At 65.3% G+C, this 57,671-nt stretch carries 50 protein-coding genes (2 of these 50 only partly in view); 24 read left to right on the top strand and 26 right to left on the bottom strand.

The window, feature by feature from the left end:
* Positions 1 to 402, bottom strand: partial view of an SDR family NAD(P)-dependent oxidoreductase gene (locus CH262_RS09355; RefSeq protein ID WP_052057333.1) — the 5' portion only. The gene continues 390 nt to the left of window position 1, outside the view; 402 of the gene's 792 nt are visible here — the first part of the coding sequence; it begins with the start codon at positions 400 to 402; the stop codon falls past the left edge of the window.
* A 31-nt stretch (positions 403 to 433) separates the two neighbouring features.
* Between CH262_RS09355 and CH262_RS09350 the strand changes: the two genes are divergently transcribed.
* Complete coding sequence (locus CH262_RS09350; RefSeq protein WP_032365855.1) at positions 434 to 847, top strand: TIGR03618 family F420-dependent PPOX class oxidoreductase; 414 nt, start codon at positions 434 to 436, stop codon at positions 845 to 847.
* Here the strand turns inward: CH262_RS09350 and CH262_RS09345 are convergent.
* Together CH262_RS09345 and CH262_RS09340 are read right to left on the bottom strand one after the other, a co-directional pair.
* The gene (locus CH262_RS09345) at positions 844 to 1,377 is read right to left on the bottom strand and encodes a nucleotidyltransferase family protein (protein WP_230591227.1); all 534 of its coding nucleotides are present in this window, start codon (positions 1,375 to 1,377) and stop codon (positions 844 to 846) included. The two genes, CH262_RS09350 and CH262_RS09345, sit on opposite strands and share 4 nt — an antisense overlap.
* A 50-nt stretch (positions 1,378 to 1,427) precedes the next feature.
* Positions 1,428 to 2,558: a M24 family metallopeptidase gene (locus CH262_RS09340; RefSeq protein WP_032387434.1), complete on the bottom strand. Its 1,131-nt coding sequence runs from the start codon at positions 2,556 to 2,558 to the stop codon at positions 1,428 to 1,430.
* Between the two features lie 27 nt (positions 2,559 to 2,585).
* Between CH262_RS09340 and CH262_RS09335 the strand changes: the two genes are divergently transcribed.
* A complete protein-coding gene (locus tag CH262_RS09335) occupies positions 2,586 to 3,563 on the top strand; it encodes a 5'-3' exonuclease (protein ID WP_027497097.1) in 978 nt (325 codons plus the stop codon).
* Between the two features lie 6 nt (positions 3,564 to 3,569).
* On the opposite strand, the gene CH262_RS09330 is transcribed toward CH262_RS09335, so the two are convergent.
* From CH262_RS09330 to pafA, 7 genes are all read right to left on the bottom strand, one after another.
* Positions 3,570 to 4,559 (bottom strand): DUF4333 domain-containing protein, encoded by a 990-nt coding sequence (locus CH262_RS09330; protein ID WP_032387435.1) that lies wholly within the window; start codon positions 4,557 to 4,559, stop codon positions 3,570 to 3,572.
* Positions 4,560 to 4,681: 122 nt separating this feature from the next.
* Complete coding sequence (locus CH262_RS09325) at positions 4,682 to 7,456, bottom strand: DEAD/DEAH box helicase (RefSeq protein WP_051365148.1); 2,775 nt, start codon at positions 7,454 to 7,456, stop codon at positions 4,682 to 4,684.
* 27 nt (positions 7,457 to 7,483) lie between these two features.
* Positions 7,484 to 8,455, bottom strand: a complete 972-nt coding sequence (gene tatC, locus CH262_RS09320) for a twin-arginine translocase subunit TatC (protein ID WP_027497094.1) — start codon at positions 8,453 to 8,455, stop codon at positions 7,484 to 7,486.
* 109 nt (positions 8,456 to 8,564) lie between these two features.
* The gene (gene tatA / locus CH262_RS09315) at positions 8,565 to 8,831 is read right to left on the bottom strand and encodes a Sec-independent protein translocase subunit TatA (protein ID WP_027497093.1); all 267 of its coding nucleotides are present in this window, start codon (positions 8,829 to 8,831) and stop codon (positions 8,565 to 8,567) included.
* 85 nt (positions 8,832 to 8,916) lie between these two features.
* Positions 8,917 to 9,912 carry a helix-turn-helix transcriptional regulator gene (locus CH262_RS09310; RefSeq protein ID WP_032387436.1) on the bottom strand — a complete coding sequence of 332 codons (996 nt, stop codon included), beginning with the start codon at positions 9,910 to 9,912 and terminating at the stop codon, positions 8,917 to 8,919.
* Positions 9,909 to 10,901, bottom strand: a complete 993-nt coding sequence (locus CH262_RS09305) for a helix-turn-helix transcriptional regulator (protein WP_027497091.1) — start codon at positions 10,899 to 10,901, stop codon at positions 9,909 to 9,911. Before CH262_RS09305 ends, CH262_RS09310 begins: the two co-directional genes overlap by 4 nt.
* A 93-nt stretch (positions 10,902 to 10,994) precedes the next feature.
* Entirely contained in the window at positions 10,995 to 12,353 is a 1,359-nt protein-coding gene (gene pafA, locus CH262_RS09300; RefSeq protein WP_174557245.1) for a Pup--protein ligase, read from the bottom strand.
* A 76-nt stretch (positions 12,354 to 12,429) separates the two neighbouring features.
* Between pafA and CH262_RS09295 the strand changes: the two genes are divergently transcribed.
* Positions 12,430 to 13,899 carry a bifunctional phosphatase PAP2/diacylglycerol kinase family protein gene (locus CH262_RS09295; RefSeq protein ID WP_032387437.1) on the top strand — a complete coding sequence of 490 codons (1,470 nt, stop codon included), beginning with the start codon at positions 12,430 to 12,432 and terminating at the stop codon, positions 13,897 to 13,899.
* Positions 13,900 to 13,936: 37 nt separating this feature from the next.
* Here CH262_RS09295 and prcA read toward each other — a convergent pair whose 3' ends face one another.
* The 5 genes from prcA to arc all read right to left on the bottom strand — a co-directional run bounded on the left by prcA (position 13,937) and on the right by arc (position 19,379).
* Positions 13,937 to 14,710: a proteasome subunit alpha gene (prcA, locus tag CH262_RS09290; RefSeq protein ID WP_027497088.1), complete on the bottom strand. Its 774-nt coding sequence runs from the start codon at positions 14,708 to 14,710 to the stop codon at positions 13,937 to 13,939.
* Positions 14,707 to 15,648 carry a proteasome subunit beta gene (gene prcB / locus CH262_RS09285; RefSeq protein ID WP_027497087.1) on the bottom strand — a complete coding sequence of 314 codons (942 nt, stop codon included), beginning with the start codon at positions 15,646 to 15,648 and terminating at the stop codon, positions 14,707 to 14,709. Before prcB ends, prcA begins: the two co-directional genes overlap by 4 nt.
* Entirely contained in the window at positions 15,645 to 15,839 is a 195-nt protein-coding gene (locus CH262_RS09280; protein ID WP_027497086.1) for a ubiquitin-like protein Pup, read from the bottom strand. The genes prcB and CH262_RS09280 overlap by 4 nt, the downstream gene beginning before the upstream one ends.
* 195 nt (positions 15,840 to 16,034) lie before the next feature.
* Positions 16,035 to 17,534, bottom strand: coding sequence for a depupylase/deamidase Dop (gene dop / locus CH262_RS09275; RefSeq protein WP_027497085.1), 1,500 nt, complete (start codon positions 17,532 to 17,534; stop codon positions 16,035 to 16,037).
* 81 nt (positions 17,535 to 17,615) lie between these two features.
* Entirely contained in the window at positions 17,616 to 19,379 is a 1,764-nt protein-coding gene (arc, locus tag CH262_RS09270) for a proteasome ATPase (RefSeq protein WP_032365854.1), read from the bottom strand.
* 184 nt (positions 19,380 to 19,563) lie between these two features.
* Here arc and CH262_RS09265 point away from each other — a divergent pair, with 184 nt between their 5' ends.
* The gene (locus CH262_RS09265; protein ID WP_032387438.1) at positions 19,564 to 20,049 is read left to right on the top strand and encodes a hypothetical protein; all 486 of its coding nucleotides are present in this window, start codon (positions 19,564 to 19,566) and stop codon (positions 20,047 to 20,049) included.
* 22 nt (positions 20,050 to 20,071) lie between these two features.
* Here CH262_RS09265 and CH262_RS09260 read toward each other — a convergent pair whose 3' ends face one another.
* Positions 20,072 to 20,887, bottom strand: a complete 816-nt coding sequence (locus CH262_RS09260; RefSeq protein ID WP_048318521.1) for a tRNA (adenine-N1)-methyltransferase — start codon at positions 20,885 to 20,887, stop codon at positions 20,072 to 20,074.
* A gap of 465 nt (positions 20,888 to 21,352) precedes the next feature.
* Between CH262_RS09260 and CH262_RS09255 the strand changes: the two genes are divergently transcribed.
* Positions 21,353 to 22,159 carry a RecB family exonuclease gene (locus CH262_RS09255; protein WP_052057378.1) on the top strand — a complete coding sequence of 269 codons (807 nt, stop codon included), beginning with the start codon at positions 21,353 to 21,355 and terminating at the stop codon, positions 22,157 to 22,159.
* Complete coding sequence (locus CH262_RS09250; protein ID WP_032387439.1) at positions 22,156 to 22,968, top strand: thioesterase family protein; 813 nt, start codon at positions 22,156 to 22,158, stop codon at positions 22,966 to 22,968. The genes CH262_RS09255 and CH262_RS09250 overlap by 4 nt, the downstream gene beginning before the upstream one ends.
* A 33-nt stretch (positions 22,969 to 23,001) precedes the next feature.
* On the opposite strand, the gene hisG is transcribed toward CH262_RS09250, so the two are convergent.
* The 4 genes from hisG to metH are packed head-to-tail and all read right to left on the bottom strand — an operon-like array spanning position 23,002 to position 28,455.
* Entirely contained in the window at positions 23,002 to 23,853 is an 852-nt protein-coding gene (gene hisG, locus CH262_RS09245; RefSeq protein WP_027497081.1) for an ATP phosphoribosyltransferase, read from the bottom strand.
* Positions 23,854 to 23,901: 48 nt separating this feature from the next.
* Positions 23,902 to 24,165 carry a phosphoribosyl-ATP diphosphatase gene (locus CH262_RS09240; protein ID WP_032387554.1) on the bottom strand — a complete coding sequence of 88 codons (264 nt, stop codon included), beginning with the start codon at positions 24,163 to 24,165 and terminating at the stop codon, positions 23,902 to 23,904.
* Between the two features lie 59 nt (positions 24,166 to 24,224).
* The gene (locus tag CH262_RS09235; protein ID WP_032365803.1) at positions 24,225 to 24,893 is read right to left on the bottom strand and encodes an HAD family hydrolase; all 669 of its coding nucleotides are present in this window, start codon (positions 24,891 to 24,893) and stop codon (positions 24,225 to 24,227) included.
* Complete coding sequence (metH, locus tag CH262_RS09230) at positions 24,886 to 28,455, bottom strand: methionine synthase (RefSeq protein WP_032387440.1); 3,570 nt, start codon at positions 28,453 to 28,455, stop codon at positions 24,886 to 24,888. The genes CH262_RS09235 and metH overlap by 8 nt, the downstream gene beginning before the upstream one ends.
* 104 nt (positions 28,456 to 28,559) lie before the next feature.
* Between metH and CH262_RS09225 the strand changes: the two genes are divergently transcribed.
* The 5 genes from CH262_RS09225 (at position 28,560) to CH262_RS09205 (ending at position 33,632) form a co-directional block, all read left to right on the top strand.
* A complete protein-coding gene (locus CH262_RS09225; RefSeq protein ID WP_228139408.1) occupies positions 28,560 to 29,540 on the top strand; it encodes a PAC2 family protein in 981 nt (326 codons plus the stop codon).
* A gap of 101 nt (positions 29,541 to 29,641) precedes the next feature.
* On the top strand, positions 29,642 to 29,989 hold the full coding sequence (locus CH262_RS09220; protein WP_027497076.1) for a hypothetical protein: 348 nt from the start codon (positions 29,642 to 29,644) through the stop codon (positions 29,987 to 29,989).
* Positions 29,989 to 32,478, top strand: coding sequence for a nitrite reductase large subunit NirB (gene nirB / locus CH262_RS09215; RefSeq protein ID WP_032387442.1), 2,490 nt, complete (start codon positions 29,989 to 29,991; stop codon positions 32,476 to 32,478). Before CH262_RS09220 ends, nirB begins: the two co-directional genes overlap by 1 nt.
* A complete protein-coding gene (locus CH262_RS09210; RefSeq protein ID WP_032387443.1) occupies positions 32,475 to 32,774 on the top strand; it encodes a Rieske (2Fe-2S) protein in 300 nt (99 codons plus the stop codon). Before nirB ends, CH262_RS09210 begins: the two co-directional genes overlap by 4 nt.
* A 198-nt stretch (positions 32,775 to 32,972) precedes the next feature.
* A complete protein-coding gene (locus CH262_RS09205; protein WP_032387555.1) occupies positions 32,973 to 33,632 on the top strand; it encodes a LuxR C-terminal-related transcriptional regulator in 660 nt (219 codons plus the stop codon).
* Positions 33,633 to 33,653: 21 nt separating this feature from the next.
* Here the strand turns inward: CH262_RS09205 and CH262_RS09200 are convergent, their stop codons facing one another.
* Complete coding sequence (locus CH262_RS09200) at positions 33,654 to 34,064, bottom strand: response regulator (RefSeq protein WP_032387444.1); 411 nt, start codon at positions 34,062 to 34,064, stop codon at positions 33,654 to 33,656.
* A 618-nt stretch (positions 34,065 to 34,682) separates the two neighbouring features.
* On the opposite strand from CH262_RS09200, the gene CH262_RS09190 reads away from it, so the two are divergent.
* The 10 genes from CH262_RS09190 (at position 34,683) to CH262_RS09145 (ending at position 50,074) form a co-directional block, all read left to right on the top strand.
* Complete coding sequence (locus tag CH262_RS09190; protein ID WP_094717476.1) at positions 34,683 to 35,504, top strand: alpha/beta fold hydrolase; 822 nt, start codon at positions 34,683 to 34,685, stop codon at positions 35,502 to 35,504.
* Positions 35,505 to 35,549: 45 nt separating this feature from the next.
* A complete protein-coding gene (locus CH262_RS09185) occupies positions 35,550 to 36,284 on the top strand; it encodes an alpha/beta fold hydrolase (protein ID WP_032387371.1) in 735 nt (244 codons plus the stop codon).
* Positions 36,281 to 37,717, top strand: a complete 1,437-nt coding sequence (gene fumC, locus CH262_RS09180) for a class II fumarate hydratase (protein ID WP_032387370.1) — start codon at positions 36,281 to 36,283, stop codon at positions 37,715 to 37,717. The genes CH262_RS09185 and fumC overlap by 4 nt, the downstream gene beginning before the upstream one ends.
* Positions 37,718 to 37,752: 35 nt before the next feature.
* Positions 37,753 to 39,411 carry an NAD-dependent malic enzyme gene (locus CH262_RS09175; protein ID WP_032387369.1) on the top strand — a complete coding sequence of 553 codons (1,659 nt, stop codon included), beginning with the start codon at positions 37,753 to 37,755 and terminating at the stop codon, positions 39,409 to 39,411.
* Positions 39,408 to 39,932 (top strand): FUSC family protein, encoded by a 525-nt coding sequence (locus CH262_RS09170; protein WP_032387368.1) that lies wholly within the window; start codon positions 39,408 to 39,410, stop codon positions 39,930 to 39,932. Before CH262_RS09175 ends, CH262_RS09170 begins: the two co-directional genes overlap by 4 nt.
* Positions 39,929 to 41,521, top strand: coding sequence for an MFS transporter (locus CH262_RS09165; protein ID WP_032387367.1), 1,593 nt, complete (start codon positions 39,929 to 39,931; stop codon positions 41,519 to 41,521). Before CH262_RS09170 ends, CH262_RS09165 begins: the two co-directional genes overlap by 4 nt.
* Before the next feature lie 143 nt (positions 41,522 to 41,664).
* On the top strand, positions 41,665 to 43,245 hold the full coding sequence (locus tag CH262_RS09160) for a TIGR02677 family protein (RefSeq protein ID WP_080732062.1): 1,581 nt from the start codon (positions 41,665 to 41,667) through the stop codon (positions 43,243 to 43,245).
* Complete coding sequence (locus CH262_RS09155; RefSeq protein WP_032387365.1) at positions 43,242 to 44,657, top strand: DUF2398 family protein; 1,416 nt, start codon at positions 43,242 to 43,244, stop codon at positions 44,655 to 44,657. The genes CH262_RS09160 and CH262_RS09155 overlap by 4 nt, the downstream gene beginning before the upstream one ends.
* 4 nt (positions 44,658 to 44,661) lie before the next feature.
* Complete coding sequence (locus CH262_RS09150; protein ID WP_094717475.1) at positions 44,662 to 48,846, top strand: TIGR02680 family protein; 4,185 nt, start codon at positions 44,662 to 44,664, stop codon at positions 48,844 to 48,846.
* On the top strand, positions 48,836 to 50,074 hold the full coding sequence (locus CH262_RS09145; RefSeq protein ID WP_230591214.1) for a DUF2399 domain-containing protein: 1,239 nt from the start codon (positions 48,836 to 48,838) through the stop codon (positions 50,072 to 50,074). Before CH262_RS09150 ends, CH262_RS09145 begins: the two co-directional genes overlap by 11 nt.
* Here CH262_RS09145 and mshC read toward each other — a convergent pair.
* The 5 genes from mshC to CH262_RS09120 form a co-directional block, all read right to left on the bottom strand.
* The gene (gene mshC, locus CH262_RS09140; RefSeq protein WP_032387362.1) at positions 50,071 to 51,312 is read right to left on the bottom strand and encodes a cysteine--1-D-myo-inosityl 2-amino-2-deoxy-alpha-D-glucopyranoside ligase; all 1,242 of its coding nucleotides are present in this window, start codon (positions 51,310 to 51,312) and stop codon (positions 50,071 to 50,073) included. The genes CH262_RS09145 and mshC overlap by 4 nt on opposite strands.
* Before the next feature lie 24 nt (positions 51,313 to 51,336).
* Positions 51,337 to 52,110: an SCO1664 family protein gene (locus CH262_RS09135; protein WP_167328042.1), complete on the bottom strand. Its 774-nt coding sequence runs from the start codon at positions 52,108 to 52,110 to the stop codon at positions 51,337 to 51,339.
* Positions 52,111 to 52,145: 35 nt separating this feature from the next.
* The gene (locus CH262_RS09130; protein ID WP_027497067.1) at positions 52,146 to 52,736 is read right to left on the bottom strand and encodes a DUF3090 domain-containing protein; all 591 of its coding nucleotides are present in this window, start codon (positions 52,734 to 52,736) and stop codon (positions 52,146 to 52,148) included.
* Positions 52,737 to 52,871: 135 nt separating this feature from the next.
* On the bottom strand, positions 52,872 to 53,591 hold the full coding sequence (locus CH262_RS09125; protein WP_027497066.1) for a histidine phosphatase family protein: 720 nt from the start codon (positions 53,589 to 53,591) through the stop codon (positions 52,872 to 52,874).
* 25 nt (positions 53,592 to 53,616) lie between these two features.
* Positions 53,617 to 54,447 carry an undecaprenyl-diphosphate phosphatase gene (locus CH262_RS09120; RefSeq protein WP_032365850.1) on the bottom strand — a complete coding sequence of 277 codons (831 nt, stop codon included), beginning with the start codon at positions 54,445 to 54,447 and terminating at the stop codon, positions 53,617 to 53,619.
* A gap of 244 nt (positions 54,448 to 54,691) precedes the next feature.
* On the opposite strand from CH262_RS09120, the gene CH262_RS09115 reads away from it, so the two are divergent.
* The 3 genes from CH262_RS09115 to CH262_RS09105 all read left to right on the top strand — a co-directional run.
* Positions 54,692 to 55,624, top strand: coding sequence for an aldo/keto reductase (locus tag CH262_RS09115; RefSeq protein WP_032365792.1), 933 nt, complete (start codon positions 54,692 to 54,694; stop codon positions 55,622 to 55,624).
* A gap of 65 nt (positions 55,625 to 55,689) precedes the next feature.
* On the top strand, positions 55,690 to 56,694 hold the full coding sequence (locus tag CH262_RS09110; protein ID WP_371828767.1) for a heme/hemin ABC transporter substrate-binding protein: 1,005 nt from the start codon (positions 55,690 to 55,692) through the stop codon (positions 56,692 to 56,694).
* On the top strand, positions 56,691 to 57,671 hold the 5' portion of the coding sequence (locus CH262_RS09105; protein ID WP_032387360.1) for a FecCD family ABC transporter permease. The gene runs 87 nt beyond the window's last position; 981 of the gene's 1,068 nt are visible here — the first part of the coding sequence; its start codon is at positions 56,691 to 56,693; its stop codon lies off the right edge, out of view. Before CH262_RS09110 ends, CH262_RS09105 begins: the two co-directional genes overlap by 4 nt.

Here is a 57,671-nt window from a genome sequence, read left to right as displayed (position 1 = left end):
GGAAACCTGGGCCAGGAAGTCGGTCGTGATCACCTCCAGCGCATGCGCCGCGTCGTCCTCGGCGCGCGTCTGATCCCCCAGAATCCCGAACGCCAACACCACGATTCCGATGGGCCCGTGCCGTTCCACGACGGAGCGCAGGAGTTCCTCGTGGGTGTCCATGGCGTTCGCGTCGAACTCGACCGCATCGACGGTCGTCGCGCCTGCCTGCAGCACACGTGACCTTTGCGTCGCCAGGTCGGAACTGCGTCGAGCGGCCAGTACGACAGTTCGTCCCGGTGCCAGCCGAGTGGCGACCTCGAGACCGATCTCGCTTCGGCCGCCGAGCAACAACAACGTTCCCGAGGCGGGTTCAGATCGTCTGCTCACGCCGAACAGTCTCTCCGATCGAGCCCCGCTCATGGCAGTCGGGGCACGTCACTACAGTCGAGTCATGGCCGCTACCCCCGCTGACGCGACTGCCCTCACCGACGAGGCGATCGAATTCCTCACCGAACGGCACCTCGCCACGCTGACGACGTTGCGTCCGGACGGCACGCCCCATGTCGTCGCCGTCGGGTTCACCTACGACGCGGACGCGCACGTCGCCCGTGTCATCACCAACAACGTGTCGCAGAAGGCGATCAACGCCGGCCGCGGTGCCTACGCCGCCGTCACCCAGATCGACGGTGCCCGCTGGCTGACGTTGGAGGGTCCGGCCACCGTTCGCGACGACCACGAGTCGGTCGCCGATGCGGAGAACCGCTATGCCCGACGCTATCGAGTGCCGCGGGAGAATCCGACCCGCGTCGTCGTCGAGATAGCGGTGCGGCGGGTACTGGGCAGCCGCTCGCTGCTGCGACGCTAGTCGTCCGTCGGCCAGGGTAGAACGGTCAGGTTCGGCCATTCGGTGGTCCACCGCGCGGCCTTCGCCTCGTAGACGTGCCGCATCGGTAATCGCGGATTCGGCCGGACGATCCCGGCGAACAGGTCTTCGAAGCCGTGTGGGGCATAGACGCGGTCCATACCGTGGGAGTCCACGGTGATTCCGAAACAGCACGTGGTCGACACGAAGTGGTCGATGGCATCCTCGGAGCTTCGGTACGGAGCCAACGTCGCTCCGAAATGCTGCTCGTACCACAGGTGTACACGCGCTTGATTACGCACTTCGACGTCGACCCCGAGGTCGGCGAACACGTCGGCCGCGGTCTCGATCACGTCGTTCTCGGCGGCGTACGACAGATCCGTGTCGTCGAAGTAGAAGAAGTCGTAGTCGCGAATTCCGGCCCCGAGATCTCGGTCGGCGAGGTGATTCCACACGGTTTGGAACAGACCGCCCGCCGTCAGGTACCAACCCGAGAGCCCGAGCTGCGGCGCACGCCGAAGTACCTCGGCCACAATCGGATTCGTCCTGACGACGGAGACGAACTCTACTTGGCGGCCGTCGGTCACACCGGCAGCACGGCGAGACCGTGGGGGCGGAGGTTGACCGATTCGCACCCGTTCGCCGTCACGACGACGATGTCCTCGATCCTGGCACCCCACTGCCCACGGAAATAGATGCCCGGTTCGATGCTGAACGCCATTCCCTCGGTGAGAGTGATGTCGTTGCCCGCCACGATGTACGGCTCCTCGTGCACCGACAGGCCGATACCGTGTCCGGTGCGGTGCAGGAAAGCCTCTCCCAGACCGGCTTCGACCAACACCTCGCGTGCGGCTGCGTCGATGGACTCCGCGCTGACTCCCGGCGACACAGCGTCGACTGCGGCCTGCTGAGCTCGCTCCAGTACCGCGTACCGGGTAGCGACCTCGGCCGAAGGCTCGCCGAGACTGTAGGTGCGAGTGGAGTCCGAGTTGTATCCCGGCGCAACGGGTCCACCGATGTCGACGACGACCACGTCGCCGGCCTCGACGACACGATCGGAGACCTCGTGGTGCGGATCGGCACCGTGCGGACCGGAGCCGACAATGATGAATTCCGGTGCGGTATGGCCTTCCTCGACGATCGCCGTCGCGATGTCTGCCGCGATCTGGGCTTCGGTTCGGCCCACTCGGAGCCACTCGCCCATCCGGGCGTGAACCCGGTCGATGGCATGACCGGCTCGACGCAGAGCATCGATCTCGGCGTCGTCCTTGATCATACGCAGCTGGCGCAGAACGTCTGTCGCCAGTACCGGCACGGTCCCGAAAATCGTTGCCAGCGGCACGAAGTGCAGGGCGGGCATTGCGTCGGCGACAGCGGTCTTGCTGCCGGCCGGCACGGCCGCAGCCACGAGCGCGTACGGATCGACGCCGTCCACCCAATCGACGAGCGTCAGTGACAGGTCCTCGGCGGCGGAGTCACCCAGCGCGGCGAGTTCGAGCCGCGGCACGACGATGCTGGGAGTGCTGCCGTCGGCCGGCACCACCAACGCGATGAGACGCTCGAACGAGCTGGCCGTGGACCCGATCAGATACTGCAGATCCGGGCCCGGAGTGATCAGCAGGGCGTCCAAGCCTGCGTCCGACGTCAGGCGGGCCGCGCGCGCGAGCCTGGAGGCGTAGACATCGCTGGGAAAACGAGAAGAATCGACACTCATACCTTCAGGCTAGTGCCGTACGGCAAGATGAGCCCCATGACCACCCCCGGAAAGTCGCCGTTGCTGCTCCTCGACGGCGCGAGCCTGTGGTTCAGGGCCTACTACGCTCTGCCCGAGTCGATTACGGCGCCCGACGGCCGTCCCGTCAATGCCGTGCGAGGTTTCCTCGACATGATCTCGGCCCTGATCACGCGAACCGAACCGAGCCGATTGGCTGTATGCCTCGACCTCGACTGGCGTCCACAGTTCCGAGTGGACCTCGTTCCCTCGTACAAGGCGCACCGGGTTGCCGACGCCGCGCCGGATGTGGCCGAGAGCGAAGAGGTTCCCGAGACCCTGACGCCACAGGTGGACATGATCATGGACGTCCTGGCGGCGTTGGGAATTGCCACCGCGGGGGCCGACGGCCTCGAGGCCGACGACGTGCTCGGAACCTTGGCTGCACAGGAACGACGCGATCCCGTCGTCGTGGTCAGCGGCGACCGAGATCTGTTGCAGGTGGCGGCGGACGAACCGAACGAGGTACGGGTGCTGTACGTGGGTCGAGGCTTGGCCAAGGCCGAACTCTTCGGCCCGGTCGAGGTGGCCGAGCGGTACGGCGTCCCGTTGCACCGTGCGGGAGCGGCCTACGCGGAATTGGCGCTTCTGCGCGGCGATGCGTCGGACGGGCTACCGGGTGTCAAGGGTGTCGGCGAGAAGACGGCCTCCACGCTCATGCTGCAGTACGAGTCCGTTGCGGCCCTGCGTGCAGCGGCACTCGATCCGGAGTCGGACATGGCCAAGGGAATTCGGGCGAAGCTGGCCAACGCCAGCGACTACCTCGATGCGGCACTGCCGGTGGTGCGGGTCGTCACCGATGCCGACGTCGTTCTGTCGAGGTCGGACGAGATTCCGGCGGAACCGGCAGATCTCGAGGCACTCGACAAGCTCGCGGAGACCCTGGGAATCAGAAACGCCGTGGACCGCCTCGTCTCGGCGATGGCGGCCACGGCGTCGCAGAATTGACCGGGGCTATTTCGGGAGTGAGACCTCGTAGTCGGCGTCGTCGTTGAGGAACGTCAACGTCACCTTCTTGAACGCCCCGTCGACCGTCAGCGTGCAATCGACGCTGGTGCCGGCCTTGACTTCGATGTTCTGCGGGCACGACACCCCCGAGACGTTCGTGGCACCGTAGGACTCGGTCAACACCGTGCGAATACCGTCCTGAGCGGCCGTCGTATCGAGGGTGGTCGTGCGCCCGAACGCGAAGTACAGCACTGCCGCGACCACGGCCACGACGGCGATGACGGAGCCCGCGATGATCAGCGGCTTCTTGGACTGCGCGCCACTGCGACCGGGACTTGGCTGCTGGCCCGGGTACTGCCCGGGGTACTGGCCCGGATACTGCTGTCCGGGATAGTGCTGACCGGGATACTGCTGATTCGGATTCTGCCCGCCCGCGAAGGGAGGCTGCTGACCGTACTGGCCGGCACCGTACTGCCCACTGCCACCGAATTGTTGTGGTGCGTAGGGATTTTTGTAGGCGGCGTCGCCGGCAGGCTGCTGTCCGGTCCCCGGATACGGTGCCCCGTACGGCTGTCCCGCCGGGTATTGCGCGGTCGGATTCTGTGCGGTCGGATTCTGCGGGTTGTAGCCCTGCGGGTACTGCCCCTGCGGACCCTGAACCTGAGGATTCTGACCCTGCTGCGGGTAGGGCCCGGCCGGATACGCGCCCTGGGGGTATTGCCCCTGGGGATACGCGCCCTGAGGGTATTGCCCCGGGGGAGTTTGCCCCTGGGGAGACTGGCCGTACGCGCCTCCGGAAGGTTCGCCGTACTGCGTGGTCGGGGTGCCGGTGGGCGGCGCGTACTGTCCCCACGCCGACGGAGTCGGAGTCTGCGATTCGGATGTCGCCGCAGCTTCGCCGGTGGAAGCTTCCTGCCCGTCCTTTGCGGCACCGTCCTGGTCCGGCGTTCGTGACCAACTGTTGTCGGGGTCGGTCGGACCGTATGGGCCGCTCATCTCGCCTCCACTGAAATCTCGAATCCGTCGGGGGTACAGTATCCCGCTTGCCGCTGCGTCCGCTGTACCGACCCGGCAGTCCGGTTTCGGCCCGTCACGCAGCGCCGGTCACGCAGCATCGGTCACGCGGCATCGACGGCCACCACTCCTTGTCGCAGCGCGGCGACGGCACGGGCGGCGGTTCGCGACAGCTCGGGTTCGGGAGCGGCGAGCCGCACCTGGTCGAGCAGGTCGATGACCTGCCGACACCATCGGACGAAGTCGCCACCGGACAGCGCCTTGCCGTTGTCGCCTGCCGCGACCAGTGCGTCGACGAGTGAATGGTCGGAAGCCCACTTGTAGATCGCTTTGACGAAGCCCATGTCCGGCTCTCTGGTCGGTGGCAGTTTGTGCCGAACCTCGTCGGCCCGCAGCTCGTGCCACACACGCACGGTCTCGGTCAACGCGTGCCTGATGGGTCCGGTCGGGCCGTGCGGGGTGATGTCTCCCTCGGAGCGGGACTCGTAGACCACGGCCGAGACCACTGCTGCCAACTCTGCGGCCGACAAGCCCTGCCACAGTCCGCCTCGGAGGCATTCCGCGACCAGAAGATCGGATTCGGAGTAGATCCGGCTCAATCGAGCACCGTCGTCGGTCACCTTGGGATCCTTGCCCGGGGTCACGTAGCCGCGGTCCGCCAGCAAGGCCAGAATGCGGTCGAACGTTCGGGCCAACGAGTTCGTGGTGGCCGACACCTTCTGCCGCATCGACTCGGTTTCCCGGGCCAGCCGGTTGTAGCGTTCGCCGGTTCGAGAGAGTTCCTCGCGATCCGGCCGGCTGTGCACCGGATGCGAGCGGATGGCCCGCCGCAGGGTTGCCAACTCCTTGTCGTCGGCGGCGGTCGACTTTCGTCCCACTCGATCGGAGGGCTGGGATATGCCGCGGGTGACCAACGCCGCCGCCAGATCCCGACGGGTCTTGGCGGTGCGGTGATCGACGAACCGTGGCAATCGCATGGAGCCGAGAGGTGTTGCCGGCGTAGGGAAATCGGCAGCGGACAGACGACCGGCCCATTTGTCCTCGGTCAGCACGAGCGGCCGCGGATCGCCGCGATCGTCGTCCGGTTCGAGTACCACTGCCAGTCCGCTGCGCCGTCCGGACGGCACCGAGATCACGTCGCCGCGGCGCAACGCACGCAACGAGTCGACGGCTTTGTCCCGCCGATCGGACCTGTTCTGACGCTCGAGGGTCTTCTCTCGATCCTTCAGACGCTCGCGCAGTCGCGCGTACTCGAAGTACTCCCCGTCGGGGCCACCGAGCGTTGCGCCGAGCGCCTCCAACGTCTTCATGTTCTTCTCGATACCGCGGACCATGCCGACGACGGACCGGTCGGCCTGGAACTGAGCGAAGGACCGTTCGAGCAACTGCCGTGAATCCGCTGCCCCGAACTGTTCGATCAGATTGATCGACATGTTGTAGGCGGGCGCGAAGGAGCTCCGGAGGGGAAACGTTCGCGTCGACGCGAGTCCGGCCACCTCGGTCGGTTCGGTACCGGGCTGCCACAGCACCACCGCGTGACCCTCGACGTCGATGCCGCGTCGCCCGGCCCGGCCGGTCAGCTGGGTGTACTCCCCCGGTGTCAGCTCCGCGTGCGTCTCACCGTTGAACTTGACCAGCTTTTCGAGCACCACGGTTCGGGCAGGCATATTGATTCCGAGAGCCAGAGTTTCGGTGGCGAACACAGCTCTGACCAATCCCTTGACGAACAGCTCCTCGACGGTGTGACGGAAGACCGGCAGCATTCCGGCGTGGTGCGCGGCGAACCCGCGTTCGAGCGCATCTCGCCATTCCCAGAAGCCGAGCACTTCCAGATCCTCGCGCGGAAGTTCGGAGGTGTGCTTCTCGACGATGTACCTGATCTCCTCGGCCTGCTCAGGCGTCGTCAGAACCAGCCGCGAACGCATGCACTGAGTCAGGGCCCCGTCACAGCCTGCACGACTGAAGATGAACGTGATGGCCGGGAGCAGACCTTCCTCGTCCAGTTTGGCGATCACATCGGGACGAGCCAGCGGACGGTTGGCACCTCCGCCTCCCTGGTGGCCGCCGCGTCCGCCGCCCCCGCTTCGACCTCCGCGTCCTCGACTGTGCGGTGCGTGCCACCGATCCATGGAGTCCAGCGACTGACGCTGCTTGACGTGACGCACCAGGTCTCGGTCCACGACGACCTTCTGGTGGCCGTCCGGTGACTGTGCTCGGGTGTCGAAGAGATCGAACAACCGACGGCCCACCATGATGTGCTGCGAGAGCGGAACGGGACGGTTCTCGTCCACGACGACCGAGGTGTCGCCGCGAACGGTACTCATCCACGCGCCGAACTCCTCGGCGTTGCTGACCGTTGCGGACAGGCTCACCAGACGCACGTCGTCGGACAGGTGCAGGATCACTTCTTCCCAGACCGCTCCTCGGAACCGATCCGCCAGGTAGTGCACCTCGTCCATCACCACGTGCGAGAGCCCGCGCAGTGCGTCGGAGGATGCGTAGAGCATGTTGCGCAGCACCTCGGTCGTCATGATGACGATGGGTGCATCCGGATTGATGGACGAATCACCGGTCAACAGGCCGACCGTCTCGCGTCCGTATCGCGCGGTCAACTCGGCGAACTTCTGGTTGCTGAGCGCCTTGATGGGGGTGGTGTAGAAGCATTTGCGACCGGCGGCGAGGGCCAGGTGCACCGCGAACTCGCCGATCACCGTCTTGCCCGCGCCGGTCGGGGCGCAGACCAACACCCCGTGACCGTTCTCCAACGCAGTGCACGCATCCACCTGGAAGCGGTCCAACGGAAAACTCAACTCCGCGGAAAATCGTTGCAGTTCAGTGGGTTCTGGCCTGGACCGGGTGTCGACAACAGCCTCGCTCATGGTCGCGCCCCGACGCTGGGACTCACATCAGATCGTGTCGTCGTACTGGGCCTGTGTTCGGGTCGCAGTGCCGATACCGCCCACCGGCGGTGTCGGTGCGACAGCGTGTGGGGCCTGGATAGAACTTGCGCCTTCGATGCGTGTTGCTTCGTCATCTGACACATCACCCCATTCGTCTCTTCTCTTGCGCAACTTACGCTTGTCGTGAATCCGCGCAATCTGCACTGCCATCTCGAAGAGCACCGTCAGAGCCAACGCCAAGGCCAGCATCGAGAAGGGATCCTGTCCGGGCGTTGCGATCGCCGCGAACACGAACAGTCCGAAGATCAACCCGCGACGCCACGCCTTCAGGCGCTCGTAGGTGAGAACACCGACGAAGTTCAAACCGACGACCAGCAGCGGTATTTCGAAGCTGACACCGAAGATGATCAGAAGATTGATCAGAAAACCGAAGTACTGATCGCCGCTCAGTGCCGTGATCTGGACGTTGTCACCGATCGACAGCAGAAAGTGCAAGCCCTTGGCGACGACGAAGTACGCCAGAATCGCTCCGGTCACGAACAGCGCAGCGGCACCGGTGACGAAGGAGACTGCGTAACGGCGTTCGTTGGCGTACAGGCCGGGAGTGATGAACGCCCAGATCTGGTACAGCCAGATGGGGCAGGCGAGCACTACGCCTGCGGTGAACGCCACCTTGAACCGCAGCAGGAACTGGTCGAACGGGCCGGTGGCGAGCAGGCGGCACTGATCGTCGTTGCTCAGATCCGCACGCAGGCTCGGGTCCAGGGTGCAGTACGGGCCTCGAAGCAGATCGCCGAGGCTTTCGACGCCGAAGATCGTGTGTGAGTACCAGAAGAATCCGAATGCAGTGGTCACCGCGATGGCCAGCAGCGACCAGAGCAGCCGGGTTCGCAGCTCGTACAGGTGATCGACCAACGACATCGTGCCGTCGGGATTGACTCGACGCTTACTGCGCCGTGGATCGAACGGAATGCGCATGGTGTTCTACGGTCAGCCTTCTTCGGTCGGCAGGCGGCACGAGGCCGTCACCGACAGCAGTGAACCTTCGGTGCCGACGCGGCACCGAAGGTGTGCTGAGCGGCGTCGCTCAGGCAGACTTCGCGTCGTGCTGGGGTGTGGTCTCGGTCTGCGCCACGGGTGCCGGCGAGGGCAGCTGAGCGGGTGCGGCCGGCTGCTGTGCAGTCGCGGTATCGGTGTCGGATTTGCCGTCGTTCTGCATCTCCTTGACCTCGCTCTTGAAGATGCGCAACGAGCGTCCGAGTCCACGCGCAGCCTCGGGCAGCTTCTTGGAACCGAACAGAATGATGACGACCACCGCAACGATGGCCCAGTGCCAGGGACTGGTGAATCCCATGTGAACCTCCTGAGATCAGATGAATCGAGCGTACCCGACGGCGGGCGGTGCGCTCGGCAACGGAGCGCACCGCTTCACCTCGCGTTCATGTTGCGAGGCCGCCACCGGTGTCGGTGGCGTCGAGCTCCGCGTAGGCATTCAGGGCGGACCGCGCACGATCGCGGACGGAATTCACCAAGGATTCAGGTCCCAGTACGGTGACGCCACCGCCGAACCCGAGGGTCAGCCGGGTCATCCACTGCAGCGTCGCGAAACGCATGGTCACCTCGATGGACCCGTCCGAATCGGCGGCTACCTGCGTCATCGGGTAGTAGTCCAGGATCCAGGTGAACGCAGGTGAGACGCGTAACCGCGCCTGGGACAGAGAGGGGTCGTCGTTGAATATCTCGAACGCGTCCTCGTCCTGCACCGACTCCGGCGGGGACGACGGTTCGTCGAGTTCGGTGGCCGAATCGATGCGATCGAATCTGAACAGGCGAACGCCCTCGGCACCGCGACACCATGCCTGCAGATAGCTGTTGTCGTCGACCACCACGGTCCTGATCGGATCGACGATGCGCTCGGTGAGCACGTCTCGCGACGCCGAGTAGTAGGTGAGTTCGAGTGCGTGCCGGGCTCGGAGCGCAGACCGTACGGTGCTCGACACCGGACCCTCCTCCGCGTCGGCCGTGTCGTGGTCGGACGAGAGCGGCACATTCGCCGCCGCCGACCCGGCCGCGGTCTCGATCTTCGCGATCGCCCGCTGAGCGGCCGACGGATCGACCATCCCCGGCATCGAGGTCAACGACCGAAGTGCGACCAACAGTGCTGTGGCCTCGGTGGACGTCAACCGCAGCGGACGGTCGATCCCGGCGGAGAAGGTGACGTCGATGCTCTCCTCCGAGAACGACAGATCGATGAGGTCACCCGGTCCGTATCCGGGCAGACCGCACATCCAGAGCTGATTGAGATCGGCCATCAGCGTCGCGGTGGTCACGCCCAGTTCCCGAGCGGCCTCCTCGGCGCTCAACCCCGGATTGGCCATGAAGAAGGGCACCATGTTGAGCAGGCGGGCCAACCGCACCGACAGACGCGCGCTCATCGTTCGTTCTCCAGTTCGGCTGCAGTCTGCAATGTGGAGATGACATCGGCCCGCAGCTCTGCCGGGGCCAACACCATCGCGTCGGGACCGTGACCGGCGATGAGCCGCGAAATCCAATCCCAGGACCGTACCGGAACCTCGACGACCGTTCCGGTGCGCGACCCCACCGTCTGCTCCCCCACCACGGTGCCCATCCTCCGCAGCTCCGTCGCCCGACCGTCCTGAAGCCACACTCGCGCGGTACCCGACACCGAGGACGTGCCCGCGACGCGGCGGACGATGTCCTGAAGATCGATACCGTCGGGCTTGCGGACACTCTGAGGTGATCCGAAGGCTTTGACGTCGTCGCCGATCCGGGACAGTCGGAAGGTTCGGGTGTCGTCTCGGTCCACGTCGTGTCCCACGAGGTACCACCGTCCCCGGAACGTCACAACGCCCCACGGCTGGACGGTTCGGGTGACGAACGGCTCGGTCAACGAGGGTCGATGCTCGAACCGCACCGACTTACCCTCGTCGATCGCCGCGAGCAGGGCACCCAGTGCGGGCTCGGACCCTCGGGTTCGCGCCGGAACGGCCGTGACGGCAGCGGCCGACTCGTTCTGGTCGACCTGAATACCTGCGGCGCGCAGCTTCAGCAGCGCACTCTGGGCCGCGGACGTCAGTTCCGGTGATTCCCACAGTTTGACGGCCACCGCGACCGCAGCCGATTCCTCGCTGGTGAGATCGATGTCCGGCAGCTCGTAGGCATCTCGGTTGATGCGATAACCCTCGACACCACCGAACCGCGTGGCGATGCCGGTCTCGAGGGGAACCCCGAGATCGCGCAGTTCGTTCTTGTCACGCTCGAACATCCTGCTGAACGCTTCGAGGCTCGTCGAGTCGTCGTACCCGGCAACGCTCTCGCGGATCCACTCCGCGGTCAGGAACTGACGCGTCGACAACAGACAGATGACCAGGTTCATCAGGCGTTCGACTTTGGTGGTGGCCACGACAGTCGAGCCTAGTTGTTCACCGCCCGCCGGAGCTGTAGCGACCCGAGTTGCCTGGATCGCTACCCGACCTCCAGCCGAGTCGCGTTCGCACTACATCGATGCGATGAGTCGCTCGACGCGCTCGTCGACCGAACGGAACGGGTCCTTGCACAACACCGTTCGCTGCGCCTGATCGTTGAGTTTCAGGTGTACCCAGTCGACGGTGAAGTCGCGTCCGGCTTCCTGGGCGGCGGTGATGAACTCACCTCGCAGCTTCGCGCGTGTCGTCTGCGGCGGCAGATTCACCGCTTCGTCGATCTGCTCGTCCTCGGTGACTCGCTTGACCAGACCCTTGCGCTGCAGCACGTCGAACACTCCCCGTCCACGCTTGATGTCGTGGTACGCAAGATCGAGCTGAGCGATCTTGGGATCGGAAAGTTCCATCGAGTAGCGGTCCTGATACCGCTCGAACAGCTTGCGTTTGATGACCCAGTCGATTTCGGTGTCGACCTTGGCGAAGTCCTGCGACTCGATGGCATCGAGTGTGCGTCCCCACAGGTCCACCACCTGGGTCACCTGAGCATTCGGCTCCCGCGTCTGGAGATGCTCGACGGCCCGGGAGTAGTACTCACGCTGGATTTCGAGTGCACTGGCCTGGCGACCGCCGGCGAGGCGGACCGGCCTGCGACCGGTCAGATCGTGGCTGACCTCGCGAATGGCCCGAATCGGATTGTCCAGCGCGAAGTCTCGGAACGAGACGCCTGCCTCGATCATCTCGAGTACGAGTGCGGCCGTCCCCACCTTGAGCATGGTCGAGGTCTCGGCCATGTTGGAATCGCCGACGATGACGTGGAGCCGGCGATACTTCTCGGCATCGGCGTGCGGTTCGTCGCGGGTGTTGATGATCGGCCGTGAACGAGTGGTGGCCGACGACACGCCTTCCCAGATGTGCTCGGCGCGCTGCGAGAGGCAGAACGTCGCGGCCTTGGGTGTCTGCAGCACCTTGCCTGCGCCACAGATCAATTGGCGGGTGACCAGGAACGGAAGGAGTACATCCGAGATGCGCGAGAATTCGCCCGCTCGCTGGACGAGGAAATTCTCGTGGCAACCGTAGGAGTTGCCCGCCGAATCGGTGTTGTTCTTGAACAGGTAGATGTCTCCGCCGATGCCCTCCTCGGCGAGACGCTGTTCGGCGTCGATCAGCAAATCCTCGAGTACTCGCTCGCCTGCGCGATCATGGGTGACCAATTGCAGCAGGCTGTCGCATTCGGCAGTGGCGTACTCGGGATGCGAACCGACGTCGAGATAGAGGCGAGCGCCGTTGCGGAGGAACACATTCGAGCTGCGGCCCCACGAGACCACGCGACGGAAGAGGTAGCGGGCCACCTCGTCCGGACTCAGGCGTCGGTGTCCGTGAAAGGTACATGTGACACCGAACTCGGTCTCGATGCCCATAATTCGTCGCTGCACACTTCGACACTACAACGCAAGCCACCGATGGATGTGTCGGAGCGCCTCGATGGCGTCCATGCCTAGGCTGGGCCCTATGACTTCCACGCCAACGTCTGTTGCGGCCTCGGTTCACGCGTGGGACCTGTCCCTGGTTTCACGAAGCGCGGCATTGCGCTCGAGCAGGGCGGATGCAGGGCTCCGCGCGTTGAGCACGGCCGCCGATCACAGTCGCCTGTGGCTCGGAGCTGCCGCACTTCTCGGCGCGGCCGGTGGCTCGGCCCGACGCGGCGGCGTGCGGGGGCTGATCGCCGTGGCGGGTGCGAGCGCCGTGGCGAACGGTCTGCTCAAGCCGGTGTTCCCGAGGTCGAGGCCGGATACCGAGCTGGTTCCCGTACTGCGCCGGGTGCTCGCCCCGCCGGTGTCCTCGTCGTTTCCCTCCGGTCACTCGGCGTCCGCAGCCGCCTTCGTCACCGCGGTCGCCATCGAATCACCGAAGGCAGGATTGCTGTTGGCTCCGGTCGCCGCAGCAGTCTGCTATTCCCGGGTTCACGTCGGCGTCCACTGGCCCACCGATGTCGTCGCCGGAGCGGCGCTCGGTTCGGCGATCGCGCTGTCGACCCGCCGCTGGTGGGCCGTGCGTTCGGCAAAGCCCGCCGATCTCGGCTCGCCGGTCGAGGTCGAGGCACTGCCGGGCGGACGGGGACTGTTGGTGCTGGTCAATCCCGGATCCGGTGACGGTTCGGAGGCGGTACCGGACGCCATCCGTCGCGAGCTCCCCGACGCCGACCTCTTCGTACCCGATCCCGAGAGGGACTTCAACGAGCAACTGGAAGAGAGAATTCGGAGAACGACGCCGCGTGCTCTCGGAGTGTGTGGAGGCGATGGCACGGTCGTCAGCGTCGCCGCCTCGGCCGCCCGTAACGGCCTGCCACTCGCCGCGTTTCCGGGTGGCACTCTCAACCACTTCGCTCGCGACACCGGTCTGACCGCAGTCGAGGACACCGCCGCCGCCGTCGAGGCGGGCACCGCCGAACTGGTCGACATCGCCGAGGTGGACGTCGACGGCCGCAGTGTGTCGTTCGTCAACACCGCGACGTTCGGGGGTTACCCCGACTCGGTGCGGTTACGGCAGAAGCTGCAGAAGCGAATCGGTAAGTGGCCGGCCGCTGCGGTTGCGATGACACGAGTGCTCGCGGCTGCAGAGCCACTGAACATTCGACTCGACGGGGCGCCTCACTCGGTGTGGATGCTCTTCGTCGGTAACGGTACTTACGATCCGATCGATCAAGTTCCCATGTCGCGCAGCAGCATTCATACCGGCACCCTCGATGTTCGCTTTCTCCCGTCGGAGCCCAAGGCATCGAGAACACGACTGCTGTGGGCGACGATCACCGGAACGCTCGGCTCGTCGCCTGCCTACGTGCGCAGTGTGGCGCAACGCTTGACCGTCGAGGTGGACGGTGCCCCGGTTGCCCTCGCGGCCGACGGCGAGGTCGTCGGAGACGGCACGACATTCCAGTTCAGCAGCGACAAGAACGGCCTCGTGCTCTACCGGAAGCGATAGAGCACGAGGCCGTCGACCTCGATCCGAAGTGTGGGGACTACTGCGGAGTCTCCGGCTCCGAGGAGCCGTCGCCGGTCGCGGACGGTGCCGATGCGGGCAACATGTCCGCCAGAGCAGCTCCAGCGATACGCCGGAACGCTCGACGCGGTCGCCCCTGATCCAGGACGGCTACCTCCAGGGCCGACACCTCGAGAACCTTCTTCTCGGGCTCGGCACCGGCAGTCGCAGGCGACGTCGGACCGGCGGTGAGCGCGTCGACGGCGATACGAACTGCGTCCGCCAACCCGAGGCCGGACCGGTACGTATCCTTCAGCGCGGCCACGATGGGCTCGGTGGTGCCGCCCATGACGACGAAATCCTGTTCGTCGACGATGGAGCCGTCGTACGTGATGCGGTAGAGCTGCGTGGCCATCGGCTCGTCCTGATGGGACACCTCGGCGACGCAGATCTCGACCTCGTACGGCTTGAGCTGCTCGGTGAAGATGGTGCCCAGTGCCTGGGCGTAGGTCTTCGCCAACGACCGGCCGGTGACATCGCGTCGATCGTAGGTGTATCCCTTGATGTCTGCGTGCTGGATGCCGGCCTTGCGTAGGTTCTCGAACTCGTTGTACTTGCCGACGGCAGCGAAACCGATGCGGTCGTAGAGCTCACTGACCTTGTGCAGCGCGGTCGAGCGATTCTCGGCGACGAACAGGACCCCGTCGGCATACGCCAGCACGATGACGCTGCGGCCGCGGCCGATTCCCTTGCGCGCCAATTCCGAACGATCGCGCATGATCTGTTCGGCAGATGCGTAATACGGCATCGTCATAGCGCGCTACCCCCTTCGCTGACTTCCTGGCCTGCTCGGGTGTGGTGGTCCGTGCCGCCGGTGTGTGCTGCGCTCTCGGTTCGTTCTGCCAGAACCGATCGGGCCGCAGCCGATATGCGATCGTGCGCGACGTCGTCCGCACCGACGCTCGTGATGGCAACTGCCGTCGGGTAGATGCCGCGGGTGACATCGGGACCACCGGTGGCCGAGTCGTCGTCGGCGGCGTCGTACAGCGACTCGACTGCAGCCCGAAGCGCCTCGTCCTCGGACATTCCGGGGCGGTACAACTTCTTGAGCGCGGATTTGGCGAACAACGAGCCCGAACCCACTGCGTGATAGCCCGACCGCTCCTCGTAACGCCCGCCGACCACGTCGTACGACACGATGCGTCCGGCTCTGTCGGGATCGGAGATGTCGATGTCGAATCCGACCAGCAACGGCACCGCAGCCAGTCCCTGCATCGCCGCACCCAGATTGCTCCGAACCATCGACGACAACTTGTTGGCCTTGCCGTTGAAGGTGAGCGGCACGCCCTCGATCTTCTCGTAGTGCTCGAGTTCGACAGCGAACAGACGAACCAATTCGATTGCGATACCCGCAGTTCCGGCAATGCCCGCAGCGGAGTACTCGTCGGTGACGTAGACCTTCTGCATGTCACGGTTGGCGATCAGATTGCCCTGAGTGGCGCGCCGATCACCGGCGATCAGCACCCCGCCCGCGTAGGTGAGGGCGACGATCGTCGTACCGTGCGGAGCGATGCCGGACTTGTCGGTGGTGCCGTTGGCGGCGTGGGACGCCAGGTCCGCGGCGAGGCCGCTCTCCGGCAGCAGGTGCGGGGCGTGCTGCCGGAGGTAGTCGGAGAAGGACGAGCTACTGGACCCCAGCGGAATCGCCGGTCCGTCGCCTGCCGACCGTGGGTCCGAACGATCCACCGTCACTGGCCGCCCTTCTGAACGTAGGCGCGGACGAAGTCCTCGGCATTCTCCTCGAGAACGTCGTCGATCTCGTCGAGAAGGTCGTCGGTCTCCTCGGCCAACTTCTCGCGCCGTTCCTGGCCACCGGCCCCCGTGTCGCCTGGGACCTCGTCGTCGCCGCCGCCGCCCGAGCGCCGTGTCTGCTCCTGAGCCATAGTCGCCGACCTCCTCTGTGTATCGAGAAAACAGATCTACTGCACGGTCGCCGGGTCATCCGAGGCGCACCGGCGTGGATGTGCAAGTGCTACCGAACGTTCCGCCGAAAGTGCACGGACCTTTACCCTACCGACAGTCCGACCTCGCCGGTTGGCAAGACACCGCCGAACGACCCATTCGAATGCCCTGGACGATCAGGTGGTGAGCTGGTCGACCAGTTCCGCTGCACTGTCCACGGACTCCAGCAGGGCACCGACGTGGGATTTCGTTCCCCGCAACGGCTCGAGCGTCGGAATCCGTACCAACGAATCGCCACCGAGATCGAAGATGACCGAGTCCCAGCTCGCCGCGGCGATGTCGGCACCGAATTTGCGCAGGCATTCGCCGCGGAAGTATGCCCTCGTGTCGTCGGGCGGTGTGCCGACCGCATCGAGAACTTGCTGCTCGGTCACGAGACGATCCATCGAACCGCGGGCGACCAACCTGTTGTATAGCCCCTTGTCGAGGCGAACATCGGAATACTGCAGGTCCACCAGGTGCAGCCGCGGAGCGGACCAGCCGAGGCCCTCACGCTGTCGGAACCCTTCGAGCAGTCGCAATTTCGCCGGCCAGTCCAGCAGATGCGCGCACTCCATGGGATCGCGCTCGAGCAGGTCCAGCACCATCGCCCACTTGTCGAGCACGTCCAGTGCTCGTGCGTCGTCGCTGCCCTCGGCAGCCACGAACTTCGCCGCCCGCTGGTGGTAGATCCGCTGCAGCGCAAGGCCCGTCAGTTCGCGGCCGTCGGCGAGTGCCACGGCCTTGCGCAGGGTGGGATCGTGGCTGATCTGATGGACAGCCGTGACCGGCCTGGCCAGCTGCAGATCCGACAGGTCGACGCCCGCCTCGATGAGGTCGAGCACGAGGGCCGTGGTTCCCACCTTGAGGTAGGTCGACATCTCCGCCAGGTTGGCGTCGCCGATGATGCAGTGCAGACGTCGGTACTTGTCTGCGTCTGCGTGCGGTTCGTCCCGGGTGTTGATGATGCCGCGCTTGAGGGTGGTCTCCAGTCCGACCTCCACCTCGATGTAGTCCGCTCGCTGCGAGAGCTGGAACCCGGCCTCGTCGCCCGACTGGCCGATACCGACTCGACCGGAGCCGGTGATGACCTGCCTGGAGGCGAAGAACGGCGAGAGCCCCGCGATCACCGCCGAGAACGGCGTCTCACGCGACATCAGGTAGTTCTCGTGCGTGCCGTACGACGCGCCCTTGCCGTCGACGTTGTTCTTGTACAGCTGCAGGCGCGGAGCCCCCGGGACGCTCGACGCGTGCCGTGCGGCCGCTTCCATGACGCGTTCGCCTGCCTTGTCCCAGATCACCGCGTCCAATGGGTCCCGCACCTCCGGGGCCGAGTACTCGGGGTGCGCGTGATCGACGTACAGGCGGGCACCGTTGGTGAGAATCATGTTCGCAGCACCGATCTCGTCGGCATCGATGACCGGAGCCGGTCCGCTGAACCGTCCGAGATCGAAGCCTCGTGCATCGCGCAGCGGTGATTCCACCTCGTAGTCCCAGCGGGTGCGCTTGGCGCGCGGCACTCCTGCGGCTGCCGCGTACGCCAACACCGCCTGGGTGGACGTCAGGATCGGGTTGGCGGTGGGTTCGGTCGGTGAAGAAATGCCGTACTCGACCTCGATACCGATGATGCGCTGCATAAGTCGAGCCTAGACGGCCGACGGATGCAGTTCGGGGCGCGCCCTGTGCGGACGCGCCCCGAATACTGCCCAGCGGTGGATCTACAGGTACTGACCGGTATTGGCCTCGGTGTCGATCGCCCGGCTCGCGCTGGCGTTCTTGCCGGTGACCAACGTGCGAATGTAGACGATTCGCTCGCCCTTCTTGCCCGAGATCCGAGCCCAGTCGTCCGGATTCGTGGTGTTCGGCAGATCTTCGTTCTCCGCGAACTCGTCGACGATGGAATCGAAAAGGTGCTGAATCCGCAGTCCGGCGTTTCCGGTTTCGAGAACCGACTTGATGGCGTACTTCTTCGCCCGGTCGACGATGTTCTGGATCATGGCCCCGGAGTTGAAGTCCTTGAAGTACAGAACTTCCTTGTCCCCGTTGGCGTAGGTGACCTCGAGGAACCGATTGTCGTCACTCTCGGCGTACATGCGCTCGACGACGCGATCGATCATGCCCCGGATGCACGCCGCGCGATCGCCGCCGAACTCGGCGACGTCGTCGGCGTTGACCGGAAGCGAATCGGTCAGGTACTTCGAGAAGATGTCCTGTGCCGATTCGGCGTCGGGACGCTCGATCTTGATCTTCACGTCGAGTCGGCCGGGTCGCAGGATCGCCGGGTCGATCATGTCCTCGCGATTGGACGCACCGATCACGATGACGTTCTCGAGGCCCTCGACACCGTCGATCTCGGCGAGCAACTGCGGAACGACCGTCGTCTCCACGTCGGACGAGACGCCGGAGCCGCGGGTACGGAAGATCGAGTCCATCTCGTCGAAGAACACGATGACCGGCGTGCCCTCGGACGCCTTCTCTCGTGCCCGCTGGAAGATCATGCGGATGTGACGCTCGGTCTCACCGACGAACTTGTTGAGCAGCTCGGGGCCCTTGATGTTGAGGAAGAACGACTTCGCCTCCCGCGCATCCTGGCCACGTGCCTCGGCGATCTTCTTGGCCAACGAGTTGGCAACGGCCTTGGCGATCAACGTCTTTCCACACCCGGGAGGGCCGTACAGCAGCACGCCCTTCGGTGGACGCAGTGAGTACTCCCGGAACAGGTCCTTGTGCAGGAACGGCAGCTCGACGGCGTCCCGAATCTGCTCGATCTGTCGCCCGAGACCGCCGATGTCCTCGTATCCGACGTCCGGAACCTCCTCGAGGACGAGATCCTCCACCTCGGCCTTGGGAACTCGCTCGAACGCGTAGCCGGCCTTGGTGTCGACCAGCAGCGAATCTCCGGGACGGAGCTTCCGCGACGGCTCGTCCGGGTCGACCGGTCCGTCGTCGTTGACCATGTCGATCAACGGTTTGGCCAGCCAGACCACCCGTTCCTCGTCGGCATGCCCGACGACGAGAGCGCGCGATCCATCCCCCAGAAGCTCTCGGAGAGTGCTGATCTCGCCGACCTGATCGAAGGTGCACGCCTCGACGATGGTCAACGCCTCGTTCAACCGCACGGTCTGCCCCGGAGCGAGCGTGTCGGCCTCGATGTTGGGTGAGCACGTCAGCCGCATCTTCCGACCGGACGTGAACACGTCGACGGTGCCGTCCTCGAACACGCTCAGCAGGACGCCGTATCCGCTCGGCGGTTGGCCGAGACGGTCCACCTCCTCGCGCAGCGCGATGAGCTGTTGCCGGGCCTCCTTGAGAGTGTCGAGCAACTTCGTGTTGCGCAGCGACAAGGAATCGACCCGGCCCTCGAGCTCGCGTACCTGCTCGGGGGACTCCCCCAGTTGGCGCCGTAGCGACGCGACTTCGGCTCGCACGGCGTCCAGTTCGGCTCTGGCCGCGGCCACATCCGGATTGTCTGTTGAGCTCATGAGCGACTCCTCCCAGTGACGATCTATCAACGCTACCGGCAGCGGCGCGGAGATGCGGACCGACACCTCGAACGGGGTCGGCATCCACTCTGCTCGGCGGCCCCGAAAGGCCATCCCAGTTCATGTTAGCCTCACCTGACCAAACGATCGACAGACGACGGAATCAGGGGCCTCACCAGTGAAAATGCGTATTCTCTCGGCAAGCGTCGCAGTAGCCGCGGTGGCTCTGGTGGGTGCAGGATGCAGTTCGAGCGATGAATCCGATCACGCCGATCACAATTCCGCGTCGACCAGCGACTCCATGCCGACGACCACCGCCGGACCGGCTGTCACAGCACCTACCGTCGCCGAGCTGCAGACCTCGCTGCAGCAGCTGGTGGCACCGGACGTGGACCCAGCGACCAAGGCTGCGGCAGTGGAGAACGGTCAGGCGCGCCTGACGAACCTGGAGACGATGACCGCCGCACTGGCGAACTACGGAGCGATTACCTTCGAGGTGTCGGAGCCGACCGTCGCAGGCGAGACGTCCACCGCGGACGTCGCCATCGCCACTCCACGCGGGACCGCGGCTCCGGCACCGCAGACCTGGGTGCTGATCGATGGCACCTGGAAGCTGTCGGACGCCAGCACGTGTCAGATCCTGGCCATGGGCCAGGCACCCTGCGTCTGAGTCGACAGCCGAGCCTGCAGCGTCAGCCCTTACCGGAACGACGCTGCGGTTTCGGGGTCACGGTGCCCTCGGCGAGGCGTCGAACGCTGACGAGGAATGCCGTGTGGCCCTGCATGCGGTGCTCGGGGCGAACCGCGAGACCCACCACGTGCCAGCCGCGAACCATCGACTCCCACGATCGAGGTTCGGTCCAGCACTCCTGCGCGCGCAGCGCCTCGACGACCTTGGACAGCTGCGTCACCGTGGCCACGTAGACCAGCAGCACCCCACCGGGGACCAGGGCCTTGGACACCGCGGGCAACGCGTCCCACGGCGCGAGCATGTCCAGAACCACCCGATCGACCTGCTCACCCGGACGATCGACACCGAACTGGTCGACGTCTGCCACGGTCAAGTGCCAGTTCGACGGGCGCTCGCCGAAGAACGTCTCGACGTTCTTCACGGCGTAGTCGGCGTGGTCCTGCCGGATCTCGTAGGAGATGACCGTTCCTTCTGTACCGACTGCACGCAGCAGCGAGCACGTCAGAGCGCCGGATCCTGCACCGGCCTCGAGCACCCGTGCGCCGGGGAACATGTCACCCTCGTGCACGATCTGCGCCGCGTCCTTGGGGTAGATCACCTGGGCACCGCGGGGCATCGAGAGCACGTAGTCGGTCAGCAGCGGCCGCAGCGCGAGGTAGGGGGTGCCGTTGACGGAGGTGACGACGCTGCCCTCGTCGGCACCGAGCAGTTTGTCGTGAGTAATGCCGCCGCGGTGAGTATGGAATTCCTTACCGGCTTCCAGTACCACCGTGTAGTGACGACCCTTGCCGTCGGTGAGCTGAACTCGATCGCCCACTCGAAACGGCCCACTGCGGGCGGGACCGGTCTCCGCGGTTGCTGTTGCATCGGTAGTCGGAGTGTCGGCAGCGGGAGTGACCTCCGCGCCGGACGTGACATTCGGGTCGAGTTCGATCTCGTCGGTCGTGGCAGTGACCACGTCGTCCGCACTGGGCAGCGATGCGTCGACCGTGGCGTCGAACGCGGCGTCGGCCTCGAATCCGTCGGTCGACGCGGATGTGGAATCACCGGAGGACACAGCGGACCTGCTTTCGTTGCGATGTGACGCTCGGCCTCGATCGGCAGGCGTCGGGGGACGACTCGACGTGCCAGACTACGGCCTTCACCGAAGATGTCGGACCAGCGGCATAGTCTCGCAGTCGTGAGTATTTCCGTGTCGAGCCCCATCGACTTACCTCTTCTCGTTGTCGATGACAGCGCCGGCGTACCGCGTTCGAGGTCCGGCAACCGCAGTACCCCGGCTCTGTCTCCTTCTCGCGCAGGTGATTTCAAGCAGTGCCCACTGTTGTATCGCTTCCGTGCCGTGGACCGGCTTCCCGAGGTCTCCACCGAAGCTCAGGTGAAGGGAACTGTGGTGCATGCCGCACTCGAGGCCCTGTACGCACTCCCCGCCCGCGATCGAGTGCCCACCACAGCCCGCGATTTGGTGGACCCGGCCTGGGATCGGGTCGTGGCCGAGTCACCCGACATCGCGTCGCTGGTTTCGGCGGACGACCGTCCGGCGTTCCTCGACCGGGCTCGTGCCCTGGTGGACGGGTACTACGAACTCGAAGATCCCACGCACTTCGATCCCGAGTCCTGCGAACAGCGCGTCGAGATCGCGTTGGACGACGGAACGCCGCTGCGCGGATTCATCGACCGGATCGACGTTGCACCCAACGGAATGATTCGCGTCGTCGATTACAAGACCGGACGTGCGCCGCGCGAGTTCACCGAATCCAAAGCTCTGTTCCAGATGAAGTTCTATGCGCTGATGATCATGCGCATGCGCGGAGTCGTTCCCGCGCAACTGAAGTTGATGTACCTCGCCGACAAGCAGGAGCTGACGTACGCCCCGGACGAGGGCGAGCTGCTGCGCTTCGAGCGCATGCTCTCGGCCATCTGGAAGGCGATTCTGGCGGCCGGTGAGACCGGCGACTTCCGCGCCAAGAAAGGCGCACTGTGCAAGTGGTGCGATCACCGGGCACTGTGCCCCGAGTTCGGCGGCACTCCCCCGCCGTACCCCGGTTGGCCGCAGGCGGCTGCGGAGCAGGAGGAGACGGAGCTGTGACGAGTCCGGACGCCTTCTTCGTTCCTGCCGGTGTCGACGGCGACGGTTACGAGATCGTCACCGCGACCGAGCACACCGTCAGCCTGTGGGCACCGACGATGCAGCACGGCGCTCCGCCGTCCGCGTTGTTGGTCCGCGCACTCGAGCGGGTCGACGCCAGACCCGATACTCGAATCAGCCGGGTGGTCGTCGACATTCTCGGACCGGTTCCGGTGTCGGACATCACGATTCGCGCATGGACGGCGCGGCCGGGCGCAAATGTCGAACTCGTCGTCGCCGAACTCTGGGCTCGAGGATCAGCGGGGCCGGCGCGAGCGGTGGCGCGGGGCAGCGCATGGCGTATGCGTACCGAGCCCACCGACGACGTCGTGCACGTGGGCGATCCGGTGATGCGACCGGTGAGCGCCGGCGTCGACAGCACCTTCGGCGGACTCTGGACCTCCGGATACCTCGACGCGGTCGAGTTCAAGTTCCTCACCGAGCTCGGCGCAGCGGGGCCCGGTGAAGTGTGGGCGAAGCCGACTCCCGTTCTGGTGCAGGGTGAGTCGATGACGCCACTCGAACGGCTGTTCTCGATTGCCGACATCGCCAACGGTGTGGGTGCGAAATTGCCGATCGAGCAGTGGACGTTCCTGAACACCGATCTGACGGTGCACGTCTTCCGCGAACCCCAGGGCGACTGGATCGGAGTGTCGGCCGAGACGTCGACGGGTCCGGACGGCATCGCCATGTGCGCAGGCACCCTCAGTGACGAACTGGGGCCGGTCGGGCGCATCGCGCAAACAGTGCTGGTTCGCCGACGCGCGTGATCGTGGCGGAACGACGGGCGTTCCGCCACGCACTCAGAACGCTCGGCAGGACCTGATGTCGGAGGCGAGAATGGCTTTCGCGCCCAGTTCCGCGAGCTCGTCCATCACGTTGTTGTGGACCTTGCGAGAGACCATGGCGCGCACGGCAACCCAGTTGTCGTCGACCATCGGTGCGAGCGTAGGTGATTCGATGCCGGGGGTGATCTTGACGGCTTCGTCGAGGATCGACTTGGGGCAGTCGTAATCGAGCATCAGGTACTGCTGGGCGAAGACGACGCCCTGTACGCGGGCGATGAGTTGCTTGCGTGCGGAGTCGGTTCCAGGGGCGCCTGCGCGCTCGATTAGTACGCCCTCCGAATCGCAGAGCGATTCGCCGAACGCGACGAGATTGTTCTGACGCAGTGAGCGACCCGACTCGACCACGTCCGCGATGGCGTCCGCGACACCGAGTTGAATGGAGATCTCCACGGCCCCGTCGAGACGGATCACCGTGGCCTCCAAGCCGCGCTCGGCCAGGTCCTTACGCACCAGATTGGGGTACGAGGTGGCGATGCGCAGTCCGCCCAAGTCCTCGGGTGCCCATTCCTTACCCGCGGGTGCCGCGTAGCGGAACGTCGACCGGCCGAATCCGAGCGCCAGGCGTTCTTCGACCGCTGCCCCGGAATCGAGAGCCAGGTCTCGTCCGGTGATGCCCAGATCGAGCTGGCCCGACCCGACGTAGATGGCAATGTCCTTGGGACGGAGAAAGAAGAATTCGACCCCGTTGGCCGGGTCGAGGACGGTCAGATCCTTGGAGTCGCTCCGACGCCGGTAGCCGGCCTCGCTGAGGATCTCGGCGGCGGATTCGGACAACGCGCCCTTGTTGGGTACGGCTACACGCAGCATGGAGTTTTCCTTCATCGGTGAGTTCACAGGAGACGTTCGGGCCTTGCCTCACAGATGTCGGTAGACGTCCTCGAGAGCGATTCCCCTACCCACCATCATGACCTGAACCCAGTACAGCAGCTGCGAAATTTCTTCGGCGAGTGCAGCGTCGCTCTCGTGTTCGGCGGCGATCCACACCTCGCCGGCCTCTTCGAGGACCTTCTTTCCCTGGAAATGAACACCTGCGTCCAACGCAGCGACGGTGCCCGAGCCCTCGGGGCGGGTCTTCGCGCGGTCGGTGAGCTCGGCGAACAGGGAATCGAAAGTCTTCACGGATTCGTATTCTTTCACGTCGGTATCCAGCGGAATCAATTCGGTCGAGATTCGAGGAGTCAGGCCGCCCAGGCCCGCCGGACGTCGTCGGCGGTCAGTCCGACCAGACCGTCGCGGATGGTGTAGCCCGGCGCTGCCGGAACCGCCACCTCAGACGGGACGACCAGTACCGGGCAGCCTGCAGTATGTGCGGACAGGGAGCCTGTCGGAGAATCCTCCACTGCAAGGCAGGCACCGACGTCGACGCCGAGCAGTGCGGCACCCCGCAGGTACGGCGCCGGGTGCGGTTTCCCGAACTCGACCTCGTCGCCGCTGACGGTGATGTCGAAATAGTCGCGCCCGAGTGTCTCCAGTGCACGCTCGACGAGCCCACGTTCGGTGTTGGTGACCAATCCGGTCGCCAGGCCCATGTCGCGTACGAGAGCAAGAGCATCCTTGGCACCGGGCCGCCACGGAATACCTTCGGCGAACATGTCGCCGACGCGCGTGGTCAACCACTCGCGGCCCTCGGCCAGGTTGTCGTCGGTGACCGCAACCGACGCATTGGCGAGCACTTTGCGCAAGGCGTCCCGCATCGAATTGCCGAGGGTGCTCTCGCGTACTTCCGCGCTGAGTTCGGTTCCCAGTGTGCGGGAGTACTCACCGATGGCCACGTCCCAGATCTTCTCCGAGTCGAGCAGGGTGCCGTCCATGTCCCACAGGACACCGTGCAGGTGGGTTCTAGACATTGAAGTACTTGGCCTCCGGGTGGTGAAGTACGAACGCATCGGTCGACTGTTCGGGGTGCAGCTGCAGTTCCTCGGAGAGCTTGACGCCGATTCGCTCGGGTTCGAGGAGTGCGGCGAGCTTGATCCGGTCCTCGAGATCGGGGCATGCCCCGTAGCCGAACGAGTAACGAGCTCCGCGGTATTCGAGTTTGAAGTACCCCTCGGCCTCGGTGGGGTCCTCTGCGGCGACCGATTTGCCGTCGGACAGTTTCAGTTCCTCGCGCACTCGGCGATGCCAGTATTCGGCGAGAGCCTCGGTCAGCTGAACTCCGATCCCGTGCACCTCGAGGTAGTCGCGGTACGCGTCGGCTGCGAACAATTCGTTCGCGAAGTCCGCGATGGGCTGCCCCATGGTGACCAGGTTCATCGGCAGCACGTCGACTTGCCCGGATTCCCTTGCCGCAGTGCGTGATCGGACGAAGTCCGCGATGCAGAGGAAGCGGTCGCGGTGCTGACGCGGGAACGTGAACCGAAAGCGTTCGGGCGCATCGGGTTCGGGCTCGGTGAGTACGACGACGTCGTCGCCCTCCGAAACGGCCGGGAAGTATCCGTACACCAAAGCGGCGTGCGCGAGAATGCCGTCCGTACTGAGCCGATCCAGCCAATACCGCAGGCGCGGTTTGCCTTCCGATTCCACCAGATCCTCGTAGGTGGCACCCTCACCCTTGCGGGCTCCTCGTAGGCCCCACTGCCCCAGGAACAGTGCACGTTCGTCGAGCAGCCCCGAGTAATCGGCCAGGGACACGCCTCGGACGATGCGGGTGCCCCAGAACGGCGGTACCGGAATGTCGATGTCCGCGGCGACGTCGGATCGCTCGGGTACCACGACCGGAGCCTCGGCGGCCTTACGCTTCTCCGCGATGCGCTTCGACCGTTCGTGCCGCTCCTTGCGCTCGGCAGCCTTGGCCTTCGCGGCGAGCGCCTCGGGGCTGTCGGGGGCCGGACCGCCACCGCGCTTGGTGGTCATGATGGTGTCCATCAAACGCAGGCCCTCGAACGCGTCCCGCGCATAGTGCACGTCGCCTTCGTACACGTCCTGCAGATCGTTCTCGACGTACGACCGCGTCAACGCAGCACCGCCGAGAAGCACCGGAAATTGCTCCGCCACGCCGCGGGAGTTCAGCTCGATCAGGTTGTCCTTCATGACCACCGTCGACTTCACCAGCAACCCGGACATGCCGATCACGTCTGCGCGTTTGTCCAACGCGGCTTCGAGAATGGTCGAAATCGGCTGCTTGATACCGAGATTGACCACCTCGTAGCCGTTGTTGCTCAGGATGATGTCGACGAGGTTCTTGCCGATGTCGTGCACATCGCCCTTGACGGTACCGAGCACAATCCGACCCTTGCCGTCGTCGTCGGTGGCCTCCATGTGTGGCTCCAAGTACGCTACGGCAGCCTTCATCACCTCGGCGGACGCGAGCACGAACGGCAGCTGCATCTGGCCGGAACCGAACAGCTCACCGACGGTCTTCATGCCCGACAGCAACGTCTCGTTGATGATCTCGAGAGGCGGCTTCTCGGCCATCGCGGCGTCGAGGTCGGTGTCGAGGCCGTTGCGTTCGCCGTCGACGATGCGGCGTTCGAGCCGCTCGAACAACGGCAGCCGACCCAGTTCCTCGGCGCGCGATTCCCGGGCCGATGCTGCCGAGACGCCCTCGAACAGCTGCATGAGCTTCTGCAACGGGTCGTAGCCTTCGCGGCGGCGGTCGTACACCAGATCCAGAGCGGTCTCGCGTTGCTCGTCGGGAATCTTGTTCATCGGCAGGATCTTCGACGCGTGCACGATGGCGGTATCGAGGCCGGCCTGGGTGCACTCGTGCAGGAAGACCGAGTTCAGCACCTGCCGGGCAGCAGGATTGAGGCCGAACGAGATGTTCGACAATCCGAGGGTGGTGTGCACCTTCGGATACTTCTCCTTGAGCTGCCGAATGGCCTCGATGGTCTCGATGCCGTCGCGTCGAACCTCTTCCTGGCCGGTGGAGATCGGGAAGGTGAGGGTGTCGACGATGATGTCCTCGTGGCGCAGGCCCCAGTTCTCGGTGATGTCGGTGATCAGGCGATCTGCGACACGCACCTTCCATTCGGCAGTACGCGCCTGCCCCTCCTCGTCGATGGTCAGAGCGACCACGGCGGCACCGTGTTCCTTGACCAGACGCATGATCTTCTGGAACCGCGAGTCGGGACCGTCGCCGTCCTCGTAGTTGACCGAGTTGACGGCGCTACGTCCACCGAGGTGCTCGAGGCCGGCTTCGAGCACGGCCGGTTCGGTGGAGTCGAGCATGATCGGCAGCGTCGACGCAGTCGCCAATCTGCTGGCGAGTGCCGCCATGTCGGCGGCACCGTCGCGGCCGACGTAGTCGACGTTCAGGTCCAACATGTGCGCGCCGTCGCGGGTCTGATCCTTGGCGATGTCGAGGCACTTCTCGTAGTCCTCGGCGAGCATCGCGTCACGAAATGCCTTGGAGCCGTTGGAGTTGGTGCGCTCGCCGATCATCAGGATGCTGGCGTCCTGCTCGAACGGCACAGCGGTGTAGAGCGAGGAGACCCCTGGCTCCGGGGCCGGCTTCCGTTCCAGCTTCGTCGCCCCGTGCACCATGTCGGCAACCTGACGAATGTGCTCGGGGGTGGTGCCGCAGCATCCGCCGACGAGTGCCAGCCCGTACTCGTGGACGAAACCGCTCAGAGCGTCGGCCAATTCGGGGGCGGTCAGTGGATATTCGGCACCCTTCGCGCCCAACGTGGGCAGTCCGGCATTGGGCATCACCGATACCGGAAGACGTGAATGCTTCGACAGGTGGCGCAGGTGTTCGCTCATCTCGGCGGGGCCGGTGGCGCAGTTCAGCCCGATCATGTCGATGCCCAGCGGTTCGAGCGCAGTGAGGGCTGCACCGATCTCGCTGCCGACCAGCATTGCGCCCGTCGTCTCGACCGTCACATGGGTGATGATCGGGATTCGGACGCCGAGCTTGTCCATGGCGTGCTGGCTACCGATGATCGCGGCCTTGACCTGCAGCAGGTCCTGGCACGTCTCGACCAGAATGGCGTCGGCACCGCCGTCGATCATTCCGAGCGCAGCCTCGGTATACGCATCGCGCAGCCGTGCGAACGGGGCGTGGCCGAGTGTGGGGAGCTTGGTTCCGGGGCCCATGGAACCCAGGACGTACCGATCCATCCCGTCGCGGCCGGGTCCCATTTCGTCCGCAGTCTCGCGGGCGAGCCGGGTGCCTTTCTCGGCCAACTCGCGGATTCGATCCTCGATGTCGTAATCGGCCAGGTTGGGCAGGTTGCATCCGAACGTGTTCGTTTCCACGGCGTCTGCGCCGGCCGCGAAGTACTCGCGATGAATCTCGCGCAGCACGTCGGGCCTGGTGTGGTTCAGAATCTCGTTGCATCCCTCGAGGCCGAGAAAGTCGTCGAGAGTGAGGTCGGCGTCCTGGAGCATCGTGCCCATTGCTCCGTCGCCGATGACAACGCGACGTGAAATCGCATCGAGCAGACCGGGCTTGTGTTGATCGGGCATCACTACAGAGTAGTGGGCACCACGGTTACCTCGAGTCGTAGGCTGTCGTGGTGAGTCCCCGAAACCTCGATGATCAGTCCCTGCCCGACGACGGTACCGACAAAATGGACAAATCAGGTGCCGACGCGGACATCCCCTTGGACGCCGCGCTGATCGAGGCCGTGCAGGATGCTGTGGCGAACGCCACAGACGCCGACGCCGACTACGACGAGGACGATCTGGACGACGACATTCCCGAGCTGCGTTCCCCCATACTGGTCGCCGCTTTCGAGGGCTGGAACGACGCAGGCGATGCGGCGAGCGGCGCGGTCGAACATCTGGAGCTGATCTGGGACGCCAGCCCACTGGCCGAGCTGGACTCCGAGGACTACTACGACTACCAGGTCAATCGGCCGACCGTTCGTCAGGTCGACGGGGTCACCCGCGAGATCGAGTGGCCGTCGACTCGATTGTCGGTGTGTTCACCGCCCGGGAGCGACCGTGACGTGGTCTTGTTGCGCGGTATCGAGCCCAACATGCGGTGGCGCAGCTTCTGCGACGACCTGCTCGAGTTCGTCGAACAGCTCGGCGTCGAGACCGTCGTCATTCTGGGTGCGCTGCTGGCCGACACGCCGCACACCAGGCCCGTCCCGGTCACCGGCACTGCCTACAGCACTGAGTCGGCCGAACAGTTCAACCTCGAGCAGACCCGCTACGAGGGGCCCACCGGCATCACCGGCGTTCTGCAGGACGAATGTGTCAAGGCAGGGGTGCCGGCCGTGTCGTTCTGGGCTGCTGTCCCCCATTACGTGTCGCAGCCACCGAATCCGAAGGCCACCGTGGCGTTGCTGCAGCGGGTCGAGGACGTACTCGACATCGAGGTGCCGCTCGGCGAGCTGCCCACGCAGGCCGAGGAGTGGGAGGAGGCGGTCAACGAGATGACCAAAGAGGACGAGGAGATCAGCGAGTACGTGCGCAGCCTCGAGGAGCGGGGTGACGCCGAGGTGGACATGTCCGATGCGATCGCCAAGATCGACGGCGACGCCATCGCCGCCGAGTTCGAGAAGTACCTCCGGCGGCGCGGCCCGGGCAACTTCGGGCTCTGACCCGAACGCACACGAGGAGCCGGGAGCCGGTGAGGTCTTTCTGATGCCGACGTAACGTCACCGCAGCGGTGGCGTCACCCCGACACCGGAGCCTCGTGGGTATGGCCAGCACACCGCGATTTCTGCAAGGCGTCTTCTCCTTCACCGGCAACGGTCTGGACAAGCCCGAGTTGATCGATCCCAGCCTGAGTTTCGTCGTCCCCGAGGGGGTGACGGCCCAACCGCTGTACTTCCGGGGCGGTAATTCGAGCGATGAGCTGGTGGTCGTGACCTTGCTGCGCGACGGCAGCCCGATGCGTATGTTCCCGATGGGAGCCAAGAGCGGCGTCAACATTCCGTTGCGGGTCGTCGAGGACGTCGATCCCGATACCGTGCTCGAGCTGGTGATCGCGGCCCCTGCCGGAACCAGCGGAGAGGTCGTCGTCGACTTCGGTCTGGTGCTGGTCTGATGCCTTCGGGAAAACAGCGATTGCTGGTGATCGGCAACGGAATGGCCGGTGCCCGGACGGTCGAGCAGATCCTCGAGCGAGACGGCAGCTCGCTGTTCGACATCACGATGATCGGCGACGAACCGTACGGCAATTACAACCGCATCATGCTCTCCCACGTGCTGTCCGGTGAGGCCACCGTCGACGACGAGGATCTCGTTCTCAACCCCATGAGTTGGTACAGCGAGAACGGCGTGACGTTGCACGTGGGCGATCGAGCCGTGTCGCTCGACCGGTTCTCCAAAACGGTTGTCTGCGAAAGCGGTCGGTCCGTCGACTACGACATACTGATCATCGCCACCGGTAGCAACACGTTCTTCCCGAACATGGACGGTCTGCGTGAGTCCGACGGCAGACTGGCACGCGGGGTGTTCGGATTCCGCACGATCGCCGACACCAACGGCATGTTGCAGATGGCGCAGTCACGCGACGACGTGTCGGCGGTGGTGATCGGCGGCGGACTGCTCGGTCTCGAAGCAGCGTACGGACTGCGGACGCAGGGGCTGGACGTGAACGTGGTGCACTCCCCCGGGCACCTGATGAACCAGCAGCTCGACGAGCGCGGTGGACGAGTGTTGCGCAACAAGATCGAGTCGCTCGGCGTCGGTGTCCACACCTCGAAGAGAACCACCTCCGTGTTGCGGTCGGACGACGGTACCGTCATCGGCGTCGGTTTCAACGACGGCACCTCGCTGGACGCCGACATGGTCGTCGTGACCGCCGGAATTCGGCCCAGTGTCGATTTTGCCCGCGCCGGCGGCCTGGTCATCGAACGCGGAATCGTCGTCGACGACCAATTGCGTTGCGAGGACGAGGGTTCCATCTATGCCGTCGGCGAATGCTGTCAGCACCGCGGTGAGGTGTACGGCCTCGTCGCGCCCCTCTGGGAGCAGGCCGCTGTCCTGGCCGATGTACTCACCGGTGCCGATCCCGCTGCCGCGTATCACGGTTCGCGTCTGACGACCAAGCTCAAGGTGGCCGGCGTCGACGTCGCGTCGATGGGGATCACCGCGCCCGAGCGCGACGACGACGAATTCGTTCAGTTCTACGAACCACGCAGTGGCACGTACAAATCGGTCATCGTGCGGAACAACAAGCTCGTCGGTGCCACTCTGCTGGGCGACATCTCCAAGGCCAACTTTCTCACCCAGGCGTTCGACGAGAAGGTGCCGCTGCCCGACGAGCGCATCAGCATGCTCTTCGACATGGGAACGCCCTCTGCGGCAACAGGAGCCGCCGAACTGGCAGACGACGTTCAGGTGTGCAACTGCAACGGCGTCACCAAGGGTGCCATCGTGGCCTGCGTGCACGCCGGTGCCAAGAATCTGAGCGATGTGACCGCGAAGACCCGAGCAGGCAAGGGATGTGGGTCCTGCAAGGGGTTGGTGAAAGACATCATCGCGTGCGCAGCCGGTGGCGCGGTCGAAGCGGACCCCACCGCAGACCGGTACGTGCCGTGTATCCCGATGACGAAGCCGGAACTGATCGAATCAATCAGATCGCGGGACCTCCGGGCAGTCTCGCAGGTGTTCACGGCGCTTGCGACCGACGGCGTCGAGGACGCCGCCGCCAAGATGCCGCTGGCGTCACTGCTGCGCACCGTCTGGGGTCCGGATTGGGTGGACGAGCGCGGCGCACTGTTCATCAACGACCGGGTGCACGCCAACATTCAGCGGGACGGCACGTTCTCGGTGGTACCGCAGATGAAGGGTGGCGTCACCACCCCGGATCAACTGCGCAAGATCGCCGACGTCGCCGACAAGTACCACGTCCCGCTGGTCAAGGTCACCGGCGGACAGCGCATCGACCTCCTCGGGATCAAGAAGGAAGACCTACCCAAGGTGTGGGGCGATCTGGACATGCCCTCCGGCTTCGCCTACGGCAAGAGCATGCGCACGGTGAAAACCTGTGTGGGCAGCGACTTCTGCCGCTTCGGTCTCGGCGACTCGACGGCTCTCGGCATCGCGCTCGAAGAGCGGTTCCAAGGGTTGGAGACTCCCGCGAAACTCAAACTCGCGGTCGCCGGCTGCCCGCGCAACTGCTCGGAGGCGCTGTGCAAGGACTTCGGCGTGGTCTCGGTCGGCGAGGACAGGTGGGAGATCTACGTCGGCGGCGCGGCCGGGGCTCACATCCGCAAGGGAGATCTGTTGGCCACCGTGACAGGAGCCGAGGAGGTGATGACAGTGGCAGGCAGATTCATCCAGCACTATCGGGAGAACGCGCAGTGGCTCGAACGGACCTACGCCTGGGTTCCGCGCATCGGCTTGGAGGAACTGCAGAGCGTTCTGATCGACGACCGTGACGGCATCGTCGCCGGACTCGACGAGCGACTGCAAACATCGGTCGACGGCTACGTGGACCCATGGCAGGACCGCACGGCACCCAAATCGCCCGCGCAGTTCGCACCTTCGCTGCCACTGCTCCCGCTGCCACAGGTGCCGGTCCGATGAGCGTGCCGGTGGGAGCGTTGGAAGATCTGACTCCGGGCGAGGGGCGGGCCTACGTCGTGGACGGTAAGCAGGTGGCTGTGTTCCTGCTCGGTGACGGTTCGGTGCGCGCGATGGACGCCGTCTGCCCGCACCGGGGCGGACCACTGGCCGACGGCCAGATCGACGGGTCCGTAGTCGTCTGCCCACTTCATCAATACGCCTTCTCTCTCGACGACGGCACCTGCCCGAGTGGAATCTCGTCGGTCCGTGTCTACGCAGCCTCGGTGGTGGATGGCAACGTGACCGTCGATATGTGAGTCGGTCCCGGTGTGGTCTTCACTCCTGTCCACCGCCCGCCCGTCGTTTTCTCGGCTTATCGTCTTTTGAGCAAGACGAAGGGAATCACCGATGGGTGACGTCGTGCGCCGAGTAGGCAACGTCTTTTGCTTTGCCGTTCTGGATCCGTTCGAGAACCCGACCGGCTTCCGTCGGGCCGTCGCCCCCGGTGGAGTGTGGTGACTCCCGGGCTACGAGTAGTGATCGCCGACGACGACGTTCTGCTCCGTGAAGGCCTGGCCAGTCTGCTGAATCAAGCCGGTCTCGAGGTCGTCGGTCAAGCGGGCGACGCCGAGGAGTTGGAGACTCTCGTCGCGCGCGAGCTCCCTGCGTCGGCGATCATCGACATCAGAACGCCGCCGACGCAGAACTCCGAAAGTTTGGATGCGGCTTTGCGAATCCGCATGGGACTCAAGGAGATTGCGGTGGTGCTGCTGTCCGCACACGTCGAGATCGATCACGCGTTGCAACTGCTCGACGGTGGCAAGGGCGTCGGCTACCTTCTCGAGACTCGGGTCACCGACATGGCCGATTTCGTCGGAACTATCGACCGCGTCGCCGGCGGCGCATCGGTGATCGACCCGGCGCTGGTGTACGAGTTGGTGGCCGCCAGACGCCGTGACGATCCACTGGCTGCGCTGAGCTCACGTGAGTGCGACGTTCTGACCTTGATGGCCGAGGGTCTCTCCAACGCAGGCATCGGACGTCGACTACGGATTACCGAGGGCACGGTGGAAGAACACGTACGCAGCATTCTGACCAAGTTCGATCTCGCGGAGACCGCTGACGACCACCGGCGAGTCCGGGCCGTCATCATGTTCCTCGATGCCCAGACTTGACCGAAGATCCTGCGGCGTGGCTCAACCGCGCGTCGACAAATCCATGATGGCGTCCGCAGACAGCCCGAACTTGGGAAGGAACCCGATGGCGGAGCTGGATTCGACCATGTCCGCGAAGTCGTCCTCGTCGTGCGTCGACACCAGAATTACGTCCGGACGGGCTGGGTGGGAAGCGGCCAGGAGTGCTTCGACAACATCGAAGCCACTTTCTGCACCGAGATCGATGTCGACGAGGATCAGATCAGGGCAATTTTCTTTCGCCGACCGTAACGCGGCGGCAGTCGTCGATGCCGTACCGACGACGGTCACACCCGCAGATTCCAACAGCCGCGTCGCGGCGGCGCAGAAGGCGGCGCTGTCGTCGACGATCAGTGCACGGCGATCGAAACGGTTCACCTTTTCGAGAATGTCAGATCTCGTCGGGCCCGGCATTACCGGTAGCCGTAGATTCTCCTACCCAAAAGTCGATCGATGATTCCCGCAACGACATCAGCGAGACACGTACCCGTCTGACGGAGTCCCGAGCACGCGTCGTGGCCGCCGCAGACCAGGCGCGCCGCGTCATCGAAGGAGACTTGCACGACGGGGCGCAGCAGCGGATCGTCCCCCTCGGGATGGACCTGAGAGCGGCCCAGGCGTCCGTACCCGAGGAACCCGGAGATCTACGAGATCGATCGAACCGCAGCGTGAACACGCTGTCGCAGGTGCATTGGGATCTCCAGGAACTCTCCCGAGATAGTCATTTCGGCGATTGTGCGAGAAGGCGAGCTCACATCGACCGTGACGGACAACGGCGCAGGCGGTGCCGATTCAGCGAACGGCTCCGGGTTGATCGGCCTACAGGACCGCATTCAGGCGGTCGGTGGCACGTTGACGGTATCGAGCCCACCCGGTGTCGGCACGACTCTCGAAGCCTGTCTACCCGCTACCAGGTAGCGGACTGCACCGGGCACCACTCCCCCACGTTGCCTGCCAGCAGCGACGACACGAACGTCTCGACGGACGAATGTTCTCGGTACACCCGAACAACATTCGCACCAGGAGGACACCATGCCGTACATCACCACCGCTGACGGAACCGATATCTACTACACCGAGCAGGGCACGGGGAAGCCAGTTCTGCTCAGTCACGGTTGGCCGTTGTCCTCGGACGCCTGGCAGCTCGAACTGAAGCTTCTCGCCGACGCCGGCTACCGCGCCATCGCCCACGACCGCCGCGGACACGGACGCTCGTCCAAGACCTACGTCGGCAACGACATGGACACCTACGCCAAGGATCTGGCCGAACTGGTGGAGGCCCTCGACTTGCAGGAGCTCACCCTCATCGGACACTCGACCGGTGGCGGCGAGGTCGTGCGGTACGCCGCGCAGCACGGTGGCAGCCGCGTCGCTCGGGTGATCACTGCCGGTGCCGTTCCCCCGGTCATGCTGAAGTCCGAGGCCAACCCCGAGGGCACGCCGATCGAAGCACTCGACGACATTCGCAACGGCGTCCTCACTGACCGCTCACAGTTCTATCAGGACCTCGCCCAGGCCTTCTTCGGCGCGAACCGCGACGGCGCACAGGTATCCCAGGGTGCCATCGACGACTTCTGGCGTCAGGGGATGCTCGTCAACCTCGCTGCCGCCTACGACTGCGTGAAGGCGTTCTCCGAGACCGACTTCACCGAAGATCTGAAGGCTCTCACCGTCCCCGTCTTCATCGCCCAAGGCGACGACGACCAGATCGTGCCGATCGCCGCGGCTGCGCTGAAGTCCATCGACCTCGTCAAGGACGGCACGCTCAAGGTCTACCCGGGTGCCCCGCACGGCATCTACGGCGACTACCAAAAGGCTTTGGACGCAGACATTCTCGAATTCCTTGCCAAGTAGTTCCTCCCTTCCCTCACCCCCACTTTTCTTCCAAGGAGTCTTCTCATGAGCACCACACCCACCATCGTCCTGATCCACGGTGCCTTCGCCGACTCGGCCAGCTGGGCACCGGTCACCCGCCGCCTGCTCGACAAGGGTCACACCGTCGTCGTGCCCGCGGTGCCCAACCGCAGCCTGATCGGTGACTCCGCCTACATCCGCTCCGTAGTCGAGCAGATCGACGGTCCGGTTCTCCTCGCCGGACACTCCTACGGCGGAGCCGTCATCACGGTTGCAGGCATGGCGGACAACGTCGTCGGTCTGGTCTACGTTTCCGGTTACGCACTCGAAGAGGGTGAGAGCCTCGGCGAACTACAGGGACGCTTCCCCGATTCCGATCTCGCCGCGAACCTCGTCTACACCCCCTTCCCGGGCGACGGCACCGACGTCTCGGTGAAGCTCGACGCCTTCCCCGCAGTGTTCGCCGGTGGCATCGACCTCGCGACCGCCGAGGTCCTCGCCGTCTCCCAGCGCCCGCTGGCCGGCCTCGCATTCGCCGAAGCAGCACCGGCCGCAGCCTGGAAGACCAAGCCCGGCTGGGGAATCGTCAGCAGCGCGGACCACACCATCAACCCGGATGTCGAGCGCTTCGGCTACGAGCGCGCCGGTCTGCGCAGCGTCGTCGAACTCGATGCCCCACACCTGGTGATGCTGGCCAAGCCCGACGAGGTCGTTACTGTCATCGAAGAAGCACTTGCGGCAGTTACCTCGCCCGCGCCGTCCCTGACAAGCCAGCCATGACCTCGCAAATGGTTCCGATCGGACTCGACGCGGTCGGCACGCGCGTCGAGTTCGACAGCATGGGGAACGTGCACGTCCCCGCCGAGAAGTACTGGGGTGCCCAGACCCAGCGGTCGCTCCAGCACTTCTCGATCGGGGACGACCGGATGCCCAAGGCGGTGTACCACGCCTACGGGTACGTGAAGAAGGCTGCGGCACTGGTCAATCAGGCTGCAGGTCGGCTGGAGGGTTGGAAGGCCGATGCGATCGTCGCAGCAGCCGACGAGGCGATCGCCGGCCGGCTGGACGAGCATTTTCCGTTGTTCGTCTGGCAGACCGGTTCCGGCACGCAGAGCAACATGAACGTCAACGAAGTGCTCTCCAACCGCGCAATTCAGCTGGTCGGTGGCACGCTCGGTTCGCAGGAACCGATCGGACCGAACGATGACGTGAACATGGGCCAATCGTCCAACGACACGTTTCCGACCGCGATGCACATCGCCGCGATCATCGAAATCGACGAACGACTGCTACCCCAGGTCACCGCTCTCGCGGACGAATTGGACCGTAAGTCCGAGCAGTGGATGGACGTCGTGAAGATCGGGCGCACCCATCTCGAGGACGCCGTGCCGCTGACCGTCGGCCAGGAGTGGTCGGGATGGGCAGCGCAGATCCGCTCCGCCGCAAAGGAAATAGAACGCAGTCGCGAGGGTCTGTACGAACTCGCCGCAGGCGGGACGGCGGTGGGCACCGGGTTGAACGCGCCTGCCGGGTTCAGCGAAGACATCGCCAGGAAGATAGCCGAGCTCACCGGCAAGCCGTTCGTCACTGCGCCCAACAAGTTCATGGCGCAGGGTTCGCTCGATGCCATGGTCCGCGCCCACGCGGCACTCCGCGGCCTCGCCGTCGCACTCATGAAGGTCGCCAACGACATGCGGTGGCTCGCGTCGGGACCGCGCACCGGTTTCGCGGAGCTGGTGCTGCCGTCCAACGAACCGGGTTCGTCGATCATGCCGGGCAAGGTGAATCCCACGCAGTGCGAGGCCATGGTGATGATCAGCATCAGGGTGTTGGGTGACGACGCCGCGATCGCGTTCGCCGGTTCGCAGGGCAATTTCGAACTGAACGCCATGCGGCCCATCGTGATCGACAACTTCCTGCACTCGGCCCGCATTCTGGGCGACGGCATCGAGAAGTTCGTGACCTACTCGGTCAGCGGAACCACGTTGAACGAGAACAAGATTGCCGGCTACGTCGACGAGAGCTTGATGCTCGTGACGGCACTGAGTCCGGTCATCGGCTACCAGAACGCGGCGCACATCGCCGAGAACGCGCTGGCGAACGATCAGACCTTGAAAGAAGCCGCACTTGCCTCCGGGCATGTGACGGAGAAGCAGTTCGACGACATCGTCGTCCCGAAGAACCTCGTCGGACAGGGAGTCCGGGGAGCGTAAGTAGATCTCTCCCCCCATCACATCAGGAGTAGACCATGACAACGTCCATCCCCCCTTCGCTTTCGATGCCGACCGCCCTGACCGATCCCATCGTCAACCGCGGCTCTGCCTTCACCGCCGAGCAGCGCGTCGAACTCGGCCTGGTGGGCCGACTGCCCGCAGGTGTGCTGAACCTCGCCCAGCAGGCCGACCGCGTGTACCGGCAACTGCAGGAACTTCCCAGCGATCTCCCGCGCAATCTGTTGCTCGAGCAGATCCACGACCGCAACGAGACCCTGTACTACCGGGTACTCACCGACCACCTGCCCGAACTGCTCCCGGTCGTCTACGACCCCACCGTCGGCGAGGCAATCGAGAAGTACTCGGACGAATACCGCGGTCAGCGTGGCCTCTACCTCTCGATCGACGCCCCCGACGACATCGAGGCCGCCTTCGCCACATTGGGCCTCGGACCGGACGACGTCGACCTGATCGTCTGCAGCGACGCCGAAGAAATCCTCGGAATTGGCGACTGGGGTGTCGGTGGAATACAGATCTCGATCGGCAAGCTGGCCATCTACACCGCAGGCGCAGGCATTCACCCGAACCGCGCGATCGCCGTCTCGCTCGACGTCGGCACCGACAACCCAGCTCTGCTCAACGACCCGCTGTACCTGGGCAATCGCCACTCGCGCCGTCGCGGAGCCGATTACGACACGTTCATCCAGAAGTACATCGAGACGGCGGCGCGGCTGTTCCCCGGCGCACTGTTGCACTTCGAAGACTTCGGCCCCGAGCATGCCCGCGACATTCTGGCCACTTACTCCGGCGACTACCGGATCTTCAACGACGACGTGCAGGGCACCGGTGCCGTCGTCATGGCCGCAATGCATGCTGCCGTCCCAGCCACCGGCATCCCGATGCGCGAGCAGACACTCGTCGTGTTCGGTTCGGGCACTGCGGGAGTCGGCATCGCAGATCAGCTGCGCGACGCCATGATCGCCGACGGCGCCGCGGAGGCCGACGCCATCTCCCGCATCTGGCTCGTCGACAAACAGGGCCTGTTGTTCGAAGACATGAACGATCTTCGCAACTTCCAACAGGTGTACGCGAAACCGCGATCCGCAGTCGCCGGTGCTGGTTCCACCGTCAGCCTGCTCGAGACGATCCGGACGGCGAAACCTACGGTGCTGTTGGGCACCTCCACCGCTCACGGTGCGTTCACGCAGGACGTGATCGAGGCCATGGCAGCGTCGACGCCACGGCCGATCATTCTCCCGATCTCGAACCCGACAGAGAAGATCGAGGCCGACCCCAAGGACGTCATCACCTGGACCGAAGGTGCCGCCCTCGTCGCCACCGGCATACCCGTCGACCCCATCGAGTTCGACGGTGTGACGTACCACGTCGGCCAAGCGAACAACTTTCTCGTCTTCCCCGGCATCGGGCTCGGCATCATCGTCAGCGGGGCGACCCGGGTCACCGACGGAATTCTCGCCGCGGCTGCCAAGGCCCTCGCCTCGCACACCGACGCGTCCGAGCGCGGATCGTCACTGTTACCCGACGTGTCCAACCTCCGCGAGATCTCGGCGATCGTCGCGAACGCGGTTTACGACCAGGCCGTGCTCGAAGGCCTCGCTACCCACACGCCCACCGACGTCGTGCAAGCGATCCAAGACGCCATGTGGACTGCCCAGTACCCCGTGGAACCGTGAAGCTGTCCGCGGTCGACGGACGTGAGGTTGCGTCCGCGATCGTCCTTGCCGTCACCAGTGCCGCCGTGTACTTCCTACTCGTCGATGTGGTCGGGCCAGCGCTGAACGAGTCGGACGAGTCCGCGGAGATCGGGGCGATGTGGGCGGTGGTCTCCACCATCTTCGTCTTCCGCGGAACGCTCGACGCTCGGCTCGCCGACACCAGGACACGTCTTTTCGCCACCGCGATGAGCCTGGCGGTGTGCCTGACCTACCTGCTGATCTTCCCGGTCACCGCCATCGGAATCGGTGCCGTGATCGGGGCCGGGTGTCTGCTTGCCGCGTTGCTCGGGCACACAGAAGACGCCGTACTCACCGGCATCACTTCGACGGTGGTCCTCGTCGTCGCCGATCTGGGCGACCCGTCGACTGCATGGATGCAGCCCCTACTTCGACTGCTGGACACCGCAATCGGCATAGGAGTCGGCTTGTCTGCCGCGGGTGTGTTCGCCTCGATCGCACGTGAAAGGACAGCCGCATGACCACTGTTGCGCCACCACAGGTCTCGGCCTGGGCACCCTTACGCAGCAAGATCTACCGAACGTTGTTCCTTGCTCAGCTCGTCTCGAACATCGGCCTGTGGATGCAGACCGTCGGGTCACAGTGGTTCCTTGTCGAGCACAACAGCAGCGCCACGATCGTTGCACTGGTCCAGACCGCGAGCCTGCTCCCGACGCTCTTTCTGGCGCTGCCCGCAGGCGGACTGGCCGACCTGATCGATCGCCGTCGACTCCTCATCGTCGTGAGCACGTACACCGCCCTCGTCGCCGCTACGACGACGTTCCTCGCCTACACCGACGTGTTGTCCCCCATCATGTTGCTGGGCATGACCTTCCTCCTCGGCTGCGGATCGGCCCTGTCTGCCCCTGCCTGGCAGGCGATCCAGCCGGAATTGGTTCCAGCAGAACAAATCCCCGCCGCCTCCGCGCTGGGCGGAGTGACGGTCAACGGCGCCAGGGCCATCGGCCCCGCGATCGGCGGCGTCATCGTTGCCGCCGCGGGTCCGGCGGCCGTCTTCGCACTCAACGCTGTCACGTTCGTAGTGATCCTCGGCGCGCTCGCCTGGTGGCGTCGTCCGGCCGACGATCCGGGAATCGACCGCGAGCGTCTCGGCCGGTCGATGATGACCGGGCTGCACTACATGCAGTCGGCGCCGATCGTCCGTCGAATCCTCCTCAGATCCGCCCTGTTCGCCTTCCCCGCGTCGGCGTTGTGGGCACTACTGCCCCTCGCGTCGTCGCAACATCTGCACTTCGGTGCCTCCGGGTACGGCCTCATTCTCGGCATGCTCGGCGTCGGTGCCCTGGCGGGCGTTGCACTCTTCCCCACCCTGCGAAGGAGGTTCGGGGCCAACGCGTTGCTGTCCATCTCGGCCGTCTCCTACGCGTTGGGGGCCGTCGCTGTTGCATACCTGCCGATCTGGTTCGTTCTGCCACTGCTGCTCGTGGCGGGGGCCGCCTGGATCGCGACACTCACGACGCTCAATGCCTCGATCCAACTGTCACTGGCCCACTGGGTGCGGGCCCGTGGGATGTCGATCTATCTACTGGTCTTCATGGGCTCGCAAGCGCTCGGCTCGTTCATCTGGGGCCTGATCGCATCCCACGCCGGTTTCGGCGTTGCACTGCTCATTTCGGCAGTCCTCTTGATGCTTGCCGGCGCAAGTGTCGTTGTGTTGCCCCTGCACCCAGCGACAGGGACCTTGCCTCGTGGAGTCTCGACGGCGTGGCCGACACCGACGGTCATCTTCGGACCTGCCCCGGAGGACGGGCCCGTCGTTGTCAGTGTCACCTATCGGGTCGCTTCTGCCGAGCAGGCGGACTTCGACCGTTCGATGGCCGCGGTCGGGAAAGCCCGTCGGAGGACCGGCGGCTATTCGTGGGGCCTGTACCGCGACAGTGTCGATCCCGATCTGCGTATCGAGCAGTTCACCACGGCGTCCTGGCAGGACTTCCAGCGCCAACACCGCGATCGGTGGACGGACTCCGATCACCAACTCATTACCGATGCCCTGTCGTATACCGTCACCGGCCGTACCGAGCACGAACAGCACATGTTCGGCGTTCGGTAGGCAGCTGCAGGAGCGGGACAGTGACACCGAACGGGGAGTCGAGCCCTGACCGGACGTAGCCGAATGCGGGGGAACGACTGGCTGGTAGGTGAAGCCGGGCCGACAATGTCTTCCTACCGGACCGGCAGAAGTTGTCGTGGTCGATGGCCGGTACCCAGCGTGGTTCAACGGGAGCACCGGCCACCCCCTACCCTGTTCCAGTGAGCGATTCAGGTGAGGACGCACGGCTGGGTGCCGCGAATGCGTTCGTGGAGGAAGACCGTCTCGGTCTCTTCTCGTTCGCCGTCGCCGAGAAAAGATCCGAATACCTGGCAGTACTGCGGGCGTTCGACACCGCTCGCGCGAACTACGTGGTGTTGCTGCACTCGGGCGACGTCGCCGATCTCATCGCTCGTAGCCCCGGCCGTCACGACGCGCTGACCACACTGGACATCGCACCCCTGCTCGATCAACTCCACGCCTGGGGTCTGCTCGAACGCAGCTACGACGGCACCCGCGCCGCGACCCTCGCCGAATACCGCAACCGGCACTTCGTCTACCAGTTCGGTCAGGCCGGCTACAAGGCCTACCGTGCGGTCGAGGACGTGCTCGGTGCGCGCCTGGACGACGCCTCGCTGTCCCGGCTGGTGCTGCCCGAGCTGCTGGCCGACATGCACGAGCTGGCCGAGGCGAACCGTCAGGCCGACGGCGACCGCATCTACCGCAAGCTCAGCAGACTCGATTCGACGTTGTCGGAGATGGCGACCCGTGCCGCCCACTTCTATCTGGTGCTGGGCGACCTGGTGCGCACCACCGAGATCACGCCCGAATCGTTCTTGGCGCACAAGGATGCACTGCTCACGCACATGCGTGAGTTCAGCTCCGATCTCACCCGCTATGCCCCCAAGTTGGCGGAAGCGATCGCACTCGTCGAGAGCACCGGCATCGAGGAACTCGTCGACCGTGCCGCGATCAGCGACGAACGAGTCTTTCTCTCCGTCGACGAACGGCGAGCGGACTGGACCGACCGATGGGCCGGGTTGTCGCACTGGTTCGTCGCGGCCGAATCCGAGCTCAGCGAATCCGAGCGCCTCCGCGAGGGCACGATGAGCGCGATCGCTGCTGTGCTGTCACTGCTGCGGCGCGTCACCGAAACTCGGAAGGGCGGTGTGAGTCGCGAGAGCCAACTGCGTCACCTCGCCGGCTGGTTCGCTGCTGCTCCCACCGAGGACAGCGCACATGCTCTGTTTCACGCCGTGTTCGGCCTCGGCCGACCCCGGCACCTGTCGATGGTCCATCCCGACGCCGACATCATCCCCATGTCCCGATCATGGTGGGAGGCACCGCCGGTCGAGATCTCGCGCACGCTGGCCGAGACCGGACGTACTCCGACCCCCGGCGTTCCAGGGCGGGTACAGCGCAACGACGGCGGCATCAGACGACTGCGCGAGCAGCAACTCGAGTCGCAGCGATCACGCAGTGCCGCCGCGCAGTCGCTCGCCTCGGCCGGAATCCACGACCGCATTCTGAACGAGCAGGAAACCGAAGTGTTGCTGAGCCTGCTCAACGCCGCGTTGACTGCCCGGGTACGCGTGAGCGGACGCACCTCGGACTCGTCCGGATCGGACAGTGGCGTGCGCCTGACGCTGAGCGACAGCGATCGTTCGACGATCGTGCGCACCAGCCGTGGCCGATTGCATCTGGACCGCCTCGCCCTCGACGTCAGTGAGGTGGCGCGCCGGTGAGAGCACGTGAAATCTCCTCGCTCGCTCTGGATTCCTACCAGCGGGCTGCCCGAGTCGCATTGTCCAATCACCTGGTCACCGCGACGTACCCCGATCGAATCGCGTTACCGCTGCTGCGCAGGTGGGCAACCGAACTGCGTGAGGATCTCCTGGAGCTGTTCGGCTACCGCTTCGAGGTCACCGAGACGACCGCGCGTCTGTTCCCCGTGATCGATCGTCTCGACGACAGTCAACCCGCGCGAACGCCGTCCGAGCGGGTGTTCGACCGCCGCAGGTACGCGTATCTGGCGCTGGCGCTTGCCGCGCTCGGTCGGGCCGGAAACCAGATCACTCTGTCCGAACTCGCCGATCACGTGGCGACGGAGTCGAGTCAGGTGGACGGCGTCGAACTCACGACCGACCGCGCGAGCGACCGAGACGCATTCGTCGACGCGATCGGATGGCTGGCCACGCGTGGTGCGATCTCGCTGGCCGACGGCGACGCCACGGGCTGGGCGAACAATCCGACGGCCGGTGAGGCCCTGTACGACATCGACCGATCGGTGGTCGTCGCGATGTTTCGGCCGCCGCGTGCCGTGCAGCACCTGCGTTCGATTCGTGGCCTGCTGGCCGGCTCGGATGCCCCGATCGATCCCGAGGATTCCGATCTCGGACACATCGAGTCCGGGCGTGAGGCAGACCCGAAGGAAACGCTGCGTGCGGTACGCCGAGCGTTGGTCGAACACCCCGTCGTCTATCTCGACGATCTCGACGGCGACGCACGCACCGCCCTGACCGCCTCGCGTACCGTCGCCGACGTCGAGTTGCTCACCGGTCTCGTTGCCGAGCGTCGCGCCGAGGGCGTGACCCTCATCGACACCTCGGGACGGTTGTCCGACCACCGCTTTCCCAGCACCGGAACGATCGCCCAGGTTGCGTTGCTCATCGCGGGAGAAATCTCCGATCGGGTCGTGGATCCCGATGCTCCGGCACTGTCCACGTATCCGTTGCCCGCGAGCGACCTACTCGTCGAACAGTTGGACGACGCGATCCCCGGCGGCGGAATCTTCGGCGACCTGGCCGACTTCGGATTTCCCGCCGATCCGACGACGGTCGAGAACTCGGCGGAGCGCACACAGTATCCGTTGATCGAGGACAGTTGGCTGGTCTCGGTCGTCGACGATCTCGTGGACCGATTCGGTCGCACGTTCGCGGCGCAGTGGCAGACCGACCGGGACGGTCTGCGCATCCGTGCGATAGCGCTGTTGCATCGACTTCGCTTGATACACAGCGTATCCGGCGGCGTGTTGGTGCTACCGGTGATCGCTCGGTACCGAGACGTGATGGTCAGCGTGCGTGACCGAGCCCCGCAGGACTCGCTCTTCGGCACCGAACAAGCCCCCAGTACCGATCCATCCGAAGTAGAGGCCTGAGTAGATGACCGCACACTCGAATCGCTTTCGGCCCACGCGCGCCGGAATCGTCAACCTGTGGGATTACCGGGATCAGGAGTTCTCTTTCGCCGACGGTCGATTGGTGCTGCGTGGTCCCAACGGATCCGGCAAGACCAAAGCGCTCGAAGTGCTGTTTCCCTTCGTCCTCGACGGCCGGATCGAGCCGCGCCGACTCAACCCGTTCGCCGGTGAAGAACGAACGATGAAGTCCAACCTGCTCTACCGAGGGCAGGAGAGCGCGCATTCCTACGTGTGGATGGAGTTCGGCCGCGGCTCGCGCGAGGACCCCGAATCGGTGACCGTCGGAATCGGTATGCGGGCGAGCCGCCACAACGACAAGGTGACCCGCTGGTACTTCGTGGCCGACGGCCGAGTGGGCGTCGACTTCTCGTTGTTGGGCTCCGACGACCGGCCGCTGACGAAGAAGCAATTGGCCGAACAACTCGGCAGCGATGCACTGACCGATCGTCCGGTCGACTACCGCGCCGCGATCGATGCCCGGATGTTCGGGCTCGGCGCGCAACGGTACGACCAGTTGATCAATCTGATTCTGACACTTCGCCGTCCGCAGTTGGCCAAGAATCTCGATCCGAAAGGGTTGTCCCAGGCGCTGACCGACGGTCTGCGTCCCCTCGACGAGCAACTGGTGCTCGAGGCAGCACGTTCCTTCAGCGACATGGAGGAAGTCGGACGCGCGCTGGAGGGACTGGCCCAAGCCGATCAGGCGGCCAGGAACTTCGTGTCGGTCTACTCCAAATACCTTCGCGTACAGACCCGTTCGGATGTCGAGCAAGTCTCGCGTCGGCTCGAAGCCGTGACGCACGCGACCACCGCACACTTCGCCGCCGCCGCCCTGAAGGACCGGCGTCTGCTGGAACGGGCGGCTGCAGAGACGCGGTTCGACGAGGCCGAGCGTGCGCTCGATCAGGCCGTCGCAGACCGAGAAACCCTGCAGCGCTCGAGCGCGTACGAGGGCAAGCAGCAACTGGACGATCTCGCCGAATCCGCTGCGAAGCTGGAGGTCTCGACGGCGCAGCAGGCCGATCGCGCACGCAAAGCGCAAGCAGAACTGGAGCAACGTGCGGCCGAGGCGGCCCGGGCGGATTCGGCACTCCGGGACTCCGTTGCCGGAGTGACTCGCGCGGAGGACGAGCTGCAGACTGCGGCCGAGGACGCGGGCATCGTGTGGACACCACTGCCCGGCACGGCGCGCAGTGACCAGATCAGTACCGCGCTTCGTGGGCACGCCGAGGAACGGGACGGCGACGTACGTGCAGTGCGTGAGGCGCTGGCCACCGTCGAGAAGGCGTCGACGGAACGCGCTCGCGCGGAGAAGGCCGCAACGAAGGCGCGCGAGTTGCTCGAAGCAGCCGCGGCTGCCGTCACCGAGGCCGAGGCGACGGTGGACCTGGAGAAGGCGCAGTTCGCTTCGGGCCTGCGGGCCTGGTGGTCGAGCAACTCGTCGCTCTACTCCTCCGCGGGCATCACCTCCGCTGTGTTCGAGGCCCTCGACGCAGCCCTGGCAGGCATCGGCGACGACGACGCCCCGAGCCTGGAATCCGTGCTCGCCGAGCAGACCTCGGATGGTATCGACGCGATTCGCGCCCGGCAGGCACAGGCACGCGTCGACGTGGCCGCGCGCGAGGCCGAGGTGAAGGCGCTGCGGGGCGAACTGTCCCTGGTACGAGCCGAACACGACGATGCCCCACCATCGTTCGCAGCGCGCACCGACAGCCGTGCAGATCTCTCGGGCGCACCGCTGTGGCAACTGGTTCGGTTTGCCGATGCGGTCTCCCCTACCGACGCGGCGGGGATCGAATCCGCACTGCAGGCCGCGAACCTGCTCGACGGGTGGATTCATCCGACCGCAGACTCCCCCGTCGACGCGACGTCGGAGCAATATCTGTCGCCGCTACCGGTGGCCGCGAGGCCGACCGGTTCGACGCTCGCGTCCGTGCTGGAACCCGAGCCCGGTACTGCCGTCCAGGAATCGCGAATCCTCGATGTACTGAATTCGATTGCATTGCAGCAGGATCGAAACGACCTCTCGGACAGTTCTGTCTTGATAGGCGTCGACGGTCGGTACTGGCAGGGAGTGCAGCAGGGTCGCCACGCAAAACCGGATGCCGAGTACATCGGTGCCACGGCGCGGGCGCGTCGGCGAGAGCAGCGCATCGCCGAGCTCGGTGCTGCGATCGATTCCGCGACAGCCGAACTCGCGACCGCGACCGCCGCCGAGCTGGCGGCACGCGAGCTGGTGCAGGCGTTGAACGCGGCCGCCAAGCAGCTCCCCCGAGTCTCGGCCATCGTGAAGGCGCAACGTGCCGTCACGGCAGCCGCAGGCGCGCTGCGCACCTCGAAAGATGCGTCTGCAGCGGCAGATCGAGAATTCGACCAGGCAATCGCCGACCTGTCCGCGAAAGAGAAACAACTGCGCTCCGTCGCCGTGGCCCATCGCACCCCGCACCTGGGCCGCGATGTCGATGCCCTCGCCGCAGCGATTCGCCATTTCGAGCATCAGGGCGCAGCGGTCATCCGTAAACGCAGCGATCATGCACGCGAGACCGAGCGGGCGCGCGAGGCCACCAACCGGCTCGAGGAGGCCACCGGACTGGCCGAGGAACTCGCCGAGGAAGCCGCGATAGCCGACGAGAGCTATCGGCAACAGCTGCAGCGTCTGGAATTGCTGAGCGAGAAACTCGGTGCCACGGCCGAACAGATCAACACCGATCTCGACAACGCGCGCGATCGCATCGAGAAGTGCCGAGCCGAGCAGCGAGCAGCCCGAAAGGCGGACAAGGAAGCCGGCGAGGCGATCGGCAAGGCCGAGGGTGCGTGCAACACGGCGCTCGAAAGCCTGCGCGCTGCCGTGACCGAGACCCTGGGGGATGCTGTCCGACTGGCACCGTACGCCCGCAAGGATCTGCTGCACATCCTCGGCGTGCACGAGACGTACACGTGGCCGGCCAGCGACTCGGCGTGGCTGACGGTCGAACAGATCCTGTATCGGGTTCAGCAGGCCGCCGGCCCCGACGACGACGTCCCGGTACTTCCACCGGTGGTGCTCGCGCTGCATTCGGCACTCGACACGGCGACGGCGTCGGTGAAAGTGACCGACTCGAGCCGGAAGTCGACACGAACGGCACTGACGAGCGCACTGCAGGAGTTCGACTCGCAACTGGCCGCTTCCGGTCAGGACTACCGCCTGCAGTGGGACGCACCGGACGGGTTGACGGTGGTACGCGTGCAGGACGAGCAGGGTTATTCCTCGGTCGGAGACTTCGCCGACCGCATCGGTGCGGCCCGGGCCGACCAGGAACTGCTTTTGACCGAGCAGGAACGCCGAATTCTCGAAGACGCGCTGCTGACCGGGTTGGCGCAGCAGATTCACGAGCGCACCGTCGACGCGCGTGAGCTGATCGCGCAGATGTCCGCCGAGATGAAGCAACGCCGTATGTCCTCGGGCAATACGATCGGCGTGCACTGGGTGCTCGCGGACAACCTCGACGACGGGGCGCGGGCAGTGTCCAAGCTGCTCGACCGCGATGCCTCGGCGCTGAGCCAGGACGATCTGGCCGCGATGCGCGCACACTTCGCATCGGAGATCAGGATCGCTCGTGCGGCACATCCGGAACGGTCGTATCCCGAGATCCTGTCCGCGACACTGGACTATCGTCGCTGGCGGGTGTTCGCGTTCACGCTCATCAGCGGCGACGGCAACGAGGATCGCCTGACCGTCGCTCGTCACAGTGCGCTCTCGGGCGGTGAGCAATCGGTGTCGCTGCATTTGCCGCTGTTCGCCGCGGCGCACGTGATGCTCTCGTCCGCCGATCCGCATTCGCCGCGGTTGCTGGCGCTGGACGAGGCGTTCGCCGGTGTCGACGACAACGGTCGTAGCGAATTGCTCGGACTGAGTGTGCAATTCGACCTGGATCTGTTCATGACCGGTTACGACCTGTGGATCACCTACGCGGACGTCCCCGGTTGCGCACACTACGATTTGGCGCACTCGACCGCCGAGAACACCGTCAGCGCAGCACTTCTGGTGTGGGAGAACGGTGAATTGTTCGCCGAACACGACGGCACCGACCTCGCAGCAGCCCTCGGATCACCGTTGACCCGCCGGGTGCCGACCCGAACCGAAGGTGGGCTGGAGTTTGGCCGGTAACAGTGAGTGGCGAGGCAGCGTCGAATTGGCGGCGCTGTTGGACGCTGCGCGAAAGAAGTTGGAGTCCAACTGGCTTCGTGTCGGCGGCAACATCACGGTCGACCTGAGTGATGCGCCGGAACTGTGGCGTCTGTGCAGTGCCATCTCGAAGTCCAACTCCAGCCTGCACTCTCGGGCACGGAGCACCCGTCTCGATCTCGAGCGGTTCGACGCGTGGTTGAGCCATCCGCTCAACGGCGGTATCGGTCTGATCGACACCCTCGCCGGTCAGGCCCCGCTGCAGGACAAGAAGCGCATTGCGGCCGACAAGGCTCAGGTGCGCGCCGATGCACTCGACCGGGCGCGTGCGGCGCTCGGCGGTGGTACCGATCGCGAGTGGATCGAGCACTGGATCGCGTCGTTGCTCAATCAGGACGGCACCCTCGGCGGCCGCGTCGCCGTCGACGCACTCGGGGTCGCAACGCAAGTACTGGCGCTGCTTCCGGTGGACGGGATGTCGCTCACCGAGCTGGCGGAACTGGCCACCGGTGATACCAAGGCCCTCACGGGCGGCGGTGCCGCGAAACTCGTCCTCGATGCATTGTCGTTGCGCGAGAACGTGCCTCGACCCGTCGATCCAGTGGGGATCAGAGCGCTGTGGGAAACAGCAGGAGTGTCGGTCGACGCCGTGTCGAGCCGGGTACTGGTTCTCGGCTACCGCGTCGCAGAGACGCACTCCGTGGCTCGCTGGCTCAACGAAGCAGCCGACGAGGGCGTGCCCTTTCCCGTCACCGTGGACATGCTCGCGCGCGGCCCTCTCACCAACAGCTCGTCGACCGTGTTCGTGTGCGAGAACGTCGCTGTGCTCGCGGCCGCAGCCCGCTCTCTCGGCTCGAACTGTGCCAGCTTGATCTGCACCGACGGTCAGCCCTCGGCCGCAGTGCATCGGCTGCTGGCTGCGCGCGCCCCCGGCACCACGATCGAATGGCGTGCCGATTTCGACTGGGCCGGAATGCACATGGTGACCCGCGCACTCGCCCGGTACGACGCGGTGCCGTGGCGAATGGACGTCGACTCGTACCGCCGCGCACTGGACGCGCGCAACTCGGAACCACTGAAGGGGCATCCCACGGACACTCCGTGGGACCCGGAACTGGCTGCTGCACTGCGAGATTCGGGACGAGCGGTCATGGAAGAACGCCTGATCCCGGATCTGCTGGCGGATCTACGCCTGGGGGCCGCGGACTAACGCAGCGGAACTCCGAGCAGCGCATCGACCGCATCGGCGAAAGTGCCGGGTGCGCTCGCATCCGATCCACCGCGCTCGACTGCGAAACTTGCCCACGCGTCGAGGGCGTCGAGAGCCTTGGGTGTGTCGAGGTCATCGGCCAGATGCTGACGCAGGCGGTTGACGACGTCGTCGGCCGACGCTGCGGACTCGAGCGCCGCTGCTCGACGCCACAGCGCGAGGCGGGTGTGTGCTCGCTCGAGGACCTCGTCGGACCACGGCCGATCCTGCCGGTAGTGGCCCGCGAGCAGGCCCAGCCGCACTGCGGCCGGATCGACGTTCTGTGCGCGGAGCTTCGAGACGAACACCAGGTTGCCGCGGCTCTTCGACATCTTCTCGCCGTCGAGACCGATCATTCCCGTGTGCACGTAGTGCCGGGCGAACCGAGGGTCACCGGTTGCCGCCTCGGCGTGTGCCGCCGAGAACTCGTGGTGCGGGAAGATGAGATCGCTTCCGCCGCCCTGGATGTCGAACCCGGTTCCGATGCGGTTCAGTGCAATGGCCGCGCATTCGATGTGCCAGCCCGGTCGGCCGGGGCCCCACGGCGACGGCCACGACGGTTCGCCGGGACGTACCGCGCGCCACAGCAGCGCATCGAGTGAATCGCGCTTGCCCGCACGATCGGGATCTCCGCCGCGTTCGGCGAAGAACGTATCCATGGTGGGGCGGTCATAACCGGATTCGTAGCCGAACTGCTCGGTGGCGTCGGCACGGAAGTACACGTCGGGGTACTCGGCGTCGTCGACGACGTAGGCAGCGCCGGACGCCACCAGCTTCTCCACCAGTTCGACAACTTCCTCCACCGACTCGACGGCACCGATGTAGTCGTGCGGAGGCACGACCCGCAGAGCTTCCATGTCGGCGCGGAACAGTTCGATCTCGCGCGCACCGAGATCGCGCCAATCCTCACCGTCACGATTCGCGCGCTCGAACAGTGGATCGTCGACATCGGTGACGTTCTGCACGTAGTGCACGTCGATACCCGCATCACGCCACAAGCGGTTGATCAGATCGAACGTCAGATACGTTGCCGCATGTCCCAGGTGGGTGGCGTCGTACGGGGTGATTCCGCAGACGTACATGCGGGCGGTCGAACCCGGGGTGACGGGACGGACCTGGCGGTCGGCTGTGTCGAACAATCGAAGCGCTGGACCCTGTCCTGGGATTGTCGGGATCTCCGGGCTGGACCAAGAATGCATGCAGCCGAGCCTATCCGAGCCCGATCAGAAGGCGGGCCACGGTATCGGTCTGCTCGAACGAGGCTCCGGCATGACCGGGCGCGCGATCAGCTGCTGGGCCCGATCCAACACCGCAATGGTTTCGGCCAGCGTTATCTTGTCGACCAGCCGTGGAGCGATGACGGTGTCGAAGGTCTCGACGAACCGCACGACGTCGGCCATCAGAGCATCGTCGACCGCCTGGCCTGCCCACCCCCAGAGAACCGTGCGCAGCTTGTTCTCGGCGTGCAGGCAGATGCCGTGATCCACCCCGTAGACATATCCGTCGAGACCTTCGAGGGCATGCCCACCCTTGCGATCTGCATTGTTGAGAATGACGTCGAGAACCGCCATCCGCTGCAGGCGTGGATCGTCGGCATGGATCAAAGCGATCTCTTCGCCATCGCCGTCGTAGGCCTGCAACACCGGAATCCAGCCCGCCGGAACGAGATCGGGACGGCAGATGTCGACCAGGTCCACGCGGCCCTCGACCCGCTCCTCGGGAGTATCTATCCACTTCTGCACCATGCCGGGACCGAACGGACCGTCGCGCAGCACCGTGGGCGGAATCACGCCCCACCCGAGCGCCTCTGAGATCTCGTACGACGCCACCTCCCGCCCGGCGAGGGTGCCGTCGGGAAAGTCCCAGAGCGGCACCTCTCCGCGCACGGGTTTGTACACGCACCGCACTGCCGAGTCGCCGTCGCCCGCCTCGCACACGAGGGTGGCGTTGGACGCCGAAACCACCCGGCCGACGACAGTCAGCTCGCCGGTCTCCATGGTCTCGCGGCCCTCGAAGGGAGGTAGTTCGACGGTCAAGACTCGTCGACCTCTGTCACCGGACCGAAGGTGGCACCGCGGCGGTAGCCGTTCGTCCTGATGCAGACGTGTCCCTCGGGGGCGAGCGGCAGGCCGCACAGCGGGCACGGCGCTCGGCCGGCCGCCACGACCAGCTCGGACCGCGCTGCGAACTCGCGAGCCTGAACGGGTGTCAGAAACACTCGAACCGCGTCGGGGCCCTCGTCGGTATCGTCGAGCACGACGGATTCGTCGACCTCGACCTCACTGACGGCCAACAACTCCACCACGACGGCATTGGCGTCGGCGTCCCAACCCAACCCCATCGTGCCGACCCTGAATTCGGTGTCGATCGGGGTCACCAACGGGCTGGTGTCGAGTGTCTCGGCCTCCTCGGTCGGCACATCGGTACCGAAGCGACGCTGCACCTCCTCGAGCAGCAGTCCCATTCGATCGGCCAGCACCTGTACCTGCTGCTTCTCCAACGCGACCGAGACCACTCGGGCATCGTGCACCGCCTGGAGAAAGAACGTTCGGTCACCCGGCTCACCTACGGTCCCGGCGACGAAACGATCAGGGGTGCGAAAAACGTGTATGGCGCGCGGCATTGCACCTCCTAACGACTCGAAAAGCTCCGCGAAACGAATCGCGAACTTCCATTATCGGCCACAGATCGACCGTGGACGGTATTGCTCGCCCTCCAGCCTGCCACCGATCGGGAGATCGGCGGCGAACCGGCATCTCTAGGTGCCCGCGCCGCCGCCCACCACTGCATCGGACGAGTCTGCAACGTCCGGTTTCGCGCCGGCTTCGTCGGACGTCGGCTCTTCCGCCTTCGGCACGAACACGCTCAAGTCGGATCCGGTGTCGTTGGTCCGCAACACGAACGGCCGAGTCGAGGTGTAGCGCACGACGCTGATCGACGCCGGATCGGCAACGATCCGCTGGAAAGAATCGAGATGGGCACCCATCGCATCGGACAGCACCGACTTGATCACATCCCCGTGAGAGCAGGCCACCCACAGCACATCCCGGCCGTGGTGGGCGGCCAGCCGCGCATCGTGCTCCCGTATCGCCTGGACCGCGCGTTGCTGCACCGTCGCCAAGCCTTCTCCTTCGGGGAACACCGCCGCGGACGGATGCTGCTGAACGACCTTCCACAGCGGCTCGGCCAGCAGCTCCTTGATGGTTCGACCGGTCCATTGTCCGTAGTCGACCTCGACGATCCTGTCTTCGACCATCGGAGTCAGCCCCAACCGAGTGGCCAGCGGTTCCACGGTCTGCTCGCACCGCAACAACGGAGAGCGCACGATCTCCACGACCGGTAGGACGCCCAGCCGTTCGGCAACCGCCTGTGCCTGCTCGCGGCCCCGGTCGTCGAGCTCCACCCCTTCGCTCCGACCTGCGAGCGTGCCCGCAGTGTTCGACGTCGAACGTCCATGGCGAAGCAAGATGACTGTCATTGCTCCGAGCCTAACGAGGAACGGTTCACGTAGCCGAGACAACCCCGCCGGCCAGCAGACCCAGAACAACGACACCGAGCACGATGCGGTAACCGACGAACCAGTACAGCGAATGGTTCGCGACGAACTTGAGCAGCCAGGCGATCGAGGCATAACCCAGGCCGAACGCGATGATCGTGGCCACCAGCAGCTGTGGTCCCGACGCGGCGAGGCCGGAGCCGACCGGCTCGAAGGCGTCGGGCAGCGAGAACAAGCCGGACGCCGTGACGGCCGGGATGGCGAGCAGGAACGAAAAGCGCACTGCAGCTTCGCGTTCGAGTCCGAGGAACAGGCCGGCGCTGGTGGTGGCTCCGGAGCGGGACACTCCGGGAATCAGCGCCAGGCATTGAGCGAGGCCCATGACGATGCCGTCCCTGGTGGTGAGTTTCTCGATCGGCCGTTCCTTGCGACCCAGCCTCTCCGCGACGGCGATCACCACGGCGAAAGCGATCAGCATGAACGCGATGAGATACAGATTGCGCGCACCGGTGCGGATCTGATCCTTGAACAACAGACCCAGAATGCCGATCGGGATGGTGGCGATGATCACGTACCACCCCATGCGGTAGTCGAGACCCCGTTCTTCTTTCCTGCGCAATCCGACGAACCAGGCCTTGATGATTCTGACGATGTCGCGCCAGAAGAAGAGCAAAACAGCGGCTTCGGTACCCAGCTGCGTCACCGCGGTGAACGACGCGCCGGCGTCCTCGTTCCAGAACACCCCCGACACGATTCGCAGATGACCGGAAGAGGAAATGGGAAGGAATTCCGTCAGTCCCTGGACTGCGCCGAGGATGATCGCCTGCAGCCACGTCATGTCGATCATGCGGCGCCCCGTCCCAGCGTCGAAGCGGACGATTCGATTGTTGCCGGCGCGTGGGCGAGTGCCCGCCCCCTGGATTCGCGATTCACGGGGACGACCGTACCCGGCGCGGCACTTGCGCACCGAGCACAGCGAAGCGGCGCGGCACTTTCACACCGAGCGGTGCGGCGCACTACTGTGCACTGGCGGCAGGCCAGTACGAACCCGACGATCACAGGCAAAAGGACATTCGGCACATATGAAGCAGAGATCGGTCGGCACCAGCGGACTTCGGGTGTCGAGGCTCGGCCTCGGCACTCTCGGGTGGGGCAGCGGGACCGATGGGGACGACGCTGCGGCGCAGTTGTCGGCGTTCGCCGAGGCGGGCGGCACCCTGGTCGATACGTCTCCGGCGTACGGCGACGGTCGAGCTCAGCGAGTACTCGCGGAGTTGCTCGACGATGTGGTTCCTCGGCAGGACTTGGTGATCAGCAGTGCCGCGGGGGTCGGTTCGCGGTACGGCCGGTATCACGTCGATTGCTCGAGGCGCGGACTGCTCGGTCAGTTGGACGCAACGCTGCGTGAGCTCGGTACCGACTATCTCGACCTGTGGCAGGTGGCCACGTGGGATCCGATGACCCCGGTCGACGAGGTGGCGGCGACACTCGACTACGCCGTCTCGAGTGGACGGGTTCGCTACACCGGTGCCCGCGGGTATCTGGGCTGGCAGTTGGCCACGGCTGCCGGTGCGGCCGGTATCGGACGGATCGTGTCGACGCAGGCAGAGTACTCACTGTTGGCCCGTGGGATCGAGGACGAACTGGTTCCCGCCGCCCTGCACCACGGCATCGGCATCCTCGCGGCGGTTCCCCTGGCGGGTGGTGTCCTGACGGGTAAGTACCGCAACGGGATTCCGGCCGATTCGCGCGGGGCCGACGAGCTACACGCCGACGCGGTGAATGCGTACCTGACCGACTCGGCGGTAGGTGTCGTCGATGCGGCGGTCACGGCCGCCGATGGTCTTGCCACCTCTCCCCTGGTCGTCGCCCTTGCGTGGGCCCGTGATCGTCCCGGGGTGAGCAGTGCGATCGTCGGTGCCCGCGATCTGGCCCAGTTGATGGGTGCTCTGATGGCCGAGGAGCTCGAGCTGCCGGCGGCCATCACGTCGGCCCTGGACGACGTCAGCGGTTGATCGCAGGTGCTGCTCGGCCTGGGGTGAGGTCACCTGAAGGTCGGACAGGCTAACCTATGGTCGTGATCGTCAAACGCCTCGCCGCCGCGCTGCTGACGGCCGGACTGCTGGTGTCGTGTTCGGTGAACAACTCTGCGGCACCGGACTCCGGCACGATCGGCCCCCGCACCGCCGTTGTCGACGACCCCGATCCGGAGCCAATCGCGGTCGATCCGGCTGCCGAACTACCGGTCACCGTCACCGGTTTCGACGGCGTGCCCGTCACGATTTCGGACAACAGCAGGATCGTGGCGGCCGACCAGTACGGCACCCTCGCCGAAACGGTGTTCGCGCTCGGACTCGGCGACAATCTCGTCGGGCGCGACACCTCGGCGTCGTTTCCCGCGGCAGCAGACGTACCCGACGTCACCCCTACCGGCCACTCGCTCAGTGCCGAAGGCATTCTCGCGCTGTCGCCGACGGTCGTCCTGACCGACACCAGTATCGGCCCGCGCGCTGTCCAGGATCAGATTCGGGCCGCGGGAATTCCGGTCGTCTACTTCGACCCCGCTCGAACTCTGACCGGGGTAGCAGGACAGATCGACGCTGTTGCGGCGGCTCTCGGGGTTCCCGACGCCGGTTCCGCATTGGCGCAACGGGCAACCGAAGAGATTGCCGCCGCGACACAGAACGCGCCTCGATCCGACGCGCCGCTGAAGGTTGCGTTCTTGTACATGCGTGGTCCGGCGATCAAGATGCTCGCCGGTCCGGGTTCCGGAGCGGACGCTCTCATCGAGGCGATCGGTGCTCGGGATGCAGGGGTCGAATCGGGTCTGACCGAACAGTTCGTCCCGGTGACCAGTGAGGCACTCATCGCTGCGGCACCCGACGTGATTCTCATGATGACGAAGGGGCTGCAATCGATCGGCGGGATCGACGGGCTAGAGCAGATACCCGGTATCGCGCAGACGCCCGCCGGCCAGCAGCGTCGGGTGGTCGACATGGACGACGGCACCGTTCTCAGTTTCGGTCCGAACACCGGAAAGGTGCTGGCTGCATTGTCGAAGGCCGTCTACGAACCTGCCTCATGAGCGACGTGTCGTCTGCACGGTGGCGGTCGGGTACGACGCGAGTGGTCTCGACGTTCGTCGCGCTGGCGGTCGCGCTGCTGGTTCTGGCCTTGGTGTCGGCTGTCGTAGGGCAGGTACCGACGACTCCGGCGGAAGTTCTGGGGAGTCTGACGCATCGGGTGGGCCTCGACATCGGCCCGATCCCCGCTCACCCCAGCGGCGAGGTGACCCTCTGGCAGGTCCGGTTTCCTCGGCTGACCCTCGCGATGCTCGTCGGTGCCTGTCTGGGATGCGCGGGCGCACTGCTCCAGGGTGTGTTCGCCAACCCTCTCGCCGAACCCGGTGTCGTCGGCGTGTCGTCGGGCGCGGCTGTCGGTGCGAGCTCGGTCTTCGTCCTGGGCGGCAGCTTTGCCGGGGTCTGGACCGTTGCGCTCGCAGCCTTCGTGGGCGGACTTGTCACCACGATTGCGGTGTACTTCCTGGCTCGCAATGCCGGCCGAACCGAGGTGGTGACCCTCATCCTCACCGGAGTCGCCGTCAATGCGTTCGCCGGCGGTGTGATCGCGTTCTTCACGTTCGTCGCCAGCCCGGCCGCTCGCGACCAGATCGTCTTCTGGCAGTTGGGATCCCTCGCCGGTGCCACGTGGCAGTCGGTCGCGGTGGTCGGTCCGCTGGCCTTGGTCGGGATCGGAGCGTCGTCGATGATCGCCCGCCGACTGGACCTGCTCGCACTCGGTGAGAACGTGGCGCGCCATCTCGGCGTGAACGTCGAGCGCCTGCGACAGTTCGCCATCGTGGTCGTCGCAGTGCTCGTCGCGTCCGGCGTGGCGTTCACCGGGATCATCCTGTTCGTGGGTCTGGTGGTACCCCACGCCATGCGCATGGTGCTCGGTCCGGCGCACCGGGTACTCATCCCTGCCAGCGCACTCGCGGGAGGCGTGGTCCTCCTCGGGGCCGATCTCGTCACGCGGACGCTCGTGGCGAACGTCGACCTTCCG

The sequence above is a fragment of the Rhodococcus sp. 05-2255-1e genome (assembly GCF_002259025.1).
Classification (GTDB): domain Bacteria; phylum Actinomycetota; class Actinomycetes; order Mycobacteriales; family Mycobacteriaceae; genus Rhodococcoides; species Rhodococcoides fascians.
Note: the sequence above shows the minus strand (reverse complement) of the source record. Positions and strands in the feature narration are given on the sequence as shown.

Excerpts from the sequence above, each read along its gene's own strand:
- fumC (WP_032387370.1), top strand. The coding sequence starts at position 36,281 with ATGACCTCGCAAATGGTTCCGATCGGACTCGACGCGGTCGGCACGCGC.
- CH262_RS09115 (WP_032365792.1), top strand. The coding sequence starts at position 54,692 with ATGAAGCAGAGATCGGTCGGCACCAGCGGACTTCGGGTGTCGAGGCTC.
- CH262_RS09165 (WP_032387367.1), top strand. The coding sequence starts at position 39,929 with ATGACCACTGTTGCGCCACCACAGGTCTCGGCCTGGGCACCCTTACGC.
- arc (WP_032365854.1), bottom strand. The coding sequence starts at position 19,379 with ATGAGCTCAACAGACAATCCGGATGTGGCCGCGGCCAGAGCCGAACTG.
- CH262_RS09310 (WP_032387436.1), bottom strand. The coding sequence starts at position 9,912 with ATGAGCGCGCGTCTGTCGGTGCGGTTGGCCCGCCTGCTCAACATGGTG.
- CH262_RS09340 (WP_032387434.1), bottom strand. The coding sequence starts at position 2,558 with ATGAGTGTCGATTCTTCTCGTTTTCCCAGCGATGTCTACGCCTCCAGG.
- nirB (WP_032387442.1), top strand. The coding sequence starts at position 29,989 with ATGCCTTCGGGAAAACAGCGATTGCTGGTGATCGGCAACGGAATGGCC.
- CH262_RS09350 (WP_032365855.1), top strand. The coding sequence starts at position 434 with ATGGCCGCTACCCCCGCTGACGCGACTGCCCTCACCGACGAGGCGATC.
- CH262_RS09125 (WP_027497066.1), bottom strand. The coding sequence starts at position 53,591 with ATGACAGTCATCTTGCTTCGCCATGGACGTTCGACGTCGAACACTGCG.
- CH262_RS09235 (WP_032365803.1), bottom strand. The coding sequence starts at position 24,893 with ATGTCTAGAACCCACCTGCACGGTGTCCTGTGGGACATGGACGGCACC.
- prcA (WP_027497088.1), bottom strand. The coding sequence starts at position 14,710 with ATGACGATGCCGTATTACGCATCTGCCGAACAGATCATGCGCGATCGT.
- dop (WP_027497085.1), bottom strand. The coding sequence starts at position 17,534 with ATGCAGCGCATCATCGGTATCGAGGTCGAGTACGGCATTTCTTCACCG.
- CH262_RS09135 (WP_167328042.1), bottom strand. The coding sequence starts at position 52,110 with ATGGAGACCGGCGAGCTGACTGTCGTCGGCCGGGTGGTTTCGGCGTCC.
- CH262_RS09190 (WP_094717476.1), top strand. The coding sequence starts at position 34,683 with ATGCCGTACATCACCACCGCTGACGGAACCGATATCTACTACACCGAG.
- CH262_RS09130 (WP_027497067.1), bottom strand. The coding sequence starts at position 52,736 with ATGCCGCGCGCCATACACGTTTTTCGCACCCCTGATCGTTTCGTCGCC.
- tatC (WP_027497094.1), bottom strand. The coding sequence starts at position 8,455 with ATGCGCATTCCGTTCGATCCACGGCGCAGTAAGCGTCGAGTCAATCCC.
- CH262_RS09225 (WP_228139408.1), top strand. The coding sequence starts at position 28,560 with ATGGACAAATCAGGTGCCGACGCGGACATCCCCTTGGACGCCGCGCTG.
- tatA (WP_027497093.1), bottom strand. The coding sequence starts at position 8,831 with ATGGGATTCACCAGTCCCTGGCACTGGGCCATCGTTGCGGTGGTCGTC.
- CH262_RS09175 (WP_032387369.1), top strand. The coding sequence starts at position 37,753 with ATGACAACGTCCATCCCCCCTTCGCTTTCGATGCCGACCGCCCTGACC.
- CH262_RS09265 (WP_032387438.1), top strand. The coding sequence starts at position 19,564 with ATGCGTATTCTCTCGGCAAGCGTCGCAGTAGCCGCGGTGGCTCTGGTG.
- CH262_RS09150 (WP_094717475.1), top strand. The coding sequence starts at position 44,662 with ATGACCGCACACTCGAATCGCTTTCGGCCCACGCGCGCCGGAATCGTC.
- mshC (WP_032387362.1), bottom strand. The coding sequence starts at position 51,312 with ATGCATTCTTGGTCCAGCCCGGAGATCCCGACAATCCCAGGACAGGGT.
- CH262_RS09210 (WP_032387443.1), top strand. The coding sequence starts at position 32,475 with ATGAGCGTGCCGGTGGGAGCGTTGGAAGATCTGACTCCGGGCGAGGGG.
- CH262_RS09325 (WP_051365148.1), bottom strand. The coding sequence starts at position 7,456 with ATGAGCGAGGCTGTTGTCGACACCCGGTCCAGGCCAGAACCCACTGAA.
- CH262_RS09160 (WP_080732062.1), top strand. The coding sequence starts at position 41,665 with ATGGCCGGTACCCAGCGTGGTTCAACGGGAGCACCGGCCACCCCCTAC.
- CH262_RS09330 (WP_032387435.1), bottom strand. The coding sequence starts at position 4,559 with ATGAGCGGCCCATACGGTCCGACCGACCCCGACAACAGTTGGTCACGA.
- hisG (WP_027497081.1), bottom strand. The coding sequence starts at position 23,853 with ATGCTGCGTGTAGCCGTACCCAACAAGGGCGCGTTGTCCGAATCCGCC.
- metH (WP_032387440.1), bottom strand. The coding sequence starts at position 28,455 with ATGCCCGATCAACACAAGCCCGGTCTGCTCGATGCGATTTCACGTCGC.
- CH262_RS09335 (WP_027497097.1), top strand. The coding sequence starts at position 2,586 with ATGAGCCCCATGACCACCCCCGGAAAGTCGCCGTTGCTGCTCCTCGAC.
- CH262_RS09295 (WP_032387437.1), top strand. The coding sequence starts at position 12,430 with ATGACTTCCACGCCAACGTCTGTTGCGGCCTCGGTTCACGCGTGGGAC.
- CH262_RS09185 (WP_032387371.1), top strand. The coding sequence starts at position 35,550 with ATGAGCACCACACCCACCATCGTCCTGATCCACGGTGCCTTCGCCGAC.
- CH262_RS09120 (WP_032365850.1), bottom strand. The coding sequence starts at position 54,447 with ATGACGTGGCTGCAGGCGATCATCCTCGGCGCAGTCCAGGGACTGACG.
- CH262_RS09200 (WP_032387444.1), bottom strand. The coding sequence starts at position 34,064 with ATGCCGGGCCCGACGAGATCTGACATTCTCGAAAAGGTGAACCGTTTC.
- CH262_RS09220 (WP_027497076.1), top strand. The coding sequence starts at position 29,642 with ATGGCCAGCACACCGCGATTTCTGCAAGGCGTCTTCTCCTTCACCGGC.
- CH262_RS09280 (WP_027497086.1), bottom strand. The coding sequence starts at position 15,839 with ATGGCTCAGGAGCAGACACGGCGCTCGGGCGGCGGCGGCGACGACGAG.